General features: G+C 67.8%; 48 protein-coding genes, 1 tRNA gene and 1 pseudogene. 16 read left to right on the top strand and 34 right to left on the bottom strand.

Going from position 1 to position 48,407, the window contains the following annotated elements; genetic code table 11:
* A partial coding sequence (locus ACYVK3_RS09930; RefSeq protein ID WP_460497142.1) for a PASTA domain-containing protein occupies nt 1–1,084 on the top strand: 1,084 nt, incomplete at its 5' end.
* Nucleotides 1,085–1,146: 62 nt separating this feature from the next.
* Here the strand turns inward: ACYVK3_RS09930 and ACYVK3_RS09925 are convergent.
* Nucleotides 1,147–4,113 carry a UPF0182 family membrane protein gene (locus ACYVK3_RS09925; protein ID WP_460497141.1) on the bottom strand — a complete coding sequence of 989 codons (2,967 nt, stop codon included), beginning with the start codon at nt 4,111–4,113 and terminating at the stop codon, nt 1,147–1,149.
* Between the two features lie 92 nt (nt 4,114–4,205).
* Nucleotides 4,206–5,180: a YlbL family protein gene (locus tag ACYVK3_RS09920; RefSeq protein ID WP_460497140.1), complete on the bottom strand. Its 975-nt coding sequence runs from the start codon at nt 5,178–5,180 to the stop codon at nt 4,206–4,208.
* Nucleotides 5,181–5,465: 285 nt separating this feature from the next.
* On the opposite strand from ACYVK3_RS09920, the gene ACYVK3_RS09915 reads away from it, so the two are divergent.
* Nucleotides 5,466–6,770 carry a zinc-dependent metalloprotease gene (locus tag ACYVK3_RS09915; protein WP_460497139.1) on the top strand — a complete coding sequence of 435 codons (1,305 nt, stop codon included), beginning with the start codon at nt 5,466–5,468 and terminating at the stop codon, nt 6,768–6,770.
* 10 nt (nt 6,771–6,780) lie between these two features.
* On the opposite strand, the gene ACYVK3_RS09910 is transcribed toward ACYVK3_RS09915, so the two are convergent.
* Together ACYVK3_RS09910 and ACYVK3_RS09905 are read right to left on the bottom strand one after the other, a co-directional pair.
* Nucleotides 6,781–7,302 (bottom strand): M48 family metallopeptidase, encoded by a 522-nt coding sequence (locus tag ACYVK3_RS09910; RefSeq protein ID WP_460497138.1) that lies wholly within the window; start codon nt 7,300–7,302, stop codon nt 6,781–6,783.
* A 164-nt stretch (nt 7,303–7,466) separates the two neighbouring features.
* Nucleotides 7,467–7,631 (bottom strand): DUF5679 domain-containing protein, encoded by a 165-nt coding sequence (locus tag ACYVK3_RS09905; RefSeq protein WP_460497137.1) that lies wholly within the window; start codon nt 7,629–7,631, stop codon nt 7,467–7,469.
* A 241-nt stretch (nt 7,632–7,872) separates the two neighbouring features.
* Between ACYVK3_RS09905 and ACYVK3_RS09900 the strand changes: the two genes are divergently transcribed.
* Nucleotides 7,873–9,177: an ABC1 kinase family protein gene (locus ACYVK3_RS09900; protein WP_460497136.1), complete on the top strand. Its 1,305-nt coding sequence runs from the start codon at nt 7,873–7,875 to the stop codon at nt 9,175–9,177.
* Nucleotides 9,178–9,253: 76 nt separating this feature from the next.
* Here the strand turns inward: ACYVK3_RS09900 and ACYVK3_RS09895 are convergent, their stop codons facing one another.
* The 3 genes from ACYVK3_RS09895 to ACYVK3_RS09885 form a co-directional block, all read right to left on the bottom strand.
* The gene (locus tag ACYVK3_RS09895) at nt 9,254–9,469 is read right to left on the bottom strand and encodes a hypothetical protein (protein WP_460497135.1); all 216 of its coding nucleotides are present in this window, start codon (nt 9,467–9,469) and stop codon (nt 9,254–9,256) included.
* Entirely contained in the window at nt 9,466–9,825 is a 360-nt protein-coding gene (locus tag ACYVK3_RS09890) for a WhiB family transcriptional regulator (protein WP_460497160.1), read from the bottom strand. The genes ACYVK3_RS09895 and ACYVK3_RS09890 overlap by 4 nt, the downstream gene beginning before the upstream one ends.
* 684 nt (nt 9,826–10,509) lie before the next feature.
* Nucleotides 10,510–12,621 (bottom strand): ATP-dependent DNA helicase UvrD2, encoded by a 2,112-nt coding sequence (locus ACYVK3_RS09885; protein WP_460497134.1) that lies wholly within the window; start codon nt 12,619–12,621, stop codon nt 10,510–10,512.
* Nucleotides 12,622–12,757: 136 nt separating this feature from the next.
* Here ACYVK3_RS09885 and ACYVK3_RS09880 point away from each other — a divergent pair, with 136 nt between their 5' ends.
* Both ACYVK3_RS09880 and ACYVK3_RS09875 read left to right on the top strand, forming a co-directional pair.
* Nucleotides 12,758–12,991, top strand: a complete 234-nt coding sequence (locus ACYVK3_RS09880; protein ID WP_460497133.1) for a thioredoxin domain-containing protein — start codon at nt 12,758–12,760, stop codon at nt 12,989–12,991.
* A 243-nt stretch (nt 12,992–13,234) separates the two neighbouring features.
* Nucleotides 13,235–14,179: an EamA family transporter gene (locus ACYVK3_RS09875; RefSeq protein WP_460497132.1), complete on the top strand. Its 945-nt coding sequence runs from the start codon at nt 13,235–13,237 to the stop codon at nt 14,177–14,179.
* On the opposite strand, the gene nudC is transcribed toward ACYVK3_RS09875, so the two are convergent.
* Genes nudC through ACYVK3_RS09860 form a run of 3 tightly spaced genes read right to left on the bottom strand, consistent with a single transcriptional unit; the run spans nt 14,176 to nt 17,668 of the window.
* Entirely contained in the window at nt 14,176–15,063 is an 888-nt protein-coding gene (nudC, locus tag ACYVK3_RS09870; protein WP_460497131.1) for an NAD(+) diphosphatase, read from the bottom strand. The two genes, ACYVK3_RS09875 and nudC, sit on opposite strands and share 4 nt — an antisense overlap.
* On the bottom strand, nt 15,060–16,370 hold the full coding sequence (locus tag ACYVK3_RS09865) for a M16 family metallopeptidase (RefSeq protein ID WP_460497130.1): 1,311 nt from the start codon (nt 16,368–16,370) through the stop codon (nt 15,060–15,062). Before ACYVK3_RS09865 ends, nudC begins: the two co-directional genes overlap by 4 nt.
* Nucleotides 16,367–17,668 carry a M16 family metallopeptidase gene (locus ACYVK3_RS09860; protein ID WP_460497129.1) on the bottom strand — a complete coding sequence of 434 codons (1,302 nt, stop codon included), beginning with the start codon at nt 17,666–17,668 and terminating at the stop codon, nt 16,367–16,369. Before ACYVK3_RS09860 ends, ACYVK3_RS09865 begins: the two co-directional genes overlap by 4 nt.
* A gap of 226 nt (nt 17,669–17,894) precedes the next feature.
* Here ACYVK3_RS09860 and ACYVK3_RS09855 point away from each other — a divergent pair.
* The 4 genes and pseudogenes from ACYVK3_RS09855 to ACYVK3_RS09840 form a co-directional block, all read left to right on the top strand.
* A pseudogene (locus ACYVK3_RS09855) lies at nt 17,895–18,608 on the top strand (methionine ABC transporter ATP-binding protein); the annotation flags it as partial.
* Nucleotides 18,609–18,652: 44 nt separating this feature from the next.
* The gene (locus ACYVK3_RS09850; protein ID WP_460497128.1) at nt 18,653–19,294 is read left to right on the top strand and encodes a methionine ABC transporter permease; all 642 of its coding nucleotides are present in this window, start codon (nt 18,653–18,655) and stop codon (nt 19,292–19,294) included.
* 35 nt (nt 19,295–19,329) lie between these two features.
* Nucleotides 19,330–20,160, top strand: coding sequence for a MetQ/NlpA family ABC transporter substrate-binding protein (locus tag ACYVK3_RS09845; protein WP_460497127.1), 831 nt, complete (start codon nt 19,330–19,332; stop codon nt 20,158–20,160).
* A 90-nt stretch (nt 20,161–20,250) separates the two neighbouring features.
* Nucleotides 20,251–20,323, top strand: a tRNA-Trp gene (locus tag ACYVK3_RS09840).
* A 60-nt stretch (nt 20,324–20,383) separates the two neighbouring features.
* Here ACYVK3_RS09840 and ACYVK3_RS09835 read toward each other — a convergent pair.
* The 4 genes from ACYVK3_RS09835 to ACYVK3_RS09820 all read right to left on the bottom strand — a co-directional run bounded on the left by ACYVK3_RS09835 (nt 20,384) and on the right by ACYVK3_RS09820 (nt 23,929).
* A complete protein-coding gene (locus ACYVK3_RS09835) occupies nt 20,384–20,533 on the bottom strand; it encodes a hypothetical protein (protein ID WP_460497126.1) in 150 nt (49 codons plus the stop codon).
* Between the two features lie 311 nt (nt 20,534–20,844).
* Complete coding sequence (locus ACYVK3_RS09830; protein WP_460497125.1) at nt 20,845–21,237, bottom strand: ADP-ribosylation/crystallin J1; 393 nt, start codon at nt 21,235–21,237, stop codon at nt 20,845–20,847.
* A 311-nt stretch (nt 21,238–21,548) separates the two neighbouring features.
* Nucleotides 21,549–22,814 carry an ATP-binding protein gene (locus ACYVK3_RS09825; protein WP_460497124.1) on the bottom strand — a complete coding sequence of 422 codons (1,266 nt, stop codon included), beginning with the start codon at nt 22,812–22,814 and terminating at the stop codon, nt 21,549–21,551.
* A 362-nt stretch (nt 22,815–23,176) separates the two neighbouring features.
* Entirely contained in the window at nt 23,177–23,929 is a 753-nt protein-coding gene (locus ACYVK3_RS09820) for a Rossmann-fold NAD(P)-binding domain-containing protein (protein ID WP_460497123.1), read from the bottom strand.
* 161 nt (nt 23,930–24,090) lie between these two features.
* Here ACYVK3_RS09820 and ACYVK3_RS09815 point away from each other — a divergent pair, with 161 nt between their 5' ends.
* On the top strand, nt 24,091–24,915 hold the full coding sequence (locus ACYVK3_RS09815; protein WP_460497122.1) for a helix-turn-helix domain-containing protein: 825 nt from the start codon (nt 24,091–24,093) through the stop codon (nt 24,913–24,915).
* Nucleotides 24,916–25,764: 849 nt separating this feature from the next.
* On the opposite strand, the gene ACYVK3_RS09810 is transcribed toward ACYVK3_RS09815, so the two are convergent.
* The 10 genes from ACYVK3_RS09810 to ACYVK3_RS09765 form a co-directional block, all read right to left on the bottom strand.
* Entirely contained in the window at nt 25,765–26,217 is a 453-nt protein-coding gene (locus ACYVK3_RS09810) for a hypothetical protein (protein WP_460497121.1), read from the bottom strand.
* Nucleotides 26,214–26,744: an EndoU domain-containing protein gene (locus ACYVK3_RS09805; protein WP_460497120.1), complete on the bottom strand. Its 531-nt coding sequence runs from the start codon at nt 26,742–26,744 to the stop codon at nt 26,214–26,216. Before ACYVK3_RS09805 ends, ACYVK3_RS09810 begins: the two co-directional genes overlap by 4 nt.
* A gap of 2 nt (nt 26,745–26,746) precedes the next feature.
* Nucleotides 26,747–27,241 (bottom strand): WXG100-like domain-containing protein, encoded by a 495-nt coding sequence (locus tag ACYVK3_RS09800; protein WP_460497119.1) that lies wholly within the window; start codon nt 27,239–27,241, stop codon nt 26,747–26,749.
* On the bottom strand, nt 27,241–27,570 hold the full coding sequence (locus ACYVK3_RS09795; protein ID WP_460497118.1) for a hypothetical protein: 330 nt from the start codon (nt 27,568–27,570) through the stop codon (nt 27,241–27,243). Before ACYVK3_RS09795 ends, ACYVK3_RS09800 begins: the two co-directional genes overlap by 1 nt.
* On the bottom strand, nt 27,570–27,998 hold the full coding sequence (locus tag ACYVK3_RS09790; RefSeq protein ID WP_460497117.1) for a YbaB/EbfC family nucleoid-associated protein: 429 nt from the start codon (nt 27,996–27,998) through the stop codon (nt 27,570–27,572). The genes ACYVK3_RS09795 and ACYVK3_RS09790 overlap by 1 nt, the downstream gene beginning before the upstream one ends.
* Nucleotides 27,999–28,548: 550 nt before the next feature.
* On the bottom strand, nt 28,549–29,073 hold the full coding sequence (locus tag ACYVK3_RS09785) for a hypothetical protein (protein WP_460497116.1): 525 nt from the start codon (nt 29,071–29,073) through the stop codon (nt 28,549–28,551).
* Nucleotides 29,074–29,132: 59 nt separating this feature from the next.
* A complete protein-coding gene (locus ACYVK3_RS09780) occupies nt 29,133–30,938 on the bottom strand; it encodes an alpha/beta hydrolase family protein (protein WP_460497115.1) in 1,806 nt (601 codons plus the stop codon).
* A 10-nt stretch (nt 30,939–30,948) separates the two neighbouring features.
* Nucleotides 30,949–31,389 (bottom strand): hypothetical protein, encoded by a 441-nt coding sequence (locus tag ACYVK3_RS09775; RefSeq protein WP_460497114.1) that lies wholly within the window; start codon nt 31,387–31,389, stop codon nt 30,949–30,951.
* Between the two features lie 166 nt (nt 31,390–31,555).
* Nucleotides 31,556–32,230: an NADPH-dependent F420 reductase gene (locus ACYVK3_RS09770; RefSeq protein WP_460497113.1), complete on the bottom strand. Its 675-nt coding sequence runs from the start codon at nt 32,228–32,230 to the stop codon at nt 31,556–31,558.
* 85 nt (nt 32,231–32,315) lie between these two features.
* Nucleotides 32,316–33,188: a helix-turn-helix domain-containing protein gene (locus ACYVK3_RS09765; RefSeq protein ID WP_460497112.1), complete on the bottom strand. Its 873-nt coding sequence runs from the start codon at nt 33,186–33,188 to the stop codon at nt 32,316–32,318.
* 141 nt (nt 33,189–33,329) lie between these two features.
* Between ACYVK3_RS09765 and ACYVK3_RS09760 the strand changes: the two genes are divergently transcribed.
* Nucleotides 33,330–34,019 carry a Rossmann-fold NAD(P)-binding domain-containing protein gene (locus ACYVK3_RS09760; RefSeq protein ID WP_460497111.1) on the top strand — a complete coding sequence of 230 codons (690 nt, stop codon included), beginning with the start codon at nt 33,330–33,332 and terminating at the stop codon, nt 34,017–34,019.
* 210 nt (nt 34,020–34,229) lie between these two features.
* Here ACYVK3_RS09760 and ACYVK3_RS09755 read toward each other — a convergent pair whose 3' ends face one another.
* Genes ACYVK3_RS09755 through ACYVK3_RS09745 form a run of 3 tightly spaced genes read right to left on the bottom strand, consistent with a single transcriptional unit; the run spans nt 34,230 to nt 35,643 of the window.
* Complete coding sequence (locus ACYVK3_RS09755; RefSeq protein ID WP_460497110.1) at nt 34,230–34,796, bottom strand: DinB family protein; 567 nt, start codon at nt 34,794–34,796, stop codon at nt 34,230–34,232.
* Complete coding sequence (locus ACYVK3_RS09750; protein ID WP_460497109.1) at nt 34,793–35,278, bottom strand: SRPBCC family protein; 486 nt, start codon at nt 35,276–35,278, stop codon at nt 34,793–34,795. The genes ACYVK3_RS09755 and ACYVK3_RS09750 overlap by 4 nt, the downstream gene beginning before the upstream one ends.
* Entirely contained in the window at nt 35,275–35,643 is a 369-nt protein-coding gene (locus ACYVK3_RS09745; protein ID WP_460497108.1) for an ArsR/SmtB family transcription factor, read from the bottom strand. The genes ACYVK3_RS09750 and ACYVK3_RS09745 overlap by 4 nt, the downstream gene beginning before the upstream one ends.
* 196 nt (nt 35,644–35,839) lie before the next feature.
* On the opposite strand from ACYVK3_RS09745, the gene ACYVK3_RS09740 reads away from it, so the two are divergent.
* Both ACYVK3_RS09740 and ACYVK3_RS09735 read left to right on the top strand, forming a co-directional pair.
* Nucleotides 35,840–36,685: a GNAT family N-acetyltransferase gene (locus ACYVK3_RS09740; RefSeq protein ID WP_460497107.1), complete on the top strand. Its 846-nt coding sequence runs from the start codon at nt 35,840–35,842 to the stop codon at nt 36,683–36,685.
* 173 nt (nt 36,686–36,858) lie between these two features.
* Nucleotides 36,859–37,503 carry a DUF6518 family protein gene (locus ACYVK3_RS09735; RefSeq protein WP_460497106.1) on the top strand — a complete coding sequence of 215 codons (645 nt, stop codon included), beginning with the start codon at nt 36,859–36,861 and terminating at the stop codon, nt 37,501–37,503.
* 24 nt (nt 37,504–37,527) lie between these two features.
* Here the strand turns inward: ACYVK3_RS09735 and ACYVK3_RS09730 are convergent, their stop codons facing one another.
* Together ACYVK3_RS09730 and ACYVK3_RS09725 are read right to left on the bottom strand one after the other, a co-directional pair.
* Nucleotides 37,528–39,468, bottom strand: coding sequence for a hypothetical protein (locus ACYVK3_RS09730; protein ID WP_460497105.1), 1,941 nt, complete (start codon nt 39,466–39,468; stop codon nt 37,528–37,530).
* 151 nt (nt 39,469–39,619) lie between these two features.
* Nucleotides 39,620–40,477 carry an alpha/beta fold hydrolase gene (locus ACYVK3_RS09725; protein WP_460497104.1) on the bottom strand — a complete coding sequence of 286 codons (858 nt, stop codon included), beginning with the start codon at nt 40,475–40,477 and terminating at the stop codon, nt 39,620–39,622.
* A 504-nt stretch (nt 40,478–40,981) separates the two neighbouring features.
* Here ACYVK3_RS09725 and ACYVK3_RS09720 point away from each other — a divergent pair.
* A complete protein-coding gene (locus ACYVK3_RS09720) occupies nt 40,982–41,395 on the top strand; it encodes a hypothetical protein (protein WP_460497103.1) in 414 nt (137 codons plus the stop codon).
* A complete protein-coding gene (locus ACYVK3_RS09715) occupies nt 41,392–42,039 on the top strand; it encodes a hypothetical protein (protein WP_460497102.1) in 648 nt (215 codons plus the stop codon). Before ACYVK3_RS09720 ends, ACYVK3_RS09715 begins: the two co-directional genes overlap by 4 nt.
* Nucleotides 42,040–42,299: 260 nt before the next feature.
* Here the strand turns inward: ACYVK3_RS09715 and ACYVK3_RS09710 are convergent, their stop codons facing one another.
* Nucleotides 42,300–42,638 carry a hypothetical protein gene (locus ACYVK3_RS09710; protein ID WP_460497101.1) on the bottom strand — a complete coding sequence of 113 codons (339 nt, stop codon included), beginning with the start codon at nt 42,636–42,638 and terminating at the stop codon, nt 42,300–42,302.
* Between the two features lie 164 nt (nt 42,639–42,802).
* Between ACYVK3_RS09710 and ACYVK3_RS09705 the strand changes: the two genes are divergently transcribed.
* Nucleotides 42,803–43,651, top strand: a complete 849-nt coding sequence (locus ACYVK3_RS09705) for a methionyl-tRNA formyltransferase (RefSeq protein ID WP_460497100.1) — start codon at nt 42,803–42,805, stop codon at nt 43,649–43,651.
* Between the two features lie 11 nt (nt 43,652–43,662).
* Here the strand turns inward: ACYVK3_RS09705 and ACYVK3_RS09700 are convergent, their stop codons facing one another.
* The 4 genes from ACYVK3_RS09700 to ACYVK3_RS09685 form a co-directional block, all read right to left on the bottom strand.
* On the bottom strand, nt 43,663–46,062 hold the full coding sequence (locus ACYVK3_RS09700; RefSeq protein WP_460497099.1) for an ATP-binding protein: 2,400 nt from the start codon (nt 46,060–46,062) through the stop codon (nt 43,663–43,665).
* Between the two features lie 24 nt (nt 46,063–46,086).
* Nucleotides 46,087–46,749 carry a DUF6879 family protein gene (locus ACYVK3_RS09695; protein ID WP_460497098.1) on the bottom strand — a complete coding sequence of 221 codons (663 nt, stop codon included), beginning with the start codon at nt 46,747–46,749 and terminating at the stop codon, nt 46,087–46,089.
* Entirely contained in the window at nt 46,742–47,011 is a 270-nt protein-coding gene (locus tag ACYVK3_RS09690; protein WP_460497097.1) for a hypothetical protein, read from the bottom strand. Before ACYVK3_RS09690 ends, ACYVK3_RS09695 begins: the two co-directional genes overlap by 8 nt.
* A gap of 777 nt (nt 47,012–47,788) precedes the next feature.
* Nucleotides 47,789–48,244 (bottom strand): SRPBCC family protein, encoded by a 456-nt coding sequence (locus ACYVK3_RS09685; protein ID WP_460497096.1) that lies wholly within the window; start codon nt 48,242–48,244, stop codon nt 47,789–47,791.
* Between the last annotated feature and the right edge of the window lie 163 nt (nt 48,245–48,407).

Raw genomic sequence — 48,407 nt, 5'->3', positions numbered from 1 at the left:
CATGTCGCCCGAGCAGGCCGCCGGCGAGAACCTCACCGCGGTCTCCGACCTGTACTCGCTCGGCATCGTCGCCCACCAATGCCTCGCCGGCTCGCCGCCGTTCAAGGCCGACACGCCGCTCGGCGTGCTCTCCGCGCACCTGCGCAAGCCCCCTCCCGCGCTGCCCCCCGACGTGCCGCGAGAGGTCGACGCGATCGTCTCCAAGGCGCTGCAGAAGGATCCGTCGGCGCGCTGGCCGAACGCCGCCGCCTTCGCGCAGGCGTGCCGGGAGGTCCGCGCCATGATCACCACCGCGCCGCGCCAAGCGCCGGTGACTCCCTCCCCCACGCGCGTGCAGTCACCCCCGCGCCCCGGTCCCGTCCATCGCACCGGGCCCCAAGTCGCGGCGCACACCGGCTCGCACCCGGTCCCACCGCCTCCCGAAGCGCCCGAGGCGGCACCGCCCGCGCCCGAGGAGCGCCCGCGCTCACGCAAGCGGCTGTGGGCCACGCTCGCCGGAGCGCTCGCCGTCATCGGCACGGCCGCCGCGATCGCCGCCGCCGGCCTGGTGAACGACGACCCGTCGGGGCCGGGCCGCCTGCCCGCCGGCGAGACCGACGGCGACGACGCAGCCGTCCAGGGCCAGGACAACGAGCAGGCACCCGCCGCCGAGGACGATCAGGCGCCCGGGCGACCCGGCGAGACCGACATGCCGGACGCCTCGGCGAACGCCGAGGCCGAGGAGCACGGGCAGACCTCGCCGCCGGTCGGCGGCCTCGAGCCCACCGAGAACACGACCACCGCGCCGGGCCCCACCCAGAGCACTTCGCCTACGCCGCAGGCGTCGGTGACCGTGCCCGACGTCGTCGACCAGTCCGAGGCCACGGCGCGCCAGCGCATCGAGGAATCCGACCTGGCCGCCTCGGTCGCCTATGAAGGCGAAGGCGACCACAAGTGCGGCGTGGTCCGCCAGTACCCGAACTCCGGCGCCAAGGTCCAGCCGGACTCGACGGTGCAGCTCACCGTCCAGCGCGCCGCCGACGCCGCCGCGTGCAAGAACGAGTCCGAGCAGAACCCCTCGCCCACGCCGCGCCCCGGCCAGTAGACGCGACAGCGCCCGACCCTCCGTGACGGCGGGTCGGGCGCTGCTTCGTTCGCTGTCGGGCGCTACTGCCCGGCCGCCTCCCTGGCGGCCTCGAGCTCGTCGAGCGCTCGGAACAGTTCGTCCAAGGCTCGGCCGATCTCCTCGTTGGAGCCGGTGGCCTGCGCTTCCTCGTAGGCCTGCTGGGCCGTGAGCACGTTGTCGATGGCCTCGGTCACCTCCGGCGGATCCTCGGCGCCCGCGTCGGGCGCCTCGGTCGTCGGCTCTTCCGTGGCCGGCTCCTCGGTGGCCGGATCGTCACCGGTGGCGTCCGGGTCATCCTCGATCTCCTCGGCCGCGGTCGGGGCGCCGGAGACGTACTGCTCCACGACCGACGCGATGGCCTCGTCGAAGCCCTCGGCGTAGCCGACGTACCCGCCGTAGCTGACCGCGACGCGCCGCAGCAGCGGCAGGGTCGCGCCATCACCGCCGGACTGCCGGCGCAGGTACATCGGCTCCATGTACATGATCCCGTCGCCGACCGGCAACGCGAGCAAGTTGCCCCATTCGACCGTGGTGCCCTGCTGCTGGAACAGCCTGAGCTCCTCGGCGACCTCGGTGGTCGAGGTGATGATCTGGTGCACCTGGCCCACCGACTGGTCGTCGCCGCCGGCGACGTCGTAGATCACCAGATTCGGGTCGCCGTTCTCGTCGTAGTAGGCCGACATGAGGCTCGCCAGCGCGTTCTCGCGGTTCCTCGGCACGTAGGTGCTGGTCAGCTGGAAGTGCGACTGCTCCTGGTTCGGATACTGCGCGAAGACGTAGTAGGCCGGCTGGGAGACCGCGTTGCCCTGCGAGGGGTCTTCGGGGGTCGCCCATGCCTCACCGCCCTCGATGAACGTCCGGGCCTCGTCGACGTGGTAGCGCTGGAGGATGTTGCGCTGGACCTTGAACAGGTCCTGCGGGTAGCGGAAGTGCTCGGCGAGCTCCGCGGGCGTGTCCTCCTTCGGCGTGACCAAGTCGTCGCCGTAGATGTTGCTCCACGCCTGGAGGATCGGGTCCTCCTCGTCGAACTCGTACAGCTCGACCGATCCGTCGTAGGCGTTCACGACCGCCTTGACCGAGGAGCGGATGTAGTTGACCTCTTCGGAGGCCTGGTTCGCGACGCCCTGGCCGGAATAGGTGTCGTTGGTGGCCACGGACAGGTCGACCCTGTCGGAGTACGGGAAGTTGCTCGTCGTGGTGTAGCCGTCGACGATCCACACGACCTCGCCGCCGATGACCGCCGGGTAGGGGTCGGTCTCGATGGTCAGGAACGGCGCGACCGCCTGGACGCGGTCGCGGACGTTGCGGTTGTACAGCAGCTGCGATTCTTCGTTGATCTGGTCGGACAGCAGGAACCGCGGCTCCTGGAACTCCCACGCGTAGAGCAGGCGCCGCGTGAACGAGCCGATCTCGACGCCGCCCTCGCCCTGGTAGGTGGTGTAGCGGTCCGAGCCGATCTCCTCGGCCTCGGCGTCGTCGGGGTCGTCGGTGGTGACCGCGATGTCGGCGGGCCGGTCGTACTCGCGCGGCGTCTCGCCCTCGGGGGCGCCGACGATCGCGTAGTCGTTGTTGAGCAGGCCGTAGTAGATCTGGGGCTGCTCGACATCGAGGAAGTCGTCGCTGGCCTCGCATTGGCCGGCCTCGGTGTCGTCGGAGCGCATGACGCCGTTCATGAAGAACGGGCCGCCGTTGCAGTTGCGGGTGCTCGAGGCCGCGACGAAGCCCCAGCCGTGCGTGTAGACGGTGTGGCGGACGGTCCAGTCCTGCTGCTCGCCGGTGAGCTGCTCGGGGTTGAGTTCGCGCAGGCCGACGACGAAGTCCTCGGTGACCTCTTCACCGTCCGGGTTGGTGTAGGTGTAGCGGTCGATGTCGAGCTTGTCGTTGAAGTCGTAGAAGCTTCGCGGCTGCTGGCGCTGGGTGAACGCGTCGGAGACGACGAAGGGGTCGATCAGGCGGGTGTACGGCACCGTGCCGGTGTCGGTCTCCAGCTGTTCGGCGTTCGGGCTGGAGGCGACGGCGTACGTCTCCTGTTGGAGTTCCTCCATGCCGAAGGCGTATCTGGTGCCGTCGATGGTGTGCTGGGCGTACGGCCCTTCGCGCTGGGGGCGGTTCGGCTCGACCTGGAAGTTGCGGACCACGGCCGGGTAGATGCCGCCGGCGGCGATCGCGGTGACCACGACGAGTCCGAGCGCGGCGCCCGGCAGCGCGAGGGAGCGGGTGAAGCCCCAGGAGAAGATGAGGATGACGATGGCGGCGATGACGGAGACCCAGATGAGCGCGTTCTTGGCGTTCATGAGGGCGGTCATCTCGGTGTAGCCGCCGCCGACGATGTTGGTGACCTCGTTGTCCTGGATGGTGAAGCTGTAGCGGTCGAAGTAGTAGGCGACGGCCTTGAGTCCGAGGAACAGCGCCACCAGGATCGACAGGTGGATGCGTGCGGCGTTGGTCATCCGCTCGCCCTGGCCGGAGAAGCGCAGCGCCCCATAGAGGTAGTAGGCGCCGAGGGAGGCGAGGATGCCGACGACGACGGCGGCGAAGCCGAAGCCGATGAGGAACTCCCAGAACGGCAGCCGGAAGACGTAGAAGCCGGCGTCGACGTTGAGGACGGGGTCCTCCCAGCCGAATTGGCCGCCCTCGCGGAACAGCAGCCAGGTCTCCCAGCGGGACTGGGCGGACATGCCGGCGAAGATGCCGACGACGACCGCGACCCCGGCGATCCACCAGCCGGCGCGCGGGGAGATGAGCTCGCGGTAGCGTTCGAGGCCTTCCTGCTCGGCGGTGGCCGGCCAGGTGTCGGGGCGGAAGCGCCAGGCGAGGTAGAGGTTGACGCCGGTCCACGCGGCCATCGCGAAGGTGAATACGGCGAACAGCCCGATTCGGGTCCACATCATGGTGGAGAAGACGGTCGTGTAGTCGACCGAGTCGTACCACAGGTAGTTGGTGCGGAGGCTGACGAGCCATCCCAGCACCGACAGCAGCACTATGGCGCCTACGAGGAGAATCAGCACGTAGCGTCCTCGTCGGCTCATCCGTGGGGGCGTGGGCGTCCGGTTCGCCACTCTAAGCAACTCCTTTGTGTCTCATCGAGCCGACGCGGGGATCAGCAGGTTTCCACTTCTTCGCCGTTGGCGATGGACTCCAGTGCCGTTACCGCGTCCTCGAGGGTCTCCACCCTGACAATAGTCATGTTCTCAGGCGCAACCGAAGCGGCGTCGGCACAGTTCGTGGCCGGGGAGAGGAAGACCTCGACGTCGGCTTCCGAGGAGGCGATGATCTTCTGCTGGATGCCGCCGATCCCGCCGACGTTGCCTTGGGGGTCGATCTCGCCGGTGCCGGCGACGGTAAGCCCGCTGACCAGGTCTTCCTCGGTGACGCGGTCGACGATGCCGAGGGCGAAGATCAGTCCGGCCGAGGGGCCGCCGATGTTGAGGGCATCGGTGTGGATCTCGATCCCGTAGGGGTCTTCGCGCGTGAGCTCGAGTTCGGCTTCGCCGAGCTGAGCGGCCTCGATGGTGGTCGTCTCACCGGCGCGTTCGATGGTGACCTGCGTTTCGCTCTGGGCGAAATCTTCAAGAGCCTCGAGGGATTCGACGGCGTTGCCTTCGACCCCCAGGAGGACGTCGCCTTCGATCAGGCCGCCGCCGTCGGCGATGGCGCGGATCTCGGCGGGCTGGTCGAGGTAGGCGAGCGCGGCCTGTTCGGCGTTGGACTGGGATTCGATCCAGTCCTCCTCCTGCTCGGCGCTGATCTCCTCCTGCGAGCGGTCTGGCGGGTAGACCAGGTCGCGCGGGATGATGGCGTGCTCGTCGGACAGCCAGAAGCGCAGGGCCTGGGCGAGGGTGACGCTCTGCTTGACGCGCACCGTGGTCAGCCGCAGCTCTCCGGAGGTGTCGTATTCGACGTCGGCGCTGATGATCTGGCTTTCGGTGTCGTCCTCGGTCGAGACGACGCCGAGCACGTCTTCGGTGGGCCCCGGCCCCATGACCACGTAGGCGACGTCCATCGACAGCGCCTGCCAGGTCAGCAGGGCCACCATCGCCGCGCCGAGCAAGACGGTTATTCCGCGCCTCTTCATGGCCGGAAGCCTACATGGCGCACGCCATGTGGGATTCCGGCCATGAAGTAAGACAGGTGCAGCATGGGCGGAAGATCCGCGAAGCGGATGCACGCCCGACGAAGGAGGGCGGGACCTCCATGGCGCACGCCATGTGGGCTTCCGGCCATGAACTAAGACAGGTGCAGCATGACCGGAAGATCCGCGTACTTTCCTTCTTCGGTTCAGCTCTGGGCGTACGACTTCGGGGTGCCGTAGATCGCCAGGCCCTGGTTCTCCGGCAAATCCCTGACGTACGGTTGGCGCATGGGCTCCGACATTCCATTCGGTTTCGGCAACTTGGGCGGCGACCTGCCCGACCCGAACGACCCGCGGGTGCAGCAGATGATGCAGCAGCTGCAGCAGATGATGGCGCAGTCGCTGTCGTCCGGACCGGTCAACTGGCAGTTGGCGAAGCAGCTCGCCGAGTCCGAGCTGGAAGCCGAGAACACGATCGGGCCGGCCGACCAGGCCGCGGCCTCCGAGGCCGTGCGCCTCGCCGACCTGTGGCTCGACGGCGCCACCGACTGGCCCTCGGGCGTCTCCGCGACCGACGCGTGGACGCGCAAGCAGTGGATCTCGCAGACGGAAGAATCCTGGAAGCAGCTGGCCGAGCCGCTCGCCGCCCAGATGGGCGAGGCGATGCAGACGCTGGTGCCCGAGGAGATGTCCGGCATGCTCGGTCCGATGGCCGACCTGATGAAGGGCGTCGGTTCCGCGCTGTTCGGCGCGCAGATGGGCCAGGCGCTCGCCAAGCTCGCCGGCGAGGTCCTCTCCTCCACCGAGGTCGGCCTGCCGCTCGGCAAGACCGGCGTGGCCGCGCTCCTGTCGAACAACATCGCCGCTTACGCGGAGGGGCTGGAGCTGCCGATCGAGGAGGTGCGGCTGTTCGTCGCGCTCCGCGAGGCGGCGGCGCACCGGCTGTTCACGCACGCGTCGTGGCTGCGCTCGCACCTGCTGGGCGCGCTCGAGGCGTACGCGCGGGAGATCCGCATCGACGAATCCGCCATCGAAGAAGCCATGGCCGACATCGACCCGACCGATCCGGAGGCCGCGGCCACCATGGATCTGAGCGAGGTCTTCAAGCCCGAGGACACCGAGCAGCAGAAGGCGGCGCTGGCGCGCCTGGGCACGACGCTGGCACTCATCACCGGGTGGATCAACGTGGTGGTCGCCGACGCGGCGGCTGAGCGGCTGCCGACGATGGAGCGGCTGCTCGAGTCGGCCAGGCGCCGGCGCGCGAGCGGCGGCCCGACCGAGCAGACCTTCGAGGCGCTCGTGGGGCTCCAGCTGGATCCCGGCAAGGTCCAAGCGGCGAACCGGCTGTGGAAGGCGCTGGCCGAGGCTCGCGGCGTCGAAGGTCGCGAGGCGGTGTGGGCGCACCCGGACCTGATGCCGAGCGCGGCCGATCTTGAGCACCCCGAGGGCTTCGCGACGGTCTCGGAGGCGCTGGGCGACCTCGACATGTCGATGTTCGACCAGCTCGCGGTCAACGATCCGCAGCCGCCCGAAGCGTACGAAGACGACGAAGATGAGGATGAGGACGAGGACGAGGACGAGGACAAGAAGTAGCCGCGGCCGTTCAGGCGGCCTCGGCGTCCGCGATGCCTTCGAGGTAGCCTCGTGCCCGCTCGGACTTGGGGTAACGCCCCACCATGTCCCAGAACGGCCGCGAGTGGTCGGGGTGGACCAGGTGGGCCAATTCGTGGAGCAGGACGTAGTCGGTGACCCACGAGGGCATCATGGTGAGCCGGCGCGAGAGCCGGATGGTGCCGTCGTCGGGCGTGCATGATCCCCACCGCCGCTGCTGGTTGTCGACCCATTTGACGCTGGCCGGGGCGGCGCACTCGGGGTGGTCGGGATAGTAGCGCCGGGCGAGCCTGACGGCCCTGGCGCGGAGGGCGGAGTCGCTCGCGCGGCCGTCGCGGGCCTGGCGGCGGCGCAGTCGTTCGAGCATGTGCTCGATCCACTCGCGCTCCTCGATCTCCGAGAAGGCGTCGGGGATCATGACGACGATGCGGCCTCGTTCTTCATAGGCCGCCACGGTGGCACGGCGCCGGGGTGAGCGCCGCACCTCAACGGGGGGATGCACTTTGCGCGCCATGACCGCACATTAATCCCTGCCGGTGACAATCGCATAACACGAAAGTCGCGATTATGTGGGTAGAAGCTTGAATGTCAAGAAATCCCCCCGCCAATTTCCCGTTATCTGGGACCAGGCGAGGGGTCAGGAGATTGGGACTCATGACTCGGCACGGGCGTCCGCCATCAGGATTCCTTACCGAGGATCCGGTTCATCTTGGTGCCGCACGTCGGGCACGTCCCCTTGGCCATGCGACGTCCAGAGTCGGACACGACCACGTGGCCTTCGAAGTCGCGCTTCTCGCGGCACTTGACGCAATAGCCGTTGTAAGTCTCGGTCGCTTGAGCCACTGGATATCCTCCTTGCTGTCAACGGTCACTTTGTGCGACCGCCCGGCCTCAGAATGCCACATATTTCACGCCTGTAAGCCCCGGCGCGCCGCTTCACCCGTGCGGGGTACCCACCCGCGGCACGCTCACCCTCGCGGGGGGCGATTTCCGGCCTCGGCGTGAGAGCATTGGCAATGTGAGCGACAGGCATGGAAACACCCAATCGGGGGAGGACCTTCCCCGGCGAGCGTTCTCGCGTGGAATGAAGCTCGCCTCCCTGCCGTTGGGCCTGGCCGGCCGCGCGACGGTCGGATTCGGCAAGCGGGTCACCGGCCTGGCCGACGAGATCCTCGGCGAGCAGGCGCAGCGGCGCACCGCCGAGCACTTGTTCAGCGTGCTGGGGCAGCTCAAGGGCGGGGCGATGAAGCTGGGCCAGGCCCTCTCGATCTTCGAGGCCGCGCTCCCCGAGCACCTCGCCGCCCCCTACCGGCAGGCACTGACGAAGCTCCAGAACTCGGCGCCGCCGCTGCCGGCGGCCAGCGTCCACCGCGTCCTGGAGCGCCAGATCGGCGACGACTGGCGCGAGCGGTTCGCGTCCTTCGACGACAAGCCGGCCGCCGCGGCGAGCATCGGCCAGGTGCACCGGGCGGTCTGGCACGACGGGCGCGAGGTCGCCGTCAAGATCCAGTACCCCGGCGCCGGCGACGCGCTGCGCTCGGACCTGCGCCAGCTGGCGCGTCTCGCGCCGCTGTTCAAGGTCCTGCAGCCGAACTTCGACGTCAAGAAGCTCACCGTCGAACTGCGCGAGCGGCTGCTCGAGGAGCTCGACTACGAGCTGGAGGCCGCGACGCAGCGCCAGTTCGCCGACGCCTACCGGGGCGACGACCAGATCTGCGTGCCCGAGGTGGTCCACGCCAGCACCGAGGTGCTGGTCACCGAGTGGGTCGCGGGGACGCCGATCGCCGAGATCATCGCCGACGGCACTCCCGAGATGCGCGATCGGGCGGGTCTGCTGCTGACGACGCTGCACTTCTCGGCGCCCAAACGCGCCGGGCTGCTGCACGCCGACCCGCACCCGGGGAACTTCGCGCTCGGCGACGACGGCCGGCTCATCGTGTACGACTTCGGGGCCGTCGCCCGCATGCCAGGCGGCATGCCCTACCAGGTGGGCCGCTTGACCAAGCTGACGCTGGAGGGCAAGGCCGAGGAGGTCGTCGAGGGTTTGCGCGGCGAGGGCTTCGTCCCGCCGGGCCTCGAGATCGACGCTCCGGCGATGCTCGACTTCCTGCGGCCGATGCTCGAACCGCTCGGGACCGAGGAGTTCCAGTTCTCGCGCGAGTGGCTGCGCAAGGAGAGCACGCGGCTGACCAGTCAGCAGTCCGAGGCCTACCAGTTCGGCAAACAGCTGAGCTTCCCGCCGTCGTATCTGCTCATCCACCGCGTGACGATGGGCTCGATCGGGGTGCTGTGCCAGCTCGGCGCCAGGGCCTGCTGGCGGGACATCCTCGAACAGTGGCTGCCCGGCTTCGCCGATCCGGGGCGGCCCGAAGAAGCCCCCGGGGCCTGAGCGGTTCCGCAGACAGCACGAAAGGGGCCCATCCTTCTGGGATGGGCCCCTTCAGCCAACGCATTCGTTTGCGGCTTCAATGCCTTCCACGGCGATGCTTGCTAGCCGTGAATGCGGCTGCGGAATGCCCGGCCTCGTTCCATAGACTTCGCATCCGGATGCGCCCGACGCGTCCGTACAGCAGGTTCGCCGTGCTCATGGCCCGGCCCAGCTCGACCTCCCGCATGGTGAGTCCGAGATCGTGCACGCCGACGTCACGCTTGAGGTGGCGGCTCAGGTACTCGACCGTCACGACACATTCACCCCCGCCATCGCGAGATGGGCGGTGCGCGCGTCGAGCTCGGCCTGCGCGGCCTGCTCGATGGCGGCGGCGTCCTTGCGGGGCCGTCCGCGCGGCCGCTTGCGGGCGACCACGCCGCCCTTCTCGAAGATCTCGCCTCCCCAGACGCCCCACGGCTCGTGGCGCTGGAGGGCCCCGCTGAGGCACTCCACGCGCACCGGGCAGTCGGTGCACAGGGATTTGGCGAATTCCAGCTCGGTGGGTGACTCTGAGAACCACAGGTCCGCGTCGTACTCGCGGCAGGGCAGGTCGCTGCCGGTCTCGCAGGCCTGCTCGCGGAGCTCAGGTCCGATGAGGGTGTCGGTCATGAACTCGGTCTCCTCTCTCATTTCGATCGGCATCTGGTCGGGTCGCATGCGTGTTCGTTGAGGACTCAACTGCTTCGCAATCTGTCTCGTCTTCGTGCTTTGCCTGGTTATGGGCTTCGCGACCTGGCTGATGCCATAAAAAATGGCCGCGATCCCTGTGGCGGGAGTCGCGGCCTCGAGAGGTCCGATCGGGCTTCTAATAAGCCCCTCAGATGTTCTCGAGGCGGTCTCCCGCGGGTGGCGCCGTGGCGCTTCTTGAAGCCGACGCTCGGCAGCTGCCAACCGGTGGCGCCGAAGTCGGTTCCGTCCGAAACACGCTCAATGAGCACAGCAGCGCCCATATCCGTGTTGTGGACATTCGTCGTGCCCTCGGCCACCGCGTGTTCGATGGCGGCAGAGGGCAGAGTGGTGCCACAGAGCGGAGCGGGGACGGGAGCGAGCTGGCGATAGACAGCGGCAACGGGCAGCACCGTGTCCGTGTGCTCGCCTGCGAGGTCAATAGTCAGCATCACTGTCAGTCCCTCCTTCCTTCATCCGTGGACGCCATGGGTCTTCTTCTCCTCATCGCCGGAGTTGAGGCGCACACCTCACCCGGCAATCGCAACGCTACGCCCGCTTGCCTCGCGAGCGCAACGCCTTTTTCGACGAGTCGTCAAAGAAATTTATCGCAAACGGTCGCACGGCTCAGCCGTCCGAGCCGGAGATCGCCAGGGCTTCCTCGACCGTGCCGCCGTTGACCAGGCACAAGACGGCCGGACCATACTTGTCGAGTTTGGACTTGCCGATGCCGTGAAGGGAGGCCAATTCGGTGTCGGATGCCGGACAGCGCTCCGCGATGGCGATCAAGGTCACATCGGTGAAGACCGTGAACGCGGGCTTGCCGCCGTCCTTGGCGACCGCGATCCGCCACTCGCGCAAGCGTTCGAACAGTTCTTCGTCCATTGTCGCCGGACAATCGGCGCAATGCCCCAATTTGCGGTCCCTTGCGTCGGTCAGCGGCTTGCCGCAACCCGAGCAGTCGAGGACCTTCGCGGTCTTCTTGGTGCGCTGGCGCTGCCCGGGTGAGCCCGGCTCGGGCGCGCGCGGAAAGCCCCCCAGGCCGAGCGGGGCCAGGAAGCGGCTGAGCCGGCGTTCGCGCCCGCCGGTGTTGCGCACGAGTCCATAGGACAGATGGAGCCATTCGCGGGCTCGGGTGATGCCCACGTACAGGAGCCGGCGCTCCTCTTCCTGGGCCGCATCGGTGCGGGCGAACGTCGTCGGGAGCGTGCCGTCGGCGAGGCCGACGAGGAACACCGCGTCCCATTCCAGCCCCTTCGCCGCGTGCAGGCTCGCGAGCGTGACCCCTTCCACGGCGGGGGCGTGCTGATCGGAGGCGCGGCGGCCGAGTTCGGCGCAGAACGCTTCGAGAGTCGAGCCCTCGTACTGCTCGGCGAGCCCGGCCAGGGCGGCGATCGCCTCGTACTGCTCGCGCTGGGCGCCGCCGGAGGGCGCCTCGCCGGGCCGCCATCCGACCGCCTCGAGCGCGGCCGGGACGGCCTCGTGCAGCGGCATGCCGCCGATCTCGGTCTTGACCGCCGAGCGCAGCGCGACGACGGCCTGGCGCACCTCGGGCCGGTCGAAGAAACGGGCCGCGCCGGTGACGACGGTGGGCACGCCGTAGGAGGCGAGCGCCTCCTCATACGCCTGGGACTGGGCGTTGGTGCGGTAGAGGACCGCGATCTCGGAGGCGCTGGTGCCGGCGGCGATGAGCTGGGCGCAGCGCCGGGCGACCATGTCGGCCTCCTCGGCCTCGTCCTTGTACGTCTCGGCGAAGACCTCGGGACCGGGCGGGCGCTGGCCGACCAGTTCGAGCCGCATCGCCGCCTCGCGGCCCTTGGACTCGCCGATGATCTTGTTCGCCAGGCCGACCACCTGCGGGGTGGAGCGGTAGTCGCGCACCAGCCGCACCAGGGCCGCGTCCTGGTGGCGGCGGGTGAAGTCGAGCAGGTACTTCGAGGTGGCGCCGGTGAAGGAGTAGATCGTCTGGCTGGCGTCGCCGACGACGGTGACGTCGTCGCGGTCGCCGAGCCAGGCGTCGAGCAGGCGCTGCTGGAGCGGGGTGACGTCCTGGTACTCGTCGACGACGAAGAAGCGGTACTGACTGCGGATGCGGTCGGCGGTGGACTCGTCCTCGGTGATCATGTCGGCGGTGTGGGCGAGCACGTCGGCGAAGTCCATGACGCCGGCGCGCCGCTTGCCTTCCACATAGGCGGCGTACACCTTGGCGACGTCCTCCGGGGCGGCCGGCGCGTCCCGACCGATCTTGGCGATCGCTGCGACGTAGTCGTCGGGGCCGATGAGGGAGGACGCGGCCCATTCGATCTCGGTGGCGAGGTCGAAGTTCTTGGCGCGGGAGGTCTTCAGGCCGGCGCGGGCCGCGGCGATGGCGACGAACTTGAGGGTGGAATCGGCCAGTTCGGGCAGACCGCCGGTGAAGCGGCGGGCGCCGAAGTAGCGCAGCTGGCGCAGGGCCGCGGAGTGGAAGGTGCGGGCGTTGACCCCGGTGACGCCGAGGCCGCGGAGCCGGTCGCGCATCTCCCCCGCGGCGCGGGCGGTGAAGGTCACGGCGGTGACGTGCTGGCCGCGCATGTCGCCTCGCCGTACGCGCCAGGCGATCCGGTGGGTGACGGCGCGGGTCTTGCCGGTGCCGGCGCCGGCGAGGATGCACACCGGGCCGGGGTCGGCCGTCACCGCCTGGCGCTGCTCAGGGTCGAGATCGGCGAGGAGTGCATCGAGGTCCTGGTCGCGCGAAGTCACCCCGACAGTGTCGCAGAACCGTGTGACACGGTGCCGGGCCCGCCCGCACCGGTGGCTCCGGAGGTGTGCGGATCGACATTGCCGTCGGAATGAGCCGCCGGCCGATCGCGTTACGGTTCATGGAGAAGGAGGTTCCATGATCACCATGTACAGCACCACGTGGTGCGGGTATTGCAGGCGGCTCAAGATCGGTTTCGAGAACGAGGGCATCCTCTACAAGGAGGTCGACATCGAGCAGGACCCGGAGGCGGCCGAGTGGGTCATGGGGGTCAACGGCGGCAACCAGACGGTGCCGACCTTGCGGTTCGAGGACGGGTCCGCGCTGACGAATCCTTCGATGGCGGAGGTAAAGGCCAAGTTGGGGGCTTGACGTGTGCCACATGTCGAGACTATGGTCACGTTTAGGACACAGAGCCGGTAACATGCTCTATAGTTGAGTCGTCAAGCTTGCTTGGCTGCTTCGAGGGGTGGCAGCCAAGCATTCAGGCCCGGGATGGATCCGTCCCGGGCCTTTTCTCTGCTCTCCTTTCCCGGCCGCTCAGGCCCGGGCCCGGCCGCGAGGGCAGCGATATGCTCACCTCAATCCCACCGCGCATCGCTCAGGAGCCGCCCGATGTCGTCCCCCCGTGCCGCACTCGGCGTCGCCCTGGTGCTGATGGCGTCCGTGTTCTTCGGTGTCTGCGGGCCCTTCGGCAAGGTCGTCATCCAGGCCGGCCTGACCCCGCTCCAGGTGACATGGCTGCGCGTCCTCGGCGTCGGCCTCCTCGCCGTCGCCGTCGCGATAGCGCCGTTCATCCGGGCCCGCCGGGACGGCCCCAGGCCACCGCTCGCCGCGCTCGCCCTGTTCGGCCTCACCGCGATCGCCGCCGTGCAGGCCTTCTACTTCATCGCCGTCGAACGGCTCCCGGTCGGCATCGCCCTGCTCCTGGAGTTCATGGGCCCCATCGTGGTCGTCGCCTGGGTGAAGTTCGTGCGCCGCAACCCGCTGCCGCGGGCCGCCGTCATCGGCGCGCTCCTGTCGGTCACCGGGCTGTGCATCGTCGTCGAGGTCTGGGCCGGGCTGCGACTCGACGCCATCGGCCTCCTGGCCGGCTCGGCGGCCGCGGCCTGCCAGGCCACCTACTTCCTGTCCGGTGAGCGGCTGACCGCGAAGGTCGACGTCCGCGTCCTGCTCGCCGTCGGCTTCACCGTCGGCACGATCGCGCTCACGCCGCTGGCCGCGCCGTGGGCGATGAACTGGGCGTCGTTGTCATCGGAGGTGACGCTCCTCGGCGTCGGGACGACGAGCCTGGCCAGCCTCGTCGCGCTCATCCTCTGCACCGCCGTCGCGTACACGCTCGGCCTGTCCGGGCTGCGGTTTTTGGCCGCGCCGGTGGCAGGCGCGATCGGCTACGCCGAGGTCGTCGTGGCCGCGCTCGCGGCCTGGGCGATGCTCGGCGAGGCGCTGACGGCGCCGCAGATCATCGGCGGCCTGGTCGTCATCGCCGGTGTCTTCACCGCCCAGCGCGCGGTCGCGAAGCGCCGCATCGCCGAACCCACCGTCGAGATCGCGGCCTAGCGCTCGGCGAGCCAGCCCTCGATGAGGAACCGCGCCACCGAGATCCGCACCGCGCTCGGCGTGTCGCCGTCGGTCTCGACCCACATGCGACGGACTTCGTCGGCGTCGAACCAGCGGGCGTCGCTGATCTCGTCGTCCTGGAGCCGCAGCTCCTGGCCCGCGTCGGCGCTCGCCCGGTAGGCGAGCATGAGCGAGCGCGGGTAGGGCCACGGCTGGCTGGAGACGTAGGTGAGCGAGTCGAGCTTGATGCCGATCTCCTCGCCGACCTCGCGGTGGACGGCCGCCTCGGCCGACTCCCCCGGCTCGACGAAGCCGGCGATGCACGCGTATCGGCCCCGCCTCGTCGACGCCTGCGCGGGCGTGGTTCTGGGCGGGCCGCCGTAGCGGCGGTGCTGGGCGAGCAGGACCCGGTCGGCGCCGTCGTCGATGAGGACGATGACGGCCGGGTCGGTGCGCGGGAACACCGCGCGTCCCTCGTCGGCCGTCAGCTCCCAGCCGGCCTGCCGGGCCTCGAGCGGCGCGCCGGTGGTCGGGTGGTACCGGTAGGTCGAGCGCCAGTTCATCATGCCGACCGCCTGCACGGCGATTCCCAGGTCCCGCTTGTCCCAGTGCCCGCCGATCCACCGGGTCGGCAGGCCGTCGGGCACGCTCGCCCAGACGGCGAACACGGGCGGGTCCTCACCGCCGAGGTAGATCCGCTCGCCCTCGGGCGCGGTCGCAGCGTCGAGGTAGTGCAGGCCGTCCTCGTCGGCGTCGATTCGGTCGGCATCGGGGTCGCAGACGACGACCTGCGCCCGCTGCCAGGCATCGTCGAGCCAGTCGGGTTCGTGCCGGTGCTCGGCGCACCGGTCGAGCGCGTCGATCGCCAAGGGCGGGTGGCTCATAGCACCTCGATTTCGGCCGTCTCGGAGAGCGGTTCGGTGACGTGCTCGCCGTCGGCGAGGATGACGGTGACCGCCCCCTCGGGGTTCATGCGCTCGGCGGCGACGCGCTTGATGTCGGCCGGGGTGACCGCGCGGAGGCGCTCGGAGTGCTCGGCCAGCCACGACAGCGGCAGACCGCAGGCAGCCAGCGCGGAGGTGTAGTTCGCGATGCCGGCCTGCGTGGCGGTGGCGAGCTTGACCGAGCCGAGCGCGTACCGGCGCGCCAGATCCAGTTCGGACTCTTCGGGCGCACTCTCGGCCATGCCGCGCAGTTCGGTGACGATCTCGGCCAGCGCGGGCGCGGTGACCTCGGTGGCGACGTCGACGCTGGTGAGCTGCACCGAACCCGCGGGCGAGTGGTCCACTCTGGATCGCGGCGAGTAGCCGTAGCCCTTGGACTCGCGCAGGTTCATCACCAGACGGGAGGTGAAATAGCCGCCGTAGATGAGGTTCGCCAAGTGCTGAGCGGCGTTGTCGGGGTGGGTGCGTCCGACGGCGGGGTAGGCGACGCGGATGGCCGACTGGACCGAGCCGGGCCGGTCGGTCAACAGGATCGGGCCGGGCGTCAGATCCGGCAACGGCTCCATGCGCCGCGGCTCACCCGCACCGTTCCAGGAGGCCAGGGACTTCTCGACCCCGGCCCACACGGCGTCGGGGTCGATGTCGCCGACGATGATGAGCCTCGCCCCGGTCGGGTGCACGCGGGCGGCGTGCAGGGCGAGCACGGCGTCGCGGTCGACCGCTGCGACCTCGGAGGCGGTCGGCTGCTGGTGCCCGTAGGGGTGGTCGCCCCACAGCCGGGCGTCGAGCGCTCGCGAGACCTGGAAGTCGGGCTGCTGCTCGGCCACGGAGAGCCCGTCGATCATGCGGGACTGCTCGACGGCGAGCGGCTCGGCGGGGTAGTCGGCGGCGGTGAGGATCTCGCCGAGCACCTCCAGCAGTTCGGCGAGGCCGCTGGAGAGGCAGTTGCCGGAGACGGCGATACGGTCCGGGTCGGCCCCGGCGGCGAGCGTGCCGCCGACGCCTTGGAGGCGCTGGGCGATCTGCGTCATCGTGGAGGACTCGGTGCCCGCGAACAGGGCCGCGGTGAGCACGTCGGCGACGGGGAGGTTGACGTGCGCGGCCGGGATCGACAACCGCACCTCGGCGAGCGGGACGCCGGTGCGGCGCACCAGCGTGACCGACAGGCCGTTGGGCAGCACGCGCTCGATCGGCGTCGGCAGCGCGAGCGGGACTTCCGGGGCGAGGCCGGGAATGGCGGTGCTCACTGATTTCCTCCGGGAACGACTTCGATGACGGCGCGGCGGTTCGGGGTCAGGGCGGCGGCGGCCTCGGCCACCGATGCGGCGGTGACCTCGCCCAGCAGCGTGGCGAAGCGGGTGGCCATCGTGGCGTCGCCGTGGAAGACCTGGGCGGTGCCCAGGCGCCGCGAGCGGCCCATGACCGAGTCGTCGCTGCGGAGCAGCTGGGCGGCCACGCGGGCCTTGACGCGGCCGAGTTCCTCGGCGTCGACGCCGTCGGCGACGCGCGCGAGCTCCTCGTGGACGCCGCCCATGACGGTGTCGACGCTGCCGCCCGGCGGGAGGAACGCCTGGATGAGCAGGGCGGTCGGGCCTCTGGAGGCGAAAGGCTCGGCCATGAACGTGGCGTGGGCGGCGACGGCCGTGGCGGAACGGTCGCGGTGGACGAGGCGCTCGACCAGGCGGGAGGCGTCGCCGTCGGTGAGGAGTTCACCGAGGACGACGTACGGCAGGAAGTCGGCCAGCTCGGTCACCGGGTCGGGGACGCGCCAGGCCATCGCGAAGGCCGGCAGCGTGGCCCGCTCGTCGACGTACGATTCGCGCCGCTCGGCGGTCAGGTCCGCCTCGTCGAAGGAGGGGTGGACCGGCGCGGTGCGGGCCGGGACGTCCCCGAAGTGGCGTTCGACCAGGTCCCGGGCGGCGTGGACGTCGAAGTCGCCGGCGACTGAGAGGACGGCGTTGGAGGCCGGGTAGTAGGCGTCGAAGAACGCCTGGGCGTCGTCGACGGTGGCGGCCTCGAGGTCGCCGAAGGAGCCGTAGCCGTCGTGCGCGTTGGGGAAGGTGTCGAACATGACCGGCGGGAGCTTGAGCCACGGGAAGCCGCCGTAGGGACGGTTGAGGACGTTGACCCGGATCTCCTCTTTGACGACGCTGACCTGGTTCTCCAGGTTCTCCTCGGTGATGGCCGGGCCGCGCATGCGGTCGGCCTCCAGGAAAAGCGCCAGTTCGAGGCCGTTGGACGGCAGGAGGTTGAAGTAGTCGGTGTAGTCGATGTGGGTCGAGCCGTTGAACGTGCCGCCGGCGGACTGGACGTGGCGCATGTGCTCGGCCTTGCCGACGTTGTGCGATCCCTGGAACATCATGTGCTCGAACAGGTGGGCGAACCCGGTCCGGCCCTCGGGCTCGGAGCGCATGCCCACGTCGTACACCACCGCCACTCCGACCACCGGTGCGCCCGGGTCGGGAGCCAGGACCACCCGCAGCCCGTTGTCGAGCCTGAAGGTCTCGATCGCGAACGCCGGGGCGGGAATCGTCGCAACAGTCATGGCCAGACCCTATCTCACCGGACAGCGCGGCGTTGATCACAGAAACTTGGATACCGGCCGTTCACATGCTTCACTTTCGAACTGTGAGTAGGCAGCGCATGATCCACGGCCGCGACGCGAACCGCGTCGCCGCCTCATGCTGCCGAATGTGCGACAGCTGAGGGCCCTCCAGACCGCCGCGCCCCGAAGCGGCAGCAGTCCCACAGCGAAAGCGACATTCCATCCAATGCATCCCAGCATCAGCCTGTCCGGCGTGAGCAAACGCTTCGGTGACACCGTCGCACTCGACGGCGTCGACCTGGACGTCCAGCCAGGCGAGATCTTCGGCATCCTCGGCCGCTCCGGCGCCGGCAAGTCCACCCTGCTGCGCACCGTGAACCTGCTGACCAGGCCCGACGAGGGCACCGTCCGCGTCGACGGGGCCGACCTGACGGCCCTGTCCGGGCGCGAGCTGCGGGCCGCCCGGGCCAGGACCGCGATGATCTTCCAGCACTTCAACCTGCTGTCCAACCGCAACGCCGTGTCCAACGTGGCCTTGCCGCTGCGGTTCGCCGGCACCAAGCGCGACGCCCGCCGCGCCCGCTCACTCGAACTGCTCGACCTCGTCGGCCTGGCCGACAAGGCCAAGGCCTACCCCGGACAGCTCTCGGGCGGGCAGCGCCAGCGACTGGCGATCGCCCGCGCGCTGGCCGCCGAACCCACCGTCCTGCTCTCCGACGAGGCCACGAGCGCGCTCGACACCGACACCACCGACGAGATCCTCGACCTGCTCGCGAAGCTCAACCGCGAACTCGGACTGACGATCCTGCTCATCACCCACGAGCTCGAGGTCATCACCCGCATCTGCCACCGCGCGGCGGTCATGGAAGCAGGGCGCTTCGCCGAGACCGGCCCGGTCTCCGAACTGCTCGCCGACCCGGACTCGCGCCTGGGCTCCTCGGCCCGCCGACTGGCGGCCCGCCTGCTGGGTGAGGAGGCCCGGCGATGAGCGAGAAACTCATCGAAGCGCTGTGGGAGACGCTCCACATCGTCGGCGCCGCGGGGGCATGGACGCTCGCGCTGGGCCTGGCGGTGGGCGTGATCCTCTACGTCACCTCCAAGACCGGGCCGCACCCGCTCGCGGCGCTGAACCTGCCACTGGGGCTGGCCGTGAACATCGGGCGCAGCGCGCCGTTCGTGATCCTCATGGTCGCGATCGTGCCGCTGACCCGGGCCATCACCGGGACCACGATCGGCACCGAGGCCGCGATCGTCCCGCTGGCGGTGGCGTCCATCCCGTTCTACGCGCGCCTGGTCGAGTCGTCGCTCCTCGAGGTGCAGCCGGGCCTGATCGAGGCCGCGCGCTCCATGGGCGCGAGTGTCCCCGCCCTGGTCTGGCGAGTAGTGCTCCCGGAGGCGACGCCGGGGCTGATCCGGGGCTTCACCGTCACGCTCGTCGCGGTCGTCTCCTATTCGGCGATGGCCGGGATCGTCGGCGGCGGCGGACTGGGCGACCTGGCCTACCGCTACGGCTACCAGCGCTTCGAGACCGAGTACATGATCTGGCCGCTGGTGATCCTCGTCGTGCTCGTGCAGCTGTTCCAGATCCTCGGCGACCGGGGTGCCCGAACCCTGGACCGCCGCTAGCAATTCCGCAATTCCCACCTATCAAGGAGACAACCATGTCAACTCGCCGTGCTCTCATCGGGGCTTCCATCGCCACCGCCACCGCTCTGACCTTGGCCGCCTGCGGCTCCGACTCCGACGGACCGGCCGAGACCAACGGCACGGTCACCGTCGCCGCGACCTCGGTCCCACACGCCGAGATCCTCCAGTTCATCAGCGACGAACTGGCCGACGACGCCGGCCTGACGATCGAGGTCGAAGAGTTCAGCGACTACGCGCAGATCAACCCGGCCACCCACGACGGCTCAGTGGTCGCCAACTACTTCCAGACGCTCCCCTACCTCGAGGAGTTCAACGAGCAGAACGGCACCGACCTGACCGAGATCGCACCGGTCCACATCGAGCCGCTAGCGCTGTACTCCAACAACGCGGCCTCGCTCGACGACCTCGGCGACGGCGCCCAGGTCGCGATCCCGGCCGACGCCTCGAACGGCGGCAGGGCGCTGGCGCTCCTCGCCGACGCGGGCCTGATCACCCTCGCCGAGGGCACGGACGTGACCGTGGCGACCGAGGACGACATCGCCGAGAACCCGCTGAACCTCGAGATCGTCCCGGTCGAGGCCGCGCAGCTGCCCCGCACGCTCGAGGACGTCGACGCAGCCGTGATCAACGGCAACTACGCGCTCGAGGCCGAGCTGAGCCCGTCCGAGGACGCGCTCCACAGCGAGTCCGCCGAGGGCAACCCGTACGCGAACTACCTGGTCGCCACGGCCGCCAACGCGGAGAACGAGGACATCCTCAAGCTCGCCGAGCTGCTCCAGTCCGACGAGGTCCGCGAGTACATCGAGCAGACCTACACCGACGGATCGGTCATCCCGGCCTCCTGACCAGCACCGCCAGTCGGACCAACCCGGTTGCACCGGTCTGAGCGCGACACGTAAGATGGTTGCGGCCAGACCGGGCAACGGGTCTGGCAAAGGGGTGTGGCGCAATTGGCAGCGCAGCGGCCTCCAAAGCCGAAGGTTGCAGGTTCGATTCCTGTCACCCCTGCCGATGAATTTGAAGCGGCCCGGATCCTTCGATCCGGGCCGCTTCTTCGTTTCTCTGGGGTCACCAGACCGGTGGCAGGGTGATCGGGCGTCGAAGCCAGTACCAGCGAGTCTCCTTGCCTTCGGCGAGCGGCTTCCAATACTGCGCCAGTTCCTCGCCTTGGTCATGGAATGTGCGGGCTCGAAACCGCTGATCGAGGTCATCGAGCAAGCGGTCGAACTTATATCGCAGCGGGTCTCACATGCCTCCCTGGAGACCCTCCAGCCGGTCCGGGGCGGTGAGTTCGTTCAGGTACTCGTAGACAATTGAGGTGTTAGGTGCCTTCCGATCACCTTCCATCGCCTCGAGGAGCCGCTGCCAAGTACGCAGTGAGCCCAGCAGCCCGCCTCGCGGTTCGCCGGGTCGCCGGGTCGCACCATGTTCGCTGCAGCGGGCCGGGTTCGCTCAAGGTCCGAGCTTCGAGGCTGGCGATGAACTGCTGAACGGCAGACGGTTCATGCTGACCTACTGCCCGTCCCCTCTTACGGAGTTTCGGCACGGTACTCCCCCACGACTTCGATGGGGCCGATGATGTGGCGGTTGAACTCCTCAAGGTCTTCGGCCGGAACCCAGAGTTCAAGGATCGTGCTGCCGCCGACTTGTTGGACTGGGTAGCGCTCGGCGAAGGCACCGTCGACCTCGAAGCGGGCCACGTACCCGACACCATCTCGGGGTGCGTTCCAGTCGCGGGCGATCTTCGTCGCATAGTCCTCGTTGAGGACTGGGTAGAAGATCGGCTGGTCGGGCAAGCGAGGAGGCCAAGCGGTCCATCCGGACTCGCGGACCAACTCAAGCTCGGTCGGGCCACATGGGCGCCATAGGGTCATCGTCTTCAAGTCAGTTCCCTTCAGTGAGAGGAGGTCTGACTCTGCCATGCCCCGGGCTTGCCACGCATCTGGATTGTGAATGGGCAGGTCCTGGGCAAGGCCGATGGTGCACGATCTACCGGTGTCCGGCAGCGCGTGAAGTCGTTTTCGTGGGCGCTACCGCCAATAGGCGGCCATGCAAAGCCGTAACCTGGGGAAACAAGTTCCCATAGGCCTCGATGAGGCCTGCAGATAGAACGAAGGGTTTCTCCAGCACATTGGAGAGGCCCTTCGTTGTTCCTGGTGGAGTTGCCGGCGTTGTGGTCGGTTTCGCGTCGATCGGCCGAGTTTCGGTACCCGCCAAGACGTCGCGGCGGCGATCACAACAAGGGCGCCCCACCCCAGAGCGCCGAAATGGGAACAGCGGCCATGTCAGGGCCGAACGGCCTCAACTCTTCGCCCAGGTAGAGGACATAGCCGGCGCGGAACCGGTCACCGAGTCGATCGCGGAGCCAATGGAGATGCTTGAACGAGTCCGACCGCACCGTCGCCGCGGCCTTGACTTCGATGGCCACTACCGCTCCGTCTCTGCGTTCGAGCACGAAGTCGATCTCGCGGCCGTCCCGGTCACGGTAGAAATGAAGTCCAGCCCTGATCGCGCTCACTGTCAGCTGTCGAGTCAACTCGGCGAACACGAAGGTCTCCACCAGCGGTCCTGAGAGCGGGTGCCCGGGGGCGGACACCGCTTCCACGTCAGCTCCGAGCAGTGACGCCGTCAGACCCGAGTCGGTGACGTAGGCCTTCGGGGTCTTGATGAGCTTCGAGGTCAGGTTGGTCGACCACGGCGGCAGTCTCGCAGTCAGGTAGACGATGTCGAGATAGCCCAGATAGTCGCGGACGGTGGCGTGGTTGAGTTCGAGGCTTTTGGCGAGGTCGGAGAGCACCAGGTTCGACCCGCTACGCGCGGCGACCAGCCGCAGGAGCTGCGGCACCAGGTTGGCATGGCGAACGTCTGCGAACTCCGCGACATCTCGCAATACCACCGTGGACACATAGCTGTCGAACCAGTCCGCGCGAAGCGGTTCGGACCGTATTCGGACCGCCTCCGGGTAGCCTCCCTCGCAGATGAGTTTGAAGTAGTCGCCCCTACCCCACTGCGATATCGGCGGTGAGTTCAACAGTCGCTCCCGATCGAACAGGAGCGCAGGCGCATCGACCTCTGACCTCGTTCGCTCGGCGGCGCTCAACGGCCAGAGGTCGACGAACACGGCTCGCCCGGCCAACGATTCCGACAAGTTCGGCACCGTCAGGAACCGCGTCGAACCCGACAGGACGAACTGGCCGGGCGCATCGTCGAGGTCCATGAGCCGCTTGACCGCCAGCAGCAGGTCGTCACCGCCGCGTTGCACCTCATCGAAGATCCTTGGCGCTGCGCCGTATTCGGCGAATCCCGACGGATCTGCTCGGACCGTCTGAAGGATGGTCGGATCATCGAGTGTCGCGAAGGTCCCGCCGCGTTCGGCATGCAATTGCCGCAGCAGTGTGGTCTTTCCCGCTTGTCGGGGGCCACCGACCACGACTGCTCTGAAGGCGTCGACGCGCTCGTTCAGATGGGCTAGCGCGCGGCGAGGCAGAAGGTTCGACATGGGGCGACGATAGCAGACGAATCAATGATCGTAATAACAGTTTCGCCGAGTTTATAACCGTCGTTTCGCCGTACTTTCGACCTTGGCTTCGCCAGCGGCAGCGGTCCCGTTCCGACCGCCCCGGCCAGGATACGGCGATCCAATTCATCTACCTGCGGGAACAAGTTCCCATAGGCCTCGATGAGGCCTGCATATGACCAGTCGAGGCGAGGCCGTCATGTTGTGACGGCGTCGCCGCGTACTGTCGGTCCTCAAGCCTGATACCGAGTCGCTCCACCTGGTGGGAGCATCGGTATCGAACAGAGACTCGGACGGATCCGAGTTTGATTACGCCCTGTTCTCCAATGCGTCAGCGGGCGTGATCACCATGGGAGTTCTACTCCGCCCGAATACGTGAAGGTGCCGGTCGGTCCGTCTGACCCCAAGCGGGCCACGCGCACCACTTCGCTGGCGGCCTCCTCGACCGTCTCGGTCCCTTCGAAGTTCACCAGAGCGGTCTTGGCGAACCCGGGCGAGACGAGGTTGACTTTGATGCCGGTCTCCTCCAGCTCGATCATCATGGACAGGGTCACGGCGTTGAGTGCGCTCTTCGAGGCGGCATAGACCGGCTCGAAAGCCGCGTGGTACGGGAAGGCCGGATCAGCGACGGTCGTCAAGGATCCCAGCGCGCTGGTCACGTTCACGATGCGCGCATCCGACGAGTTGCGAAGCAGCGGCAGCACGGCCTGGTAGACGGCCAGAGCGCCGAACACGTTCACCTCCCAGACTGCCCTGACCTCATCGAGCGGCACGGTGCTCGGCTTCGCCATGGCGCGCAGCTCGGCCATGTCAAGGTCGGTGCGAGTGGAGGAGACGGCGGCGTTGTTGACGAGCAAGTCGAGCCGGCCGACCTGGTCGCGGATTCGCTCGGCGGCCGAAGTGATCGAGGCGGCGTCGGTCACGTCGAGCTGCAGTGCGACGGCACCCTCGCCGATCTCGGCGGCCGCAGCCTCCCCGCGGGCGGGATCGCGGGACCCGATGAATACCGTGGCCCCATCGGCGGCAAGTTCTTTGGCGACATGCTTGCCCATGCCCTGGTTGGCTCCGGTGATGAGTGCGATGCGGTCGGTAGGCATCAAGAACTCCCTGAACTAGTGCGTGGACGCCGGAAGAGCGCTCGTGCCCCGGGCACGCGTTGCGCTATGCGATCAGTCTGCGCGGTCGCAATCGGGCGAGGAAGACCCTTTCACGCCTGGTACTGGCAGGACCAGGCGGCGGCCGTGGAACAATTGTGACCATGCCGATCGGAATCAGGGCCGACTTCGGGACCTACCTTCGACGACGGCGAGGGCTGATGGCACCGCCCCGACAGCCCGGCAACCGGATCGCCTCGCGTCGACAGGTCCCCGGGCTGCGTCGGCAGGAGCTGGCCGAAGCCGCGGGAATCTCCGTCGAGTACTACACGCGCCTCGAACAGGGGAGGGCGCCGCGTCCTTCGCGGTCGGTTCTCACCGCGCTGGCGCGGACTTTGGACCTCTCCGTTCCCGAAGGCGATCACCTGTTTCGACTCGCCGGCGAGCTCCCGCCCGAACCGCTCGCCCCAGACAGTGAGGTCCGGCCGGGCCTCCTCCGGCTACTGCGCGGCCTCGACGCCGCCGTCCCGGTGACCGTCCACGACGGGCGTCTGAACGTCATGGCGCGCAACGCCGCCGCGACTGAGCTCCTCGGGACTCCCTCCAGCGTCAGTCCGTACCGCCACAACATCGTTCATCAGGGATTTACGGCCGCGGCACGCCGTGCCCTCGGAGAGGACGGAGCCCATCGATACGCCAGATGGGCCACAGCCGAACTTCGCTCGGCCCTGGCCCGATACCCGGCAGACGAGTACCTTCGCTCGCTGCACGCAGAACTCGCAACGACCAGTCCAACTTTCCCAAGCCTCTGGGAACGCAGCGAGGTCGCGGCAGAGAGATCAGCGGTGAAGCGTGTGCTCCACCCGACTCGAGGCTGGCAATCGTTCCAGAGTGAAATGCTGCACGATGCAGAACGAGACCACTGGATCGTGATCTACGCACCAGCGGAAGAGCCGCAGGAAACCTCGCTGCTCCTCGGGGCAGTTTGACGAGCACGGTGCGCGTTCATAGTTCGTGGGAGGCAAGGAGACTCCCTGGAAGAAGCCGGATCCGGGCCGACCTTACGAGGGCGTCTTGCAGGGGGCGAGCACTCGACTGGCTCAACGAGCGCACCGATTCCGACACCCGCTTCTTCGGCGTTGCAGTTCAAGGTGGTCGCGGTCCCGAACAACTGGGGCAAAAGCGTCCGGTCGACGGCCGCGGCTCAGCAGCGCGCGGAAGGCAAGCGCCCGCTCTACCTCGAGTTCTGGGGGCGGTTGACCGATTCGATCGCACAGCGCGGTCACGGATAGTGCCATCCCGGTCGTCGAACCTCGGCCAGATGGATCAATTTCTCGACCGGCGCTCCTCGTGGCACCGTCTTCGGATTGTGTTTCACCAGGGACTCGCTGCGCTCCGAGCTGTACTCCCACACCCCCGAACGGATCGAGTCGTCAGGGATTTTCGAGTACTTCCTTCAGCACCGAGAGGCTCTGGAAGCCTCTTACGGCGGCCCCTCGAGTTCGCGGCGCTCGAAAGCAAGAAGGCCAGCCCTATCGCTGACTGCCGGCCCGGTTCAATCGAGGACGCCGACTCCTGGCCGGCGTTCATCGACTGGTTCATCGACGCCCAGAGACGATCCGATCTGTGATCACCGCCGACTGAACCTCATGCCGAGGGCCCCAACCCTTCGCATACCCATCGAGTTCAGTGTTCCCGCAACCGCGATCCCTCCGGGAGAAGTGCGAGCACGCCCTCGAGCTCCGCGCCCACCACGATTTCGAAGTGGCCGTCAACGACATCGATGGACGGCTCCACCGGGCCATGTCCCCGAAGCCCAATTCGGCTTCCTCGGGTCATCAGGTCGGGCCCTGCGCGGGAATGCCCTCGATCCGGCCCCGGTACGGGTGGCGCTGCTTGAAGGTGTCCTCCCACATGACGAGGTCCCCTTCCGCAGGCGACAGATCCGGCCGGTAGACGCGGTTCGGGCTGCGTTCGCGATTCGCCTGGTACAGAGCGACCCAGAGTTCCTCGACACCACGGCGGAACTCGTCGAACGGAATATCGCGGCTCCGCGAAGGAGCGAATTCGTCGTTGAGGGTGGCGTGCGTGGAAGTCAATGACACGATCACCGATTCGCCTCCCACGACGGTCCGATCGGTTCTTCCCTGCGAGATCTGCGCGACATGATAGAGCGCGACAAGGCATTTGTAGGGGTCGTATCCGATGTCCAGGAAGAGAAACGTCCCGAGCACCGGGTCGTATTCATCGCCGATGACCAGCACGTCCTGATCGTTGATGTAGATGCTCAAATCTTGACTCCACGCTGGTTGCCAGACGGGAAACCGTGCCCGATGTTCCCGGTGGCCGGATCATATCGGCCCTGGATCCACACGCCGTCGGAGAAGCCTTCCCAGACGCCCTTCGAGGGGTCGCGCATGGTGCTGTTCTTGAAAGCGTCTGAAGTCGCGTTGTCGATACGTTCGGCACTCCAGCTGTCAGGGAAGAAGGTGCTCTTTCCATCGGTGGTGAGTTTGGGCACCCACGGGGGTGGGGGGCTCGGATTCTTGATCTCGACCTTGCCGTCGTAGACACCGTTGTCCCAACGGTTCCCGACATCGGTGGTACGCCTGCCGGCATGGTCGATGCCGCCGGGCCGGTGGTGATATCCGGTCATCGTCAGCCGCTGGTGTGCTTTGCTGTAGGTGATGCCACCGCGTTGCTGGTGATCGAGCCGTTCCCCTGACATCCGGTTCCGGCCGCCAGGGCGTTTGCGCTGTTTCTTGAGGAATCGGAGCGCGGCCCGTACCAGCTTGCCCCCCGCCTTGTTCTTCGCCATCCTCAGGCCTCCAGGAGCTTGAAGATCGCCTCTTGCATGAGGTTGCCGACCACGGTGCGGGCGAGCTGCTGGAAGATCGGCACCTGCAGCAGCGAGGCGCCGAAGGTGACCGCGGCCTGCGCGACCGCGATGGCGATCTGGACCGCGAGGATCACCAGCTGCACGATCACCATGATCTTGAGGACCAGCACGATGACCGCGCAGATGATCAAGCCCACGCCGGCGATCATCGCCCCGATGGAGCCGCTGTCGAGCACGCTCGCCGGACCGTCCTCGCTCTCCCACCAGGTCTTGAACGCGTCGATGTCCTGGCCGACCTGATCGGTCCACGCTTGAGCGGCGTTGCCGCCGGCCTCGCCGAGGATGTCCGTCAGCTCGCCGCCGAAGTCCATCCAAGCCTGGCCGAAGTCCATCAGGTGGTCCTCGTTGGACTGCGGCCAATCGAAGCCGAGGATGCCGAGCAGGCTCGCCAGTTCAGAGGGGAGCATGATCGCCATCAGGCGCTCCCGCCCAGCTCTGACGAGAGCTGGATGAACGCCTGCGCGATCTCGTTGTCCGAGTCGAGGTACTGCACGGCGAAGTCGCGCACGTCCAGGCCGGCCTCGGCCATCGACTGGGCCGCTTCGAGGAAGCACCCCTTCGCCCACTCGAAGACTTCGGTGTGGGCCTGCTCGATGAGGCCGCCGATCTCGTCGCCGCCGCAGGCCTCCGCCACGCCTTCGATGCTGGACGCGAACTGGTCCACGGCCCCGAAGAACCGCTCCGCGGTCGCCTCGATGTCCTGCCCGGCCCGGTCGAGGCCGTCCGGGTCGATCTGGAGGGCCATCAGTTCACCCCCTTGTTTTCCGCGGCCGTCTGGACGATCCTGTCGTGCGAGCTCGCGAGGGTCGACATGAACGAGCTGAGCCGCTGCACCGACTGCTGCTGGATCTCCTCGACCTTCTGCGTCAGCGCGTCGAGGTCGACGGCGCCGGGGAGGCCGGCCTGCTCACGGGCCTTGTCGAGAGCGGCGTTGACGCCGATGGTGATCTCCTCGGCGAGCACCGTTCCTCCCAGGCGTACGGCGCGGGGGTCGACGATCGTGACGGTCACCTTGCCCGCCAGAGTCGCGGCGACGCGCACCATGCCCTCGGCCGCTTCGACTTCGACGGTGGTAGCGCCCGCTTCCTCTTGCGCCCGCTGGCCGTCTTTCGCAATCTGGAGGGCTTGGGTGAGCGCGTCGGTGATACCGGACTGATCGGAGGGTGAACTCATGGCGCTCCTCGGAAGGGTCGATTCAGGAGGGTTACTCAGCGTTCACTGACGATATCAACGCGTCGCAAACCGTGGGGTACAGCGCGTATCGGGCTCCCGCGGCTCGGCTTCGGATCGGAAGCGCGACCGACGTGGCATGAGGACCAAGCATCTGAGGACCGAAAGATTGCTCTGCTGGTGCTTCCCGCTGAGGACGGCGAGCGATCGTGGAGGATGACGACGAGTTGAAGGATACGGTCATCGAGTCGTTCGCTAGCTCAGTCGCCCTGTGGTAGCAGCCGGCGACTGTTGAGCGGTGTTCCCTTGAGCTGGATATGACTACAGGTGAGAGAGCAAACGGTATTGGTCCACCGCGCTCGGTCAGGCCTCGACGAGGCCGAGAGCCGTTGCAAGGCTTGATGCGAGTGACCGTGCATTCGAGCGGGCGAGCCATCCCGGTCTATGCCCGCCACGGCTTCGAGACCTCATCGAGCCTCATGATGGCGAGATCCATGTAGCGGTAGCTCCGGCCTTCCGAGAGGTGCAAGGGGGCGATCGCTTCGCCGCTCGTCTACTCGGAGGTCGGGGGGTGGACCCGCTTCTCGTTCACGGCGTGGTCGTTCTCGGGGAGCACACCGCCGACCGGCGGAAGGTAGTCGGGCTTGTCGAAGCCCTCGGTGGCAGGGACACAGCCGGTCTGGACGGTCAGGGACGCGCCTTTGGCCACCGCCCACCAGAGGTTGATTCCGTCGGGTCGTTCAGCCTCCATCGATCCGTATCCGGTGTCGGGGTCGATGTCGTCGCGGTGGATGTCGTAGCCGGCCTCGGTCCAACGGTCGCGGAGGAGATTCGTGTACTCGATTTTGACCAGTTCCGTGGCCGAGTCGTCGCCGGAGAAGCCGTAGCGTATCTCCAGGGCCACCCAGCCGTCGTACTGGCCGCCGAGTGCCTCGCCGCAGTCCTCGGGCCAGGCGTAGCTGCGTTGGTAGAACCCGGGGAAGTCGGGCATGTCGGCGGCTGTGTCCGCGACGATCTGCTCCATGAGTGGGTAGGCTTCGGCTTCATCGAATTCGCGTTCGGGCGGCGGGTCTTGCATGAGCGAGCATCCTCCAAGGGCGATTACCAGTGCGCAAGCGGCTATCAGGGCTCTTCGAATCACGGCTGGAGCCCTTCAGTCTGTCCGGTGATGATGAGCGCCATCGTGTCGAGGGCCTGATTGGGTTCGCCGTCGGGGGCGTTCTTCAGGTAGCCGCTATGGATCTCCGTGCCGCTGTCGCCGATGGCGTCGGCCTCGAAGGTGTTGTCTCCGAATGCATCGGCGATCGGATCAGCACCCATTGCCCCGGTGGTGACGGCCAGGTCGATGACGTCGCCGTCGGCTCTGGTGGACCAGACGTCGTCGCCGCCGACACTGAGTTCATCGGCGGCATCGACCATGAGGCCGGGACTGGCGAAGTCGATGACCTGGTCGGCGGCTATCTGGTGGGCTGCGGCGGTCGCACCGACGGTCGCGCTGCCGTACGAGTGCCCTATGAGTGTCGTGTGCGACTCGCCGTCATGGGCAGCGGAGATGCCCTCGAGGAATGAATCCAGTCCAGACGTGGCGTCGACCGCCTGTTCGGTGCCCCATGCTTCGGGCGGGAACGGTCCATCCTGCGCGACCGGGACGGCATTGTCCGGCGCGTCGTACTCCAGCCACATCACCACCGCGGTCTCGTCGTCGGGCGACCAGTTTCTGGCAGCGTCCTGCAGAACCTCGGCGTCGCCGATCAGGCCGTCGACGCCCCCGAGGTCGGAGGTGGTGCCGGGTACGTAGACCGCGGTGTGGTCGGCGCTGTCGGGGTCGCCGATCGACACGGCCGCTTGGCCGTCTTCAGCGGTGTCGAAATCGAGCAGGTAAACGTTCTCTCCCCGCGCATCCAGCGCATGCTGCAGTGACGCCGCATTGCTCAGGCGCTGTTCGAGTTCGTCGATCTGCTCCATCAGCGCGCCGTTGTCGGCTTCGGGGTCGGCGCGAGCCGCGAGCTCCCGCTCTCGCAGCCCTTCGAGTTGCGATTCGAGGTCGTCGATCTCAGCGCCGAGCAGATCGCGGTTCACCTCGTTCCGGGTGTCGGACGGTATGCCGTCGAGTCCACCGATCAGCTCGGGGTGCGAATCGATGAGTGCGTGACGTTCGGCCTCGGAGAGCCCGTCCCACCACTCGTTGATACCGTTCGCCGTGGCCTCCGAGGTGCCTTCGGCCAGTTCCTTGAGGAACTCGACGTTTCGCACGTCGGCTGCCGCCTCGTAGTCGTCGATCAGGTCGTCATAGGTCACGCCCAGTGGCGGCGGTTGTTCGGCAGGATCGTCGAGGATCGACCTGAGGATGCCGACCGCTTCGGCTTCGGCTTCGTGGGCTCTGCCCATGATCGCCCGCAGCACTTCGGCGAGCTCCTCGGCTTCGGCTTCTGCGGCCTGCTTCAGTTCGGTTGCCACGATGTGGCGACCGGTGTCGGCGTGCAAGTCCGCTTCGGTGAGTCCGGATCTCGCCAGCAGCGATGCCGGTGGGCTGAGCTCGGCGATGTCGTTCAGCAAGTCCTCCGACAGCTCGAGGCCGTGGTCGCCGGCGGGCCCCGTGACCTTATACTTCCCCGCCTCGATGGGCACAAGCAGCTCGACGAGGCTCTCCTGAGCCGCGAGGAGCTCCTCACAGGCGTCTTCCAGCGTGGCTTTGATCTTCACGTTGGCGTACTCGCTCAGATCGTCCAGGAAACTCTCCGCCACATGACCGATCTGCTCGCGAACGGTGTCGGCGGCCGCTCCTTCGTAGCAGTCGGTGCTCAGGTGCTTCTTCACCACGTCCTCGGTGAGCGATTCGGCCTGCTCGACCATGTCCGCGATATAGGAGTCGAACTGCTCGGCCAGCGCCCGCATCACGCTGAAGTCGGTGTCGCGCAGGTCCTTCCAGCGCATCTCGCTCATCGCCGCCACCTCACCAGTCCGGACGGGCCGAGGCGTTCTGCGATGCCCGGTCCGGGTAGCGATCGTGATCGGCATAGGAGGCGAAGTCGGCGGCGTTGTAGTCGTCGATCTCGACCGCCTGTTCGGCGCAGGTGGCGAGGTATTCACCCAGGTTGCCGACGAGACCGGCGATGCCGGCGGCCTGCACGCCGCACCAGAAGTCCGCCGCGCCGGCGAGCGCTTCGCCGATCGCGCACTGTCCGGCGATCAGTGTCTCGGTAGTGGCGCCGCACTCGCCTTCGAGAGCATCGCTCGCGGTGCGGATGGCCTCTTCAACGCCGAACAGCGCCGCGACGGCGTCATGGACTTTGTCCGGCTCCATGGCGAAGACCTCGGCTCCGGCCATCAGTACACCGCCGTCGGCGCAGCAGTATTTGAGATCGGGGTGGGACGCATCGGCGTGTGCGCTCACTTTCGGTCGTCGTCCGGTTGCCGCCACTCAATGTAGCGGACCGATGCGACCCGATGTGTCCCCGAATGCCCGCCCGGTAAGGCCTGGGAGCCTTCAGGGGCCCGTCAGCGCTTTCCGCATCGGCACTCCCGCGGACTTGGGCGCCAAGTGGCGGTGTCCGGTGCTGTCACGGCGGAGTGATGCGGTTCGCCCGTCGCAGGTTGCGGATCAGCTCTTCGCGGTTCTGCCATGCCATGTCGCGGTTCCGCAGCGTCATACGGACCCACGCGGGTTGGCCGGGGGCACTGCGCCAGGATTCGCTCAGCGGGCTGTTGTCCACCGTGTCGAAGCCGAACTGGTCGTACAGCCGCGTGACGAGTGCGACGGCTTCGGGATGATCGCTCGAGACCGACAGCGCCATACGGTCGGGGTCGCCGGCAGGCCGGGCGGCGCTGAGCATGCGCTCGGCTTGGATGTGGGTGAACGCCTTGGCGACCTTCGATGTCGGCAGCTGCTCCTGGCGCAACTCGTGAACGGTCTTCTCGCCGGAGTCGATCACCGGAATGCGACCGTCGCGCCAGACCATGTAGTTGTTCGTGTCCAGCACGATCTTGCCCGCGAGCTCGTCGACCGGCATGTCGTTGACGACTTTGAGCGGGACGGCGACGACCGCGAAGTCCCCCGCCGCAGCGGCCTCCGCGGCACGTGCGGCACGCGCCGACGAGCCGAGTTCATCGACGAGTCCGGTCAGGGTCTCGGGCCCCCGCGAGTTGGCGATGACGATCGTGTACCCGCTCGCCACCGCCGCGCGCGCGATCTGCCTTCCGACCTCGCCTGCGCCGATGATCCCGATGGTCTCCATAGGTGCTCCCGCCTCGAATCCTTGATGAGTGGTGCGGCCCGCTCGCGCGATGCCGCTTGGTGCAGCGCCTGGGGCCTGGGCGGGTTCACTCGAAGGCGGCGCCCTCCGGATCGTGGGGCCGGCTCTCGTTCCGGGTCCGAGCGGGCAGGTCCGCGGAGGCCAGGAGCGCCAGCTTGTCCGCGTCGCCGGTCCCGGCTTCCGGGTGGAACACGACCAGGTGCAGGTTTTCAGCACCACCTATGCTCAGCCGCTCTCGGTTGAGGGTGAGCTCCCCGACCTGAGGGTGGTCGAACCGGATCGGCGCCCCGCGCTGCCCCCGCACCTCATGGCGGGCCCAGAGCCGACGGAACCGGTCGCTCCCCAGTGAGAGCTCCCCGGTGAGCTCGATGAAGCGGGGATCATCGATATCGTTGCCGATGGACTGCCGCAGATTCGCGACGAAGCACTCGGTGACGTTCTCCCACTCCGGGTACAGCTCCGGCTCGGCCGGGTCCAGGAACATGTCCCGCATCTGGTTGCCGCCCGCGGTCAGGCGGGGGTCGAGCGCTCGGGCGAGGGTGTTCGCGGCCAGGACGTCGAAGTACCGGCCTTCGATGAAGGCGGGCTGGACGAGGGCGTCCAAGAGCTTGAGCGCGCCGGCCGGCACGGTCTCCTTGCGGGGCCGTGGCCTGCGGCGGTCCCCTGTCGAGGCCAAGGTGAGCAGGTGGGCGCAGTGGTCGTCGTCGAGTTGCAGCACCCGGGCGATCGCCTCGAGCACCTGCACGGACGGGTTGCGGTCGCGGCCCCGCTCCAAGCGCAGGTAGTAGTCGAAGCTGATGCCGGCGAGCATGGCGACCTCCTCGCGCCGCAGCCCGGGCACACGACGCACCCCGACGTCGGGGATGCCCACCTGCTGCGGTGTCACCAGTGCGCGCCTGGCGCGCAGGAACGCGCCGAGCGCATTCGGTTTGTCGCTCATGAGCCAAGCGTAGGAGGTCGCGAAGCGGAGAGAGGGGGTCCCGGCACTCCCCCGGTAGAGCAGGGCCCCCGGTCAGGGGCCCGGCCGTGAATAGCATTCGAACGGCCCGCTGGGGGCGCCCATTTCGAGAGGAGACCCATCATGACCGTCACATTGATCACCGGGGCCAACAAGGGCATCGGCTTCGAGACCGCCCGACAGCTGCTGGAGCGGGGCCACACCGTCTATATCGGCGCGCGCGACGCCGAACGGGGCGAGAAGGCGGCGGCCGAGCTCGGCGCACGGTTCGTGCAACTCGACGTGACCGACGACGGGTCGGTGGGCGAGGCGCTGTCGGCGATCGACGCGGCCGAGGGCCGACTCGACGTGCTGGTCCACAACGCGGGCATCTTGGCGAACGGCGCCACCGACGCCCCCACGGCACTGCGGGTCTTCGACACCAACGCGGTGGGTTTCGTGCGCGTCACCGAGGCGGCGCTCCCCCTGCTGCGCAAGTCCTCGAACCCGAACGTGGTCACCGTCTCCAGCAGCGCCGGGTCGTTCTGGGCCGTCACCAACCCCGATCGGCCCGAGTTCCAGCTGACGACCGCCGCGCTGTACGCCGCGTCCAAGACGGCGGCCACCATGCTGACGGTCCAGTACGCCAAGGCCCATCCCGATGTCAGGTTCAACGCGCTCGAGCCCGGTTTCACGGCCACTGACATGACCATGGGCCTTGGTGGCGGCAGGTCGCCGGAGGAGAGCGCCCGGACCGTCGTGCGTTTGGCGACTCTCGGCTCGGACGGCCCCACGGGGACGTTCCAGGACGAATCCGGGGAGTTGCCCTGGTGAATGTTCGAGGCCGATCGGAGGGCGACACGGTCGCGCCGACGAGCGAGGGAGGCGCCTTGGGGCACCGCCCACCAGAGGGTCTGTCAGGGCCGAATCATGGCTGTAGCCACTCGGTCTGTCCGGTGACGAAGCGCGATCGTGTCGAGGACGCGATTGGGTTGCAGCGTCTTCTGCGTCGGCCCGATCTGGGCATCGCCTCCTTTGCGCCGCTCAGTATCCGGGTCGCCAGGCCGGGTCGCGGCCGATGAAGGCGAGCAGTCTGTCCTGATCGGACGCGCCTTCGGCGACGGGCACGGCGGCTCCGTACTGCCCGCTGTCGCGCAGCACCTGCTCGATCGGCTCCATGCCGGTCAGCGCGGCGCGGCAGCGCTCGGCACCGAGGTCGATCTCGCGTCCGAGCGCGGTGGCGAGGTCCCAGGAGTGCATCCAGACGTCATTCGTGTAGAACTGGTCGATCGCCGCTTCCACGGGCATGTCGCCGGTGTGCGGGTTGCTGTGCGTTCGCCCTGCGGGCTCGTCGAGGATGGCCTGGATGTCGTCGACGTGCCGTTTCCAGGCGCCGGCCGGGTCGGCGGCGACGTCCAGGGGCGTCAGTTCGATTCCGGCGCCCTTGAGGAAGCCGCGGGACCATTCGACCAGGTGCCCCACGACGTCGACGGCCGTCCATTCGGCGACGGGGCTGGGCCGGGCCCAGTCGTCGGGCGAGGCGGATTCGACCAGTTCGGTGAAGCGGGCGGCGTCGTGCGCGTGCCGCTGGGCCGCGTTCTCGGGTGTCATGCCGACTCCTTCGCGAGCAGTTCGTCGAGCTTCTCGTAACCCTCGTTGACGCCTTGGTCCATGCCGCTGGCGAGGATGCCATCGCGGGTCTCGAAGTCCTCGACGACGCTCAGGGTCCTCAGCCGGGTGCGGCCGTCGTCGATCGGTTCGAAGGTGAGCGTCTCCAGTGCGACGCCGTCGGGTTCGCCTTCGTAGGTGAAGGTCCACACGATCCGCCGGTTCGGCCGCACTTCGTGGAAACTGCCGTAGAAGGAGGCGATCTCCTCACCGTCGCGATCGTTGGCGAAGGCCCATTCGCCGCCGGTGCGGGCGTCCCATTTGGTGATCCTGGTGCTGATCGAGTGCGGCCCGATCCACTTGGCGTAGAGCTCGGCGTCGGTGTGAGCGCGGAATACCTGTTCAGGGGCGGCGTCGAACTGCCGGACGATTTCAATCGTCGGGACCCGCTCGTCCGCCATGATTTCGGTTTCGTGCTTGGTCATGATGCTTCCTTCTCGTGGGTTTCCTGTTGGTTCTCGTCTTCGGCCATCCGCTCTAGGAGGGCGTCGAGGCGTCGATAGCCTTCCTCGGCCTCCCGGCGGTAGCGCTCGATCCAGCTGGTCATCAGGTCGAGTGCCCCCGCGTCGAGGTGGACCGGCCGGCGCTGGGCGTCCTTGCTGCGGGTCACGAGTCCCGCCTCTTCGAGCGCCTTCACGTGTTTTGAGACGGCTTGGAGGCTCATGTCGTACGGCTCGGCCAGTTCGCTCACGGTCGCGTCCGATCCGGCCAGGCGGGCGACGAGGTCGCGTCGTGTGGGGTCGGCCAGCGCCGCGAAGGCCAGGTTGAGCCGCTCCGTAGTGTCGTCCACTGATCTTCCTCAACTTGTTGGTTGAATACGACGCTAGATCGCTGCGCGAGCGTTGTCAACCAGTTGGTTGAGAACCTTGGCATTGCCCGCGGGACACGGCCGCGGCTCGACTTGTGGTCGCCGTATCGGCGGTGGGGCTTCCGAACGGGCCCTGCTGAAGGGGGCGACGCATTCCCGTACTGCGAGAATGCGGTTCATGACGAATACCCCTGTACTCGTCGAGACCGGCCTGAGGGTCTTGCTCGGATACGCCGCCCGAGGCGAGACCCTCACCTACGGAACCCTCAACCGCGAACTCGGCAATCCGTTCAGCCACGGCGGCAACTTTCCGGGCCAGATCGGGCGGCTCTGCGATGCGATCAACGTCCACCATGACGCGGTCACCGGTCTGCCGTTCATGATCTCCGCGCTCGTCCACAACGGGAGCACTCAGCAGCCTGGACCCGGGTTCTTCGCATTGGCCGATCGCCTCGGGTTGCTGCCCGGCACCGACGACGATCTGGCGAAGCGCCGGTTCGTCGACGGTCAGCTCGCAGCGATCTACGACCACTACCAGGGCCTCGAACGGACCAGGTCCGTCATGGCAGGGGTGGAGATCCGCCGAGTCCATGCCGACGAGCTGGAGTCCGTTGCCGGGTTGCGGTGGCGTTGGGAGTCGGAGCGTCTGTCGGGCCCGGCGGTGGAGCGTGACGAGTTCGTGGTCCGGTTCGTCGCGTGGGCGCGGCGCAACGAAGCGACGCACCGGTGCTTCGTGGCAGTCGGCGACGAGACGGTTATCGGCATGGCCTGGCTGGCCGTGACCGCGCGGGTACCGACACCGCTGTCGCTGGACCGCCTCGCCGGTGACCTGCAGTCCATGTACGTGGTACCGGAAGAACGCGGCAACGGGCTCGGCAGCCGACTCATCGAGGCAGTGCTCGGGCAGGCTCGGGAGGCCGGCTTGGTGCGAGTGACCGTCCATTCGAGTGACCGAGCCATCCCGGTCTACGCCCGCCACGGCTTCGAGAGCGCACCGAGTCTCATGATGGCGAGGTTCAGCTAAGCGTCGGGATCGAATGAGGAAGCGCTGGCCGTTCCTTCAAGGTCGACCGCTTTTGCCGCGCGGATCGCCTCCGCCTCGACTCGAGCGTGACTCCGCCTATGCAGGTGATCCGAATAGATACCAGGTATGCTTCCGTCATGCTGCCTTCCACGCAGGGAGCCGCTCCTTCACTGATGCGAACCGCCGACGAGCGGGTCCGGGTGCTTCCCCTGCTGGCGGTCTCGATCGCCGCCGGTCTGGCACTGGGCGCGGTCGACCTGATCGCGCAGCGCGAGCTGCCGTACCCCTGGGCGAACCTGGCGAACTCCAGTGCCGTCTGGGCGATCGGCGCGTTCGCGATCGGGTCCTGGGTCCGCCACGGCCGCTGGCGTCCCATTCTCGCGGGGATCGTGCTGCTGACGGTTGCCGTCGAGGCGTACTACCTTGCCGCCGTGCTGATCCAGAACGACAGCCCGGCGACGATGTGGCAGCCGACCACCTTCGCGTGGCTGGTGTTCGCGATCGTGGCCGGAGCGGTCTTCGGCACCGCCGGCGCCTGGGCCCGCTCGAATCTGCGGTGGAGGAACGTCCTCGGCGTCGCCGCGCTGGGTGCCGTCTTCCTGGCCGAGTCGGCGATGCTGCTGCAGCGCGTTCCCGGCGCGGAAGGCGACCATCGGGCCGATTCGATCGCCACGGCGGTCATCATGGCAGTGATCGGTCTGGCAGTGCCCGTGCTGCTCGGGCGGGGGCCGCTCGGACGCCTGCTGTCACTGGCGCTGTCGCTGCCGCTCGCCGCGATCGCCTTCGCGGGGTTCCTCCTTGCCGGCTTCGGGAGCTGACCGGCGCGGGCGAAGCGGCTCGGCTCAGCGGCGGCGGCGCTTCGGCCGCTTCTTCTTCTTGCGCTTGACGTGCTTGGCCCGGTCGCGCGCCGCCTCCAGGCCCGCTCTGCGGCGCGCTTGCGGCCCGGCCAGGAGCGGCGCGACCTCGTCGGCGAACAGCTCCACCAGCCACCGGTCAGGATGGCCGCTCTCGGTGATCAGGGCGACCAGGTTCTCGGCAGCCTCGCGCGGCAGCTCGCTCATGGATTGGACGAATCCTTCGGGCCCCAGGTCTTCGAGCATCTCGAGCGCCTGCTCGGCCATGCCGCGGGCCGCCTGTGCCCGTTGGGATTCGGTGCCCGCCATCAGCGTCTCGAACTCGACGTGGCCGTGGAGGTTGCCGATCATCCGAACGATCGGCTCCAGTCGGCGGTCACGCGCCGCGCGTTCGAGCAGCTGCGGCCCGACCGCATCGGCCGCGGCGCCGAGCATGGTGCTCTGGGCGGTCCGGAACGGGTTCGAGGCGATCGCCTCCACCAAGCGCGCCGGGTCGTCGCCGTGCGCGGCGATCCAGCGGCGGATCTCCTCGGCACCGGTGTCCCGACCGTAGAACTCGCCGACGGACATGAGCATCACCGCCGCCGGGCGGTCGGTCAGCTCCCCCACCACCGGAGCGACCAGGCCCGCCTCGCGCCGTCTCGTCCACAGGAGATGGCGTCCGAGCTCGGTGAGCGCGACCGAGACGTCGGCGGTCCGGTCGATCTGGTCGGGTTCGCCGGTCTCCCATTCGCCGTCGAACTCCACCATGCCGAGCCGGTGCATCGCGGTGAGGATGTGGTCGACGTCCGTATGCAGCGTCATGGCGACCATCATGTTGCGGAGCTCATCGGAGTCGTCGTCGCCATAGACGGCGGCGGTGACCCGCCTTCTGACCTCGGCCACCGGCACGGCGGTGCCGCGTGCGTCCCCGAGCAGGGACTCGACGAGCAGACGCAGGGGTACGTCGTGTTCCCGGTGCGGCGCGAGCATCTCTGGCCGCTGCGGCTGCCACAGCGCCTCGACTTTCGAGGCCGCTAGCAGCAGCGCGTACGGGTCTCGGGCGAGCCCGGCGTTCTTGGCGACCGGCACGAGTCGCTGCTTGACGCGCCGCGCCAGCCCTGTGCCGAGCACCAGCCCGGTGTGCCAGTTCAGGCCCGGCAGGTCCGCGGCGCTGACGAACGATTCGGTGGCGTCGCCGGTGCCGAGCAGCTCCGCCAATGCGACCGCGTCGGCTTTGCGGAGGTTCCCTTGTTGGGTCGTCGCGCGGCCGTCGCCGAGCCAGTCGAGGAAGGCGGTTGCCGTGCGGACCGCCTCGGTCTCGGCCGCGAGCTGCGCCGCACGCTCCGGTGCGGGCAGTTCGGTCGCGGGGAGCGCGGGCATCCGCTGACTTCGCACATGCCGGACGTGCTGCCGTGTGACGGCAGCGGCCACCACATGCGGGTCATGGCCCGGTGCTCCCTCCGCGACGAAGGCGTCGAGCCGCTCGGCGCCGCCTGGTGCGGCCGGGTCGATCCCGGCCGCGAGGGCCGCTTCGGCGGTGATGCGCGCCGGGCCCCACTTGGCGGGGTCGGCGAATGCGGCGGGAAAATCCCGGGCGCATTCGTCTACGGCCCGTTCCAGTTCGCTCAAGTCCGAGCCGTGCGGGTGGAGCGCGGCCGCGTGCTCCAGGAACCGCAACCAGGTGCGCAGTGCCTCCGGGACGTGGGCGTAGTGCTCTACGCGGCCGGTGAAGCGCTCGGGGACGATCTCGGTCAGGAACTCGCGCACCAAGTCCGGGGTCCAATACCCCAGTCGGCCGTCACGACTGTCGTGGCGGAAGCGAAGCGCCTCCCGGGCCACGGCGGGATCGAAGACGGCGCCGTCGGACCATGCCTCGGCACGTCTCAGGCGCACCTCGATCGACGGCGCGAACTCATCGCGGACACTGCTGCTGTAGAACCACCGCACCGAGCCAGTATCAGCCCTCCGCCGCTCTGGGAGCCCGGCGGCCCCCTCATCGGGAGGAGCGCATCGAGACGGTCTCGGAGCCGGTGTTCGATCGGGTTGCGAGAACCGCTCGACTGACCGGGCCACCGAGCAGTGACGCGTCAGCTCGGCGTTATTCCAGCCATTCCAGAATGATCCTCGCGACCTCGTCGGGACGGTCGAGGTGCATGAAATGCCCGGCGCCCGGCACGAACTCGACCCGGGAGCCCGGCGCGAGAGCCGATTCGGCGTCGGCGAATGTCGTCGGCGGCATGCAGCCGTCTTCGACCCCCGCGAGCACCAGCATCGGGACCGACGCGGGCGCCTCGGTGATCGCGGCCAGCTCGGCGAGTCGCGGGTCGTGCAGTGAGGTGTCGAAATTGGCCCGGTAGATCCGCAACGCGTTGGCTGCCAGGGCCGCATCCTCGTAGAGTGCATGGACGCGCTCACGATGCTCGCCCGGGTCCAGGCCCGGAGACCAGGTCGCCCACAGGTAGTCGACGAGGCGCCGGTTCAGGGTCGCCTCGGCGACTCCTGGCACCTGGAACAGCCACATGTAGAACAGCCGCTTCAGCTGGGCGGGATCGGCGAACAGACCGGATAGGGCCGCCGGTGGCGGCACCGCCATGGTCACCGAGCGTCGCACCAGCTCCGGCCAGGCCGCGGCCGTGCGGGCCACCATTCCGGCGCCGATGTCGTGGCCGATCATGTCCACGCCTTCGTCGCTCAGCGCGCGGGCGAGGGCGGCGGCGTCCGCTGCCAGTGTGAGGCCGTCGGCGTAGGTTGTGGCATCGGCATGGGCGGGGTGCAGACCGCGGAGGAACGGCGCCACGACGCGACGCCCGGCCGCCACGAGGCGCTCGGCGAGCGGACCGAAGGTGGCCGGATGGTCGGGGAACCCGTGCCAGCACACGACGACCGGGCCGTCTCCGGCTGCCAGCGCGGGGAGGTCCAATCGGTCGGTGGCGATGACGATCTCCGCGAACTCCATCGCATTATCGTAGTGCCCCAGCGCGAATACGGTATGTGGCACGTCGTGGAAGGGTCGTTCTATTCGCGGTGTATCGAGTCCGCTCCCGAAATGGTCTTTGCATAGTCGCTCCAGCTAGCAGAGGCCTGCTGACACCCGGACACTGGAGATGCGGAATGGACTGCTGTTTCGCACGAGAGTGCTTCCAACTTCGACAATGGTTGTGCGCTCCCAGTAGGGTGGACCACATCGGCTCCGGACCCCAGGAGACCTCAATGGCCGGCGACATCATTTATGACACGAGTTTCTACTCCACCTTGGAAGCCGCGGTGAACGACTTCCGCAAGGCGCTGACGAAGCGCTGGCGCGAGGAGGTCGCAACCGCCATCAGGGAAGGCGGCGAATTCAAAAGCGCTTTCCACCGCTTCCAGGCGCCATACGGCGAAGATCTCTGGGATTACTGGGATCCGATCAACCGGGTCCACCTCATTTGGGGCGCTTGCGAGGTGATCACGTGGGCGCAGGGTGATCAGGAGAGCGACGTGCCGAGCTGCCACGGGCCCGGAGGCCGACTCGTCGCTGGCCACCGAAGACGGATCCGAGGGCTATGCGGATCCGAAAGTCAAGGCACTGGTCGAGGAATTCCACGGGTATCTGAAGACCGCTTGCGGGCGCCTCTACACGGCGGGCGAGCAGATCAAGGACGCGGCCGAGGCCTACGCATCAGAGGACGCGGACCGCCAGGCCGCCTTCGACAGCGTGATGGAGGACTGGGATGAAGGCTCGGCCCCGAGCCACACCGAGGACTGGGCGCGTGACACCGACCGCAGCGGGTGGGAAGTCCCGATCCCTGGAGCACCGCCGTATGTCACCGACACCACGCCCGGCGGCAATAACGTGGGCGGACCGGACTACGAGACGGAATTGAGCGAGTCATGAGGATCCTTGTAGTGATAGCGGTCGCCGCCCTGCTTCTGGCGGGCTGCAGCCAACCGGGAACGGGGCCCGAAAGCGAAAGCACTAACGGGCAAGAGCCGACGAGTGCGGCGGAGGAGACCGGCCCTCCGATTGATCTGGTTGACGTCTGCGATCGGCTGGTGGACCTTTCCGCGATGCCGCACAACCATGAATCCGAGTACGTGAACGCCGGCGAGGCCCCCGGCAACAATTCCGTACGGTGCAGCATCGAGCCCTCGGATTGGGGCGAGACGGCCGCGTTGGGTGAGATGGGAAGGGCCGTCTTGGACCTCAAGATCCAGAACGAAGGGGCTCTCGATCTCCAGCCGGGAGAGGAATATGAGAGCGATAGGCCCGCCGGTGATTACCTGACGAAGGAGTTCGAAGAGCACGTCCATGGCGAGGTGGCGAGGTGGCCCGACTCGGTCAACGAGGACGACGCCGAGCAGTTCACAGGCCATCGATATGAGTTTTGGTTTGACGCGAAGCTGCCTGGAACCTGGATGCGGCACGAGATCCTCTTCCTGGTACCAGGCTCTGACGGATCAGAACTCGAGTACTACCGACCGATCGCCGTCGACATCTTCAAGGCTTACATGGAAGCGATCGCTACTGAATCCGAGTGACCCGGCGGTACACGACGGATTCGGTGAATGCGCGGCAAGGGACTCCGCGCTTACCGCCGGCTCGCGGGCAACGAGCGATGGAAATCGGCGAGCAGCTCGAGCAGGCGGTCCAGCGATTCGGGATCGAGACGCCCGAACCGCATCAGGTGGCACCGGTCCTCCTGCAAGACCCCTAGTAGACCGCGCGTGGACCGCTATGATGCTTCGCCATATATGCCCGTACCGCATCCTCAGACCCCTCACGCTCGGGCGTCGGGGCACTATTCCAGGCGGAGGCCGTCGATGCGGTCGGCCTGGATCACGTTCTTCACATCGCCATGGAATTCGTTGTGGAACTTCGCCAACTGGATCGGCCGTCCCACGGCTTCGCTCAGGCTCCGCCGGAAGTCGTCATCGTGAGCGCAGGCACCGCTGATCGCCGCGGCGAATGCTTCGACACCGATCTCGTCTCGCTCGGCCTGTTCGAGCTCCGCCGTGCCCGCGAACCTCCTGCGCACCAACTCCGCGCCTTTCCTCACCGCCACCGCGCCGCCTTTGACCACGGCCTCACTCGCCTTGCCGGCCGCGGCCGCCGCGATCGCGATCAAAATCGGGTCCATAATGCATCGCTCCGTCCTGGGTGTAATGCACAGTGTAGGGCCACGGAGCGAATTTCGCGGTCCACGCAGAGCGACGATGACGACCGAAGATCACTTTCGGGCCATGTGGCATTGGCACAGCGCGGGTGCGCCGTTGGAGTGCGAAGCTGCGGTAGCCTCAGTGGATGACTGAGTCGCTCGATATCGCCATCGCGTCTTATGGTCCTGAATCGTTCCAATTGATCAACGACGTCGTGGTGGATTCGGGTCATCGGGCCGTCACGTTCGTCCACAGTCGTTCGATGCGCTCGGCGGAGCCGAGCACACCCGCGAACGTTCGCATGATCTCCAGGATCGTGGAGTCACTGCCGAGCGGGATGGATCTCCTGCTTCCGGGCCGGCCGGGGAACCTGGCGCGGCAACTGGCCGGATACGGCATCGATCTCATGGTCGTGTTCGGATTCAACTGGATTCTTCCCGCGCAGGTGCTCACCGTTCCCCGACTGGGGATCCTGAACGTCCATTCCTCGGCGCTGCCCGAATACCGGGGCCCGTCACCGATCCCGTGGGCGGTGCGAAACGGGGATCCGGACTTCCGCATAACCGTGCACAGGATGAACGAACGGGTCGATGCCGGTCCCGTGCTGGCCAGGAGCGCGCCGATTCCTCTGCCCGATCTCGTGTCGCATGAGGCGATCGGGGAATTGACCGCTTCGGCATTGCCCGAAGTCCTCACCGTGGCCATCGCGCGTGCCGCCCGAGGTGAGGAGGGCGAGCCCCAAGTCGAGGAGCAGGCGACGTATGCCCCGCTGCCCACTGACAGCTGGTATGCGATCGACTGGAGCCGGCCCCGCGAGCGAGTCCACCATCAAGTCCGGGCGCTCCGGTTGCTGCGGCCGGGGCAGGGCGTCGTCACCGAGGTCGCCGGCCGTCGCATCCGTCTGCGAGCCAGCAGTCTGGCTCCAGTCGACGGTGCACTGCCGGCGCGCTGCGCGGACGGGGAGCTCTGGCTCACCGACTGGGAGGACGCCTGATGCCCGATCGGTCATTCCAGGCGACCGCGCACCTGCCGCCGCAATTCCTCGGCCCGGGGATCGGCGAACTGGTCGAGACAGCCCAGCGCGGCGTGAAGCTGCTCGCGTTCGGCCTCGGCTCGCTCCAGGCCTGACAGCGCTTCGGCCGCTCCGAGCCTGGCCAAGCCCTCGTTCCACCGCTCTCCCAGTTCGTTGAACTGGTGGGCGGCTTGCAGATGGAACGCGAGCGCCTCCTCTGCACGGCCGGACTGGGCGAGCACCCCTCCGGTGCAGTCCAGCGCCATCGCCTCGCGGCTCTTGTCGCCGATCTGCCGTTGCAGCGCGGCGGCCAACTGGCAGCTCTCCATGGCCGCTTCGGTATCGCCGAGCTCGAGTTGGATTCGGGCGGCTTCGATGAGCCAGAAGCCTTCCCACATCTTGTTCTCGGCCGCTTCGGCTATCGCCAGGGCCTGCTCGATCACATCTCGGGCGCCGGCCGGGTCGCCGTCGAGTCGTCGAGCCCTGGCTTGCAGCCATAGCGTGTTGCCGTGCATCGCCGCGTCATCGCGTTCGATGAAGCGCGGCAGCAGCCCGTCGAGCTCGGTCAGGACGCGACGCGGCTCGCCGAGCTCGATTCGAGCCTCGGAGAGGTTCGAGCGGCATACGGCTTCCCAGCCGCGATCGCCCAGGATGGCGAACGTCTCGGCCGCCGCGGCGAACCGTTCGGTCGCCTCGTCGAGTCGGCGGTCGCGGAGGCACACCAGACCGAGCGCGTTCGTGGCCGCGGCGGCACCGCGCTGATCACCGGCCTGCTCGTAGAACCGCAGCGCCGCGGCGAACGCTTCGCGAGCCCGGTCGTACGCTCCGCGCCGCAGCAGGTATTTTCCGCGGTTCTCCGCCGCAGCGGCCTTGGCCGCGGTGTCGGGGAGCTCGCCCGCCGCCCGCTGTGCGATGGCCGAGGTCTCCGACCAGTCGTCGAAGTGGTGGTGAAGGGTGTAGATCGGACTCGCGGCGAGCGCCAGCGCCAGCGCGTGGCTCGGCATTTCGGAGGCTTCGGCGAAGCGGGCGACTGCGAGGAGGTTCAGGCGTTCGGCATCGAACCAGCTTCGCGCTTCCGACGCCGAATCGAAGGTCTCCGGTCTGACGTCCGGGGACATCGACGCGGCGGGCAGGCGTCGGTCGATGTTCGCGAGGGTCGCCGCGGCGTTCGCGGCCGAAGCGGCGTACCAGCAGAACATGCGCTCCAGCACGGAAGTGAGGGCGGGGCCGGTGTCGTGGCTGCGGGACTCGGCGTTGGCGTACGCCCGCAGCAGGTCGTGCATCTGGAAGCGGGAGCCGTTCGCGTGATCGAGCAGGAACGCCCCGACCAAGACGTCCGTGGCGCGTCGGGCCTCCCTGCGGCTCGTGCCCGCCGCCGCGGCGATCGCCGCCAGGCCGATGTCGGCACCGGGGTGCAGCCCGATGACGCGGAACACCCACGCCGCCGATTCGGGGAGGGACCGGTACGACCATGCGAACACGGTTCTGACGTCGTCGACTTCGGCCCCGTCCTCCACGCTCAGAGCCTCCCACAGCCCTGAGGCGTCGCGGAGGTCTTCGATCAGTTCGGCGAGACGCATTCCGGGGCGGGACACGGCGCGCTCGGCGGCGATCCGCAGCGCCAGCGGCAGCCTCGCGCACAGGCGGACCAGTTCGTTCACCTCGGCGTCGGCGTCGCTGCGGCCGCCTTCGGTCACCTCGTTCACGAGCGCGACGGCGTCCGATTCACCCAGCACATCGAGCTGCACGTATCGCACGCCGTCGCGGACGGCGAGGCTCGGGAGGCGGCTTCGGCTGGTGACGACCAGCAGCGGGCCGGCGGCTCCGGGGATCAGCGGCCGGACTTGGGCCGCGTTGGCGGCGTTGTCGAGCAGGATCAGGACGCGGCGACCGGCGATCAGTGAGCGGTACAGGGCGGCGCGGTCTTCGAGCTCGAACGGGATGCGGTCGGACGGGACGCCGAGACCCGCGAGCATCCGTTCGAGGACCACTGTGGCGGCCACCGGTTGCCCGGCGCCGTAGCCCTGGAGGTTGCAGTACAGGTCGCCGTCTTCGAAGCGGTCGCGGATGCGGTGCAGCCACTGGAGTGCGAGCGAGGTCTTGCCGACACCGCCGGATCCGGCGACCACGATGACCGGGTGCGGGTGGCGGGACCCGGTGTCGGCCAGGTGATCCCAGAGCTGTTCGATCTCCGCGTTCCGATTGACGAACACGTGGCCGGGGGCGGGCAGCTGCCGTGGTGTGAACCGGTCTCCACGCGGCGGGTCGGCGGGCGGGTGGACATGGACGCCGCCGCGGATGTGGCCGGCCTGCACGACGTTGCCGACGATCGAGTCGACGTCGAGCCGGTGGTCGACCTCGTTCGCGTGATCCGCCCCGTGTTCGGGGTCCACGGCACTCATCGCACCGGCCCCGGGTCACGAGCGGATCGGGCCGGGTCTGCCGACCTGCTCGAGGTAGCCGTCGCGCAGTCGCCGGTCCGGGTGAGCCGGCGGCAGGTGCCGGACGTTGTCGGGGAAGTATCGAGCGATCGGCGTTCCGCGTTCGTAGAGTCCGCGTATGAAGTCCCGTGAGTGGGCGATCAGTGCCGGATCGGTGTATTTGAGGGCGCACTCCAGGACGCCGTTGTGGTCGTAGACGGCTTCGAACATGACCCGCTCGTCCATGGTGTAGATCTCCGGCAGCGGCCCGTCGGTCTCGAGTTCGGCGATCTCGGAGGCATCGAGCACGCGGATCGGACCGCCGGTCTCGTCCCTGATCTTGAGCAGATTGAGTTCCCACTGGAGATAGGGGCTGATCGGCTTCTCGACGATGCGGATGCGGTGAGTCGAGACGCCGGCCGCTCGGGCTTCATCGTGGTAGTCGGTCAGGTCCGGGCGCCGCTCTTCCAATAGGCGCATCGACTCGTCCCAGTCACCGCTGTTGAACGCTTCCCAGCTGGCGTCTCCCGGCTCGGCGAAGGTCTGGGCGCGTTCGAGTTTCCAGAACTCGCGGCTGCGCCAGAAATGTCGCTTGAAGTCGGCGTAGTAGGCGTCGAGATCCATCCTGACGCCGACTGCGCCGTTGAGCGGTTCAGGCATCCGGAATGTCCGCCTTCGCCGCGATGAGCATGCCGCGCGGTATGACCACGAGGCTCTCGTGATCGTCGATGGTGACGCCGTCGGGCAGCCGATCCAGGTATTCGGAGCGCAATTGCGTCCCGATGACGGCGATATCGCCGTTGGACAGTTCCCATATGTCCGGACAGCTTCCATCGCCTCCGGTCTGGCCGAGCTCGTGGGCTGACTTTCCGATTCGCCGCGCGAAATCGCTCCCTGAATCCGCACTCCAGTTGCCGGGCATGAGACATCGTCTCCGTTCAAGTGCTTTGGGCGAAAATGATTCAACAATGCGTGATCAAAAGAATCCGTTGGGTATAAATGATAGAGACGGCACGCTGCACCGGTCAAGCGACCCGGAATGCGACACGCTTGGACAGACGATCAACTTGCAGAAAAGCCCTGCTCATGCAGATACATAACATGACTGTCAGATATGCGACAGTTCCAGAAGGGCTTCACGAAACTATTTCAGGCGTCGTTGTCGAGTGGCCCGGCTTGCGCGAACATTCATTCCTTAACGGTCGACAGTCGCATGGTGTCCATCGAGAAACGCTTGCGATCATGAACCAGTCCAGCAACCTCGGCACCGCCGAGCCATAGGCCGCAGTCGTCGACCGCGGCCAACAGCCCCCCTGCACATGATCGTGCCCGTCCGCACGACATACGAGCGACTACGTCGCCCGACGCGCCTTCAAAGGGACGACCAAAAAGGACACCTTCCGGTGCCTGAAGCGGTTCACCGCGCGCGAGATCTGCCGACACCTATCTCAGAAGCCCCCGTCGGCGGCGACATGCAGGTCGGGATCATCGATCTCACCGCCAATGGCATCCAGGCCGTCAGGCACTCGATCCGCCGATCCGACGGATCGTGGCAGACGGTCAGGACCGTCTCCTCCTCCGGTTTCACCGACGATCCGGGGACCCTGGCAATGGCCGGCACCCAGGAGACCCGGGTATCCCATCGCGACCGGGGGCCTGAGCCCGCGCATGTCCGCGATGTCCACTCGGGCGTTCGGGCTCACCGTCCCTTTCCGGTCGCTTCCCCTGAGTCCTCCTCCAAGGACTCGGCGAGCCGCCGCACCAAGTGCGAGCGCCATCCGCCGTCGAGCATGGAGCGTGTCAGGTGCTGGGTGGGGTCGTCGGGGTCGAATCCCGAGTGCTCGATGAACAGTCGGGTCCCGTTGGCCTCAGGTGTGAGCGTCCAGGTCACGATGGTGTCGAGTCCGCCTCCTCGCCAACGAATGCGCAGGTGGCGGGGCACCTCGAAATCGAGCACTTCGCAATCGATGACGCCGTCGAATCCTGAGTCGGCATCGGGTGCGGTGGTGAAGGTGAAGCGGTGTCCCACCCGCAATGCGAAGTCGTTCGGCATCAGCCAGCGGGCCAGCTTGTCCTTCTCGGTGAGGGCGCTCCACACCCGAGCCGGCGGAAACCGCAGGAACTGGTCAACCTCGATGCGGCTGAGATCGCTCATCGCTCTCCTCATCAAGCAGTTCGCTCAACGCCCGCAGACGCTGTCGCCAGAATCGTTCGTACGGCCGGAGCCAGTCGGACGCCGCCCGCAGGGACGCCGCGGCGAGTTCATACCGCCGTTCTCGACCGTGGCGGGTCTCCGCGACCAGCCCGGCGTCTCGGAG

This window comes from Glycomyces tarimensis (genome assembly GCF_054776215.1).
The sequence above is the reverse complement of the archived record's forward strand: the minus strand, read 5'-3'. Positions and strand labels throughout refer to the sequence as shown.

What these genes read in the sequence shown, in the direction of transcription:
- ACYVK3_RS09695 (WP_460497098.1), bottom strand. Translation starts at nt 46,749, where the DNA reads ATGCCTGAACCGCTCAACGGCGCAGTCGGCGTCAGGATGGATCTCGAC.
- ACYVK3_RS09690 (WP_460497097.1), bottom strand. Translation starts at nt 47,011, where the DNA reads ATGCCCGGCAACTGGAGTGCGGATTCAGGGAGCGATTTCGCGCGGCGA.
- ACYVK3_RS09685 (WP_460497096.1), bottom strand. Translation starts at nt 48,244, where the DNA reads ATGAGCGATCTCAGCCGCATCGAGGTTGACCAGTTCCTGCGGTTTCCG.
- ACYVK3_RS09825 (WP_460497124.1), bottom strand. Translation starts at nt 22,814, where the DNA reads ATGTCGAACCTTCTGCCTCGCCGCGCGCTAGCCCATCTGAACGAGCGC.
- ACYVK3_RS09815 (WP_460497122.1), top strand. Translation starts at nt 24,091, where the DNA reads ATGCCGATCGGAATCAGGGCCGACTTCGGGACCTACCTTCGACGACGG.
- ACYVK3_RS09790 (WP_460497117.1), bottom strand. Translation starts at nt 27,998, where the DNA reads ATGAGTTCACCCTCCGATCAGTCCGGTATCACCGACGCGCTCACCCAA.
- ACYVK3_RS09805 (WP_460497120.1), bottom strand. Translation starts at nt 26,744, where the DNA reads ATGGCGAAGAACAAGGCGGGGGGCAAGCTGGTACGGGCCGCGCTCCGA.
- ACYVK3_RS09860 (WP_460497129.1), bottom strand. Translation starts at nt 17,668, where the DNA reads ATGACTGTTGCGACGATTCCCGCCCCGGCGTTCGCGATCGAGACCTTC.
- ACYVK3_RS09795 (WP_460497118.1), bottom strand. Translation starts at nt 27,570, where the DNA reads ATGGCCCTCCAGATCGACCCGGACGGCCTCGACCGGGCCGGGCAGGAC.
- nudC (WP_460497131.1), bottom strand. Translation starts at nt 15,063, where the DNA reads ATGAGCCACCCGCCCTTGGCGATCGACGCGCTCGACCGGTGCGCCGAG.
- ACYVK3_RS09765 (WP_460497112.1), bottom strand. Translation starts at nt 33,188, where the DNA reads ATGAGCGACAAACCGAATGCGCTCGGCGCGTTCCTGCGCGCCAGGCGC.
- ACYVK3_RS09915 (WP_460497139.1), top strand. Translation starts at nt 5,466, where the DNA reads ATGGGCTCCGACATTCCATTCGGTTTCGGCAACTTGGGCGGCGACCTG.
- ACYVK3_RS09850 (WP_460497128.1), top strand. Translation starts at nt 18,653, where the DNA reads ATGAGCGAGAAACTCATCGAAGCGCTGTGGGAGACGCTCCACATCGTC.
- ACYVK3_RS09800 (WP_460497119.1), bottom strand. Translation starts at nt 27,241, where the DNA reads ATGGCGATCATGCTCCCCTCTGAACTGGCGAGCCTGCTCGGCATCCTC.
- ACYVK3_RS09715 (WP_460497102.1), top strand. Translation starts at nt 41,392, where the DNA reads ATGAGGATCCTTGTAGTGATAGCGGTCGCCGCCCTGCTTCTGGCGGGC.
- ACYVK3_RS09705 (WP_460497100.1), top strand. Translation starts at nt 42,803, where the DNA reads ATGACTGAGTCGCTCGATATCGCCATCGCGTCTTATGGTCCTGAATCG.
- ACYVK3_RS09890 (WP_460497160.1), bottom strand. Translation starts at nt 9,825, where the DNA reads ATGACCGACACCCTCATCGGACCTGAGCTCCGCGAGCAGGCCTGCGAG.
- ACYVK3_RS09770 (WP_460497113.1), bottom strand. Translation starts at nt 32,230, where the DNA reads ATGGAGACCATCGGGATCATCGGCGCAGGCGAGGTCGGAAGGCAGATC.
- ACYVK3_RS09760 (WP_460497111.1), top strand. Translation starts at nt 33,330, where the DNA reads ATGACCGTCACATTGATCACCGGGGCCAACAAGGGCATCGGCTTCGAG.
- ACYVK3_RS09755 (WP_460497110.1), bottom strand. Translation starts at nt 34,796, where the DNA reads ATGACACCCGAGAACGCGGCCCAGCGGCACGCGCACGACGCCGCCCGC.
- ACYVK3_RS09845 (WP_460497127.1), top strand. Translation starts at nt 19,330, where the DNA reads ATGTCAACTCGCCGTGCTCTCATCGGGGCTTCCATCGCCACCGCCACC.
- ACYVK3_RS09710 (WP_460497101.1), bottom strand. Translation starts at nt 42,638, where the DNA reads ATGGACCCGATTTTGATCGCGATCGCGGCGGCCGCGGCCGGCAAGGCG.
- ACYVK3_RS09900 (WP_460497136.1), top strand. Translation starts at nt 7,873, where the DNA reads ATGAAGCTCGCCTCCCTGCCGTTGGGCCTGGCCGGCCGCGCGACGGTC.
- ACYVK3_RS09910 (WP_460497138.1), bottom strand. Translation starts at nt 7,302, where the DNA reads ATGGCGCGCAAAGTGCATCCCCCCGTTGAGGTGCGGCGCTCACCCCGG.
- ACYVK3_RS09740 (WP_460497107.1), top strand. Translation starts at nt 35,840, where the DNA reads ATGACGAATACCCCTGTACTCGTCGAGACCGGCCTGAGGGTCTTGCTC.
- ACYVK3_RS09725 (WP_460497104.1), bottom strand. Translation starts at nt 40,477, where the DNA reads ATGGAGTTCGCGGAGATCGTCATCGCCACCGACCGATTGGACCTCCCC.
- ACYVK3_RS09750 (WP_460497109.1), bottom strand. Translation starts at nt 35,278, where the DNA reads ATGACCAAGCACGAAACCGAAATCATGGCGGACGAGCGGGTCCCGACG.
- ACYVK3_RS09880 (WP_460497133.1), top strand. Translation starts at nt 12,758, where the DNA reads ATGATCACCATGTACAGCACCACGTGGTGCGGGTATTGCAGGCGGCTC.
- ACYVK3_RS09875 (WP_460497132.1), top strand. Translation starts at nt 13,235, where the DNA reads ATGTCGTCCCCCCGTGCCGCACTCGGCGTCGCCCTGGTGCTGATGGCG.
- ACYVK3_RS09785 (WP_460497116.1), bottom strand. Translation starts at nt 29,073, where the DNA reads ATGCAAGACCCGCCGCCCGAACGCGAATTCGATGAAGCCGAAGCCTAC.
- ACYVK3_RS09830 (WP_460497125.1), bottom strand. Translation starts at nt 21,237, where the DNA reads ATGGCAGAGTCAGACCTCCTCTCACTGAAGGGAACTGACTTGAAGACG.
- ACYVK3_RS09920 (WP_460497140.1), bottom strand. Translation starts at nt 5,180, where the DNA reads ATGAAGAGGCGCGGAATAACCGTCTTGCTCGGCGCGGCGATGGTGGCC.
- ACYVK3_RS09820 (WP_460497123.1), bottom strand. Translation starts at nt 23,929, where the DNA reads ATGCCTACCGACCGCATCGCACTCATCACCGGAGCCAACCAGGGCATG.
- ACYVK3_RS09780 (WP_460497115.1), bottom strand. Translation starts at nt 30,938, where the DNA reads ATGAGCGAGATGCGCTGGAAGGACCTGCGCGACACCGACTTCAGCGTG.
- ACYVK3_RS09735 (WP_460497106.1), top strand. Translation starts at nt 36,859, where the DNA reads ATGCGAACCGCCGACGAGCGGGTCCGGGTGCTTCCCCTGCTGGCGGTC.